This is a genomic window from Acinetobacter sp. TY1, assembly GCF_048551395.1.
Lineage (GTDB): Bacteria > Pseudomonadota > Gammaproteobacteria > Pseudomonadales > Moraxellaceae > Acinetobacter.
On the sequence record NZ_JBLYZK010000002.1, the window covers coordinates 1 to 57,671 of the forward strand.

58 protein-coding genes and 1 tRNA gene (1 of these 59 running past the window's edge) are annotated in these 57,671 nt (G+C 37.7%); 28 read left to right on the forward strand and 31 right to left on the reverse strand.

Features of this window, described 5'->3' with window-relative positions; translation table 11 throughout:
- From prpC to epmA, 3 genes are all read left to right on the forward strand, one after another.
- The coding region (gene prpC, locus ACK2M2_RS01390; RefSeq protein ID WP_419345894.1) for a bifunctional 2-methylcitrate synthase/citrate synthase at positions 1-981 on the forward strand (981 nt) is incomplete at its 5' end.
- Positions 982-1,185: 204 nt separating this feature from the next.
- Positions 1,186-2,253, forward strand: coding sequence for a 4-phosphoerythronate dehydrogenase (locus ACK2M2_RS01395; protein WP_419345895.1), 1,068 nt, complete (start codon positions 1,186-1,188; stop codon positions 2,251-2,253).
- Positions 2,250-3,233, forward strand: a complete 984-nt coding sequence (gene epmA, locus ACK2M2_RS01400; RefSeq protein ID WP_419345896.1) for an EF-P lysine aminoacylase EpmA — start codon at positions 2,250-2,252, stop codon at positions 3,231-3,233. Before ACK2M2_RS01395 ends, epmA begins: the two co-directional genes overlap by 4 nt.
- 301 nt (positions 3,234-3,534) lie before the next feature.
- On the opposite strand, the gene ACK2M2_RS01405 is transcribed toward epmA, so the two are convergent.
- The 9 genes from ACK2M2_RS01405 to ahcY all read right to left on the reverse strand — a co-directional run bounded on the left by ACK2M2_RS01405 (position 3,535) and on the right by ahcY (position 16,228).
- Positions 3,535-4,689: an MFS transporter gene (locus tag ACK2M2_RS01405; protein WP_419345897.1), complete on the reverse strand. Its 1,155-nt coding sequence runs from the start codon at positions 4,687-4,689 to the stop codon at positions 3,535-3,537.
- A gap of 77 nt (positions 4,690-4,766) precedes the next feature.
- The gene (locus ACK2M2_RS01410) at positions 4,767-5,369 is read right to left on the reverse strand and encodes a TetR/AcrR family transcriptional regulator (RefSeq protein WP_419345898.1); all 603 of its coding nucleotides are present in this window, start codon (positions 5,367-5,369) and stop codon (positions 4,767-4,769) included.
- Positions 5,370-5,546: 177 nt separating this feature from the next.
- A complete protein-coding gene (locus ACK2M2_RS01415) occupies positions 5,547-6,047 on the reverse strand; it encodes a GNAT family N-acetyltransferase (protein WP_409511860.1) in 501 nt (166 codons plus the stop codon).
- A 251-nt stretch (positions 6,048-6,298) separates the two neighbouring features.
- Positions 6,299-7,540: a multifunctional CCA addition/repair protein gene (locus tag ACK2M2_RS01420; RefSeq protein WP_419345899.1), complete on the reverse strand. Its 1,242-nt coding sequence runs from the start codon at positions 7,538-7,540 to the stop codon at positions 6,299-6,301.
- Positions 7,541-7,632: 92 nt separating this feature from the next.
- Positions 7,633-9,912 (reverse strand): NADP-dependent malic enzyme, encoded by a 2,280-nt coding sequence (locus tag ACK2M2_RS01425; protein WP_409511938.1) that lies wholly within the window; start codon positions 9,910-9,912, stop codon positions 7,633-7,635.
- A 135-nt stretch (positions 9,913-10,047) separates the two neighbouring features.
- Positions 10,048-12,912 carry an EAL domain-containing protein gene (locus tag ACK2M2_RS01430; protein WP_419345900.1) on the reverse strand — a complete coding sequence of 955 codons (2,865 nt, stop codon included), beginning with the start codon at positions 12,910-12,912 and terminating at the stop codon, positions 10,048-10,050.
- Between the two features lie 184 nt (positions 12,913-13,096).
- Positions 13,097-13,804: a 16S rRNA (uracil(1498)-N(3))-methyltransferase gene (locus ACK2M2_RS01435; RefSeq protein ID WP_419345901.1), complete on the reverse strand. Its 708-nt coding sequence runs from the start codon at positions 13,802-13,804 to the stop codon at positions 13,097-13,099.
- Between the two features lie 43 nt (positions 13,805-13,847).
- Entirely contained in the window at positions 13,848-14,684 is an 837-nt protein-coding gene (gene metF / locus ACK2M2_RS01440; protein WP_409511864.1) for a methylenetetrahydrofolate reductase [NAD(P)H], read from the reverse strand.
- Positions 14,685-14,845: 161 nt separating this feature from the next.
- Entirely contained in the window at positions 14,846-16,228 is a 1,383-nt protein-coding gene (ahcY, locus tag ACK2M2_RS01445; RefSeq protein WP_409511865.1) for an adenosylhomocysteinase, read from the reverse strand.
- Between the two features lie 302 nt (positions 16,229-16,530).
- Here ahcY and ACK2M2_RS01450 point away from each other — a divergent pair, with 302 nt between their 5' ends.
- Positions 16,531-16,845, forward strand: coding sequence for an NGG1p interacting factor NIF3 (locus ACK2M2_RS01450; protein ID WP_409511866.1), 315 nt, complete (start codon positions 16,531-16,533; stop codon positions 16,843-16,845).
- A 119-nt stretch (positions 16,846-16,964) separates the two neighbouring features.
- Here the strand turns inward: ACK2M2_RS01450 and ACK2M2_RS01455 are convergent, their stop codons facing one another.
- Both ACK2M2_RS01455 and ACK2M2_RS01460 read right to left on the reverse strand, forming a co-directional pair.
- Complete coding sequence (locus ACK2M2_RS01455) at positions 16,965-17,723, reverse strand: nitroreductase family protein (RefSeq protein ID WP_419345902.1); 759 nt, start codon at positions 17,721-17,723, stop codon at positions 16,965-16,967.
- Positions 17,724-17,839: 116 nt separating this feature from the next.
- A complete protein-coding gene (locus tag ACK2M2_RS01460; RefSeq protein WP_409511868.1) occupies positions 17,840-18,640 on the reverse strand; it encodes an enoyl-CoA hydratase-related protein in 801 nt (266 codons plus the stop codon).
- Positions 18,641-18,739: 99 nt separating this feature from the next.
- Between ACK2M2_RS01460 and ACK2M2_RS01465 the strand changes: the two genes are divergently transcribed.
- Positions 18,740-19,309, forward strand: a complete 570-nt coding sequence (locus ACK2M2_RS01465) for a nicotinate-nicotinamide nucleotide adenylyltransferase (RefSeq protein WP_419345903.1) — start codon at positions 18,740-18,742, stop codon at positions 19,307-19,309.
- Between the two features lie 16 nt (positions 19,310-19,325).
- Here the strand turns inward: ACK2M2_RS01465 and ACK2M2_RS01470 are convergent, their stop codons facing one another.
- Positions 19,326-20,258 carry a LysR family transcriptional regulator ArgP gene (locus ACK2M2_RS01470; RefSeq protein ID WP_419345904.1) on the reverse strand — a complete coding sequence of 311 codons (933 nt, stop codon included), beginning with the start codon at positions 20,256-20,258 and terminating at the stop codon, positions 19,326-19,328.
- Between the two features lie 173 nt (positions 20,259-20,431).
- Here ACK2M2_RS01470 and ACK2M2_RS01475 point away from each other — a divergent pair, with 173 nt between their 5' ends.
- On the forward strand, positions 20,432-21,037 hold the full coding sequence (locus tag ACK2M2_RS01475; RefSeq protein ID WP_409511871.1) for a LysE/ArgO family amino acid transporter: 606 nt from the start codon (positions 20,432-20,434) through the stop codon (positions 21,035-21,037).
- A gap of 152 nt (positions 21,038-21,189) precedes the next feature.
- Here ACK2M2_RS01475 and ACK2M2_RS01480 read toward each other — a convergent pair whose 3' ends face one another.
- From ACK2M2_RS01480 to dapD, 5 genes are all read right to left on the reverse strand, one after another.
- Positions 21,190-21,648 (reverse strand): peroxiredoxin, encoded by a 459-nt coding sequence (locus ACK2M2_RS01480; RefSeq protein ID WP_419345905.1) that lies wholly within the window; start codon positions 21,646-21,648, stop codon positions 21,190-21,192.
- A gap of 63 nt (positions 21,649-21,711) precedes the next feature.
- Positions 21,712-22,110 carry a hypothetical protein gene (locus ACK2M2_RS01485; RefSeq protein WP_409511873.1) on the reverse strand — a complete coding sequence of 133 codons (399 nt, stop codon included), beginning with the start codon at positions 22,108-22,110 and terminating at the stop codon, positions 21,712-21,714.
- Between the two features lie 15 nt (positions 22,111-22,125).
- Positions 22,126-22,794, reverse strand: coding sequence for a 7-cyano-7-deazaguanine synthase QueC (gene queC, locus ACK2M2_RS01490; RefSeq protein ID WP_409511874.1), 669 nt, complete (start codon positions 22,792-22,794; stop codon positions 22,126-22,128).
- A 30-nt stretch (positions 22,795-22,824) separates the two neighbouring features.
- A complete protein-coding gene (gene queE / locus ACK2M2_RS01495) occupies positions 22,825-23,535 on the reverse strand; it encodes a 7-carboxy-7-deazaguanine synthase QueE (protein WP_419345906.1) in 711 nt (236 codons plus the stop codon).
- A gap of 110 nt (positions 23,536-23,645) precedes the next feature.
- Positions 23,646-24,467 (reverse strand): 2,3,4,5-tetrahydropyridine-2,6-dicarboxylate N-succinyltransferase, encoded by an 822-nt coding sequence (gene dapD / locus ACK2M2_RS01500; RefSeq protein ID WP_409511876.1) that lies wholly within the window; start codon positions 24,465-24,467, stop codon positions 23,646-23,648.
- Positions 24,468-24,781: 314 nt separating this feature from the next.
- On the opposite strand from dapD, the gene carO reads away from it, so the two are divergent.
- Positions 24,782-25,507, forward strand: a complete 726-nt coding sequence (gene carO, locus ACK2M2_RS01505) for an ornithine uptake porin CarO (protein ID WP_419345907.1) — start codon at positions 24,782-24,784, stop codon at positions 25,505-25,507.
- A 78-nt stretch (positions 25,508-25,585) separates the two neighbouring features.
- On the opposite strand, the gene ACK2M2_RS01510 is transcribed toward carO, so the two are convergent.
- From ACK2M2_RS01510 to ACK2M2_RS01535, 6 genes are all read right to left on the reverse strand, one after another.
- On the reverse strand, positions 25,586-26,515 hold the full coding sequence (locus ACK2M2_RS01510; RefSeq protein WP_409511878.1) for a CysB family HTH-type transcriptional regulator: 930 nt from the start codon (positions 26,513-26,515) through the stop codon (positions 25,586-25,588).
- 60 nt (positions 26,516-26,575) lie between these two features.
- The gene (locus ACK2M2_RS01515) at positions 26,576-27,637 is read right to left on the reverse strand and encodes a sulfate/molybdate ABC transporter ATP-binding protein (RefSeq protein WP_419345908.1); all 1,062 of its coding nucleotides are present in this window, start codon (positions 27,635-27,637) and stop codon (positions 26,576-26,578) included.
- 11 nt (positions 27,638-27,648) lie between these two features.
- Positions 27,649-28,536, reverse strand: coding sequence for a sulfate ABC transporter permease subunit CysW (cysW, locus tag ACK2M2_RS01520; RefSeq protein ID WP_409511880.1), 888 nt, complete (start codon positions 28,534-28,536; stop codon positions 27,649-27,651).
- Positions 28,533-29,366: a sulfate ABC transporter permease subunit CysT gene (gene cysT, locus ACK2M2_RS01525; protein WP_409511881.1), complete on the reverse strand. Its 834-nt coding sequence runs from the start codon at positions 29,364-29,366 to the stop codon at positions 28,533-28,535. The genes cysW and cysT overlap by 4 nt, the downstream gene beginning before the upstream one ends.
- Before the next feature lie 78 nt (positions 29,367-29,444).
- Positions 29,445-30,050, reverse strand: a complete 606-nt coding sequence (locus ACK2M2_RS01530; RefSeq protein ID WP_419345909.1) for an RBBP9/YdeN family alpha/beta hydrolase — start codon at positions 30,048-30,050, stop codon at positions 29,445-29,447.
- Between the two features lie 46 nt (positions 30,051-30,096).
- The gene (locus tag ACK2M2_RS01535; RefSeq protein WP_419345910.1) at positions 30,097-31,101 is read right to left on the reverse strand and encodes a sulfate ABC transporter substrate-binding protein; all 1,005 of its coding nucleotides are present in this window, start codon (positions 31,099-31,101) and stop codon (positions 30,097-30,099) included.
- 165 nt (positions 31,102-31,266) lie between these two features.
- Here ACK2M2_RS01535 and pabC point away from each other — a divergent pair, with 165 nt between their 5' ends.
- From pabC to ACK2M2_RS01555, 4 genes are all read left to right on the forward strand, one after another.
- A complete protein-coding gene (gene pabC, locus ACK2M2_RS01540; protein WP_419345911.1) occupies positions 31,267-32,103 on the forward strand; it encodes an aminodeoxychorismate lyase in 837 nt (278 codons plus the stop codon).
- A complete protein-coding gene (gene mltG, locus ACK2M2_RS01545) occupies positions 32,096-33,160 on the forward strand; it encodes an endolytic transglycosylase MltG (protein WP_409511885.1) in 1,065 nt (354 codons plus the stop codon). The genes pabC and mltG overlap by 8 nt, the downstream gene beginning before the upstream one ends.
- A 9-nt stretch (positions 33,161-33,169) precedes the next feature.
- Positions 33,170-33,769, forward strand: a complete 600-nt coding sequence (tmk, locus tag ACK2M2_RS01550) for a dTMP kinase (RefSeq protein WP_419345912.1) — start codon at positions 33,170-33,172, stop codon at positions 33,767-33,769.
- Between the two features lie 99 nt (positions 33,770-33,868).
- The gene (locus ACK2M2_RS01555) at positions 33,869-34,288 is read left to right on the forward strand and encodes a PaaI family thioesterase (protein WP_409511887.1); all 420 of its coding nucleotides are present in this window, start codon (positions 33,869-33,871) and stop codon (positions 34,286-34,288) included.
- Positions 34,289-34,368: 80 nt separating this feature from the next.
- Here the strand turns inward: ACK2M2_RS01555 and nadB are convergent, their stop codons facing one another.
- Positions 34,369-36,033 carry an L-aspartate oxidase gene (gene nadB / locus ACK2M2_RS01560; RefSeq protein WP_419345913.1) on the reverse strand — a complete coding sequence of 555 codons (1,665 nt, stop codon included), beginning with the start codon at positions 36,031-36,033 and terminating at the stop codon, positions 34,369-34,371.
- Between the two features lie 236 nt (positions 36,034-36,269).
- Between nadB and ACK2M2_RS01565 the strand changes: the two genes are divergently transcribed.
- The 11 genes from ACK2M2_RS01565 to ACK2M2_RS01615 all read left to right on the forward strand — a co-directional run bounded on the left by ACK2M2_RS01565 (position 36,270) and on the right by ACK2M2_RS01615 (position 45,706).
- On the forward strand, positions 36,270-37,661 hold the full coding sequence (locus ACK2M2_RS01565) for a Do family serine endopeptidase (protein WP_409511889.1): 1,392 nt from the start codon (positions 36,270-36,272) through the stop codon (positions 37,659-37,661).
- A gap of 167 nt (positions 37,662-37,828) precedes the next feature.
- Positions 37,829-38,266: an acyl-CoA thioesterase gene (locus ACK2M2_RS01570; protein WP_409511890.1), complete on the forward strand. Its 438-nt coding sequence runs from the start codon at positions 37,829-37,831 to the stop codon at positions 38,264-38,266.
- Between the two features lie 210 nt (positions 38,267-38,476).
- The gene (lepA, locus tag ACK2M2_RS01575) at positions 38,477-40,294 is read left to right on the forward strand and encodes a translation elongation factor 4 (protein WP_419345914.1); all 1,818 of its coding nucleotides are present in this window, start codon (positions 38,477-38,479) and stop codon (positions 40,292-40,294) included.
- Between the two features lie 26 nt (positions 40,295-40,320).
- On the forward strand, positions 40,321-41,175 hold the full coding sequence (gene lepB / locus ACK2M2_RS01580) for a signal peptidase I (RefSeq protein ID WP_419345915.1): 855 nt from the start codon (positions 40,321-40,323) through the stop codon (positions 41,173-41,175).
- Positions 41,176-41,205: 30 nt separating this feature from the next.
- On the forward strand, positions 41,206-41,580 hold the full coding sequence (locus ACK2M2_RS01585; RefSeq protein ID WP_409511893.1) for a DUF4845 domain-containing protein: 375 nt from the start codon (positions 41,206-41,208) through the stop codon (positions 41,578-41,580).
- A complete protein-coding gene (gene rnc, locus ACK2M2_RS01590) occupies positions 41,552-42,244 on the forward strand; it encodes a ribonuclease III (protein ID WP_409511894.1) in 693 nt (230 codons plus the stop codon). The genes ACK2M2_RS01585 and rnc overlap by 29 nt, the downstream gene beginning before the upstream one ends.
- A 5-nt stretch (positions 42,245-42,249) precedes the next feature.
- Entirely contained in the window at positions 42,250-43,278 is a 1,029-nt protein-coding gene (gene era / locus ACK2M2_RS01595) for a GTPase Era (RefSeq protein ID WP_409511895.1), read from the forward strand.
- Positions 43,279-43,318: 40 nt separating this feature from the next.
- Positions 43,319-43,510, forward strand: a complete 192-nt coding sequence (locus ACK2M2_RS01600) for an NF038104 family lipoprotein (protein ID WP_409511896.1) — start codon at positions 43,319-43,321, stop codon at positions 43,508-43,510.
- Between the two features lie 22 nt (positions 43,511-43,532).
- On the forward strand, positions 43,533-44,252 hold the full coding sequence (gene recO / locus ACK2M2_RS01605; protein ID WP_409511897.1) for a DNA repair protein RecO: 720 nt from the start codon (positions 43,533-43,535) through the stop codon (positions 44,250-44,252).
- Between the two features lie 33 nt (positions 44,253-44,285).
- Positions 44,286-45,011 (forward strand): pyridoxine 5'-phosphate synthase, encoded by a 726-nt coding sequence (gene pdxJ / locus ACK2M2_RS01610; protein WP_409511898.1) that lies wholly within the window; start codon positions 44,286-44,288, stop codon positions 45,009-45,011.
- A gap of 44 nt (positions 45,012-45,055) precedes the next feature.
- Positions 45,056-45,706 carry a tRNA-(ms[2]io[6]A)-hydroxylase gene (locus ACK2M2_RS01615; RefSeq protein WP_409511899.1) on the forward strand — a complete coding sequence of 217 codons (651 nt, stop codon included), beginning with the start codon at positions 45,056-45,058 and terminating at the stop codon, positions 45,704-45,706.
- Between the two features lie 137 nt (positions 45,707-45,843).
- On the opposite strand, the gene ACK2M2_RS01620 is transcribed toward ACK2M2_RS01615, so the two are convergent.
- A tRNA-Asn gene (locus ACK2M2_RS01620) sits at positions 45,844-45,919 on the reverse strand.
- A 249-nt stretch (positions 45,920-46,168) separates the two neighbouring features.
- Between ACK2M2_RS01620 and ACK2M2_RS01625 the strand changes: the two genes are divergently transcribed.
- Positions 46,169-46,627, forward strand: a complete 459-nt coding sequence (locus ACK2M2_RS01625; RefSeq protein ID WP_419345916.1) for a hypothetical protein — start codon at positions 46,169-46,171, stop codon at positions 46,625-46,627.
- Positions 46,628-46,725: 98 nt separating this feature from the next.
- Here ACK2M2_RS01625 and ACK2M2_RS01630 read toward each other — a convergent pair whose 3' ends face one another.
- The 3 genes from ACK2M2_RS01630 to ACK2M2_RS01640 all read right to left on the reverse strand — a co-directional run bounded on the left by ACK2M2_RS01630 (position 46,726) and on the right by ACK2M2_RS01640 (position 49,133).
- Positions 46,726-47,169, reverse strand: coding sequence for a PaaI family thioesterase (locus tag ACK2M2_RS01630; RefSeq protein WP_419345917.1), 444 nt, complete (start codon positions 47,167-47,169; stop codon positions 46,726-46,728).
- Between the two features lie 127 nt (positions 47,170-47,296).
- Positions 47,297-47,542 (reverse strand): hypothetical protein, encoded by a 246-nt coding sequence (locus ACK2M2_RS01635; protein WP_409511902.1) that lies wholly within the window; start codon positions 47,540-47,542, stop codon positions 47,297-47,299.
- Positions 47,543-47,906: 364 nt separating this feature from the next.
- Positions 47,907-49,133, reverse strand: a complete 1,227-nt coding sequence (locus ACK2M2_RS01640) for a pyridoxal phosphate-dependent aminotransferase (protein ID WP_419345918.1) — start codon at positions 49,131-49,133, stop codon at positions 47,907-47,909.
- Positions 49,134-49,351: 218 nt separating this feature from the next.
- Here ACK2M2_RS01640 and ACK2M2_RS01645 point away from each other — a divergent pair, with 218 nt between their 5' ends.
- Positions 49,352-49,534, forward strand: a complete 183-nt coding sequence (locus ACK2M2_RS01645; RefSeq protein WP_409511904.1) for a hypothetical protein — start codon at positions 49,352-49,354, stop codon at positions 49,532-49,534.
- A 300-nt stretch (positions 49,535-49,834) separates the two neighbouring features.
- Here the strand turns inward: ACK2M2_RS01645 and ACK2M2_RS01650 are convergent, their stop codons facing one another.
- The 3 genes from ACK2M2_RS01650 to ACK2M2_RS01660 form a co-directional block, all read right to left on the reverse strand.
- On the reverse strand, positions 49,835-51,277 hold the full coding sequence (locus ACK2M2_RS01650) for a sensor domain-containing diguanylate cyclase (RefSeq protein ID WP_409511905.1): 1,443 nt from the start codon (positions 51,275-51,277) through the stop codon (positions 49,835-49,837).
- A 222-nt stretch (positions 51,278-51,499) separates the two neighbouring features.
- Positions 51,500-51,694, reverse strand: a complete 195-nt coding sequence (locus ACK2M2_RS01655) for a hypothetical protein (RefSeq protein WP_419345919.1) — start codon at positions 51,692-51,694, stop codon at positions 51,500-51,502.
- Positions 51,695-51,920: 226 nt separating this feature from the next.
- Positions 51,921-52,700, reverse strand: coding sequence for a hypothetical protein (locus ACK2M2_RS01660; protein ID WP_419345920.1), 780 nt, complete (start codon positions 52,698-52,700; stop codon positions 51,921-51,923).
- A gap of 169 nt (positions 52,701-52,869) precedes the next feature.
- Here ACK2M2_RS01660 and uvrB point away from each other — a divergent pair, with 169 nt between their 5' ends.
- The 4 genes from uvrB to ACK2M2_RS01680 all read left to right on the forward strand — a co-directional run.
- On the forward strand, positions 52,870-54,891 hold the full coding sequence (gene uvrB / locus ACK2M2_RS01665; RefSeq protein ID WP_419345921.1) for an excinuclease ABC subunit UvrB: 2,022 nt from the start codon (positions 52,870-52,872) through the stop codon (positions 54,889-54,891).
- Positions 54,892-55,043: 152 nt separating this feature from the next.
- Positions 55,044-55,577, forward strand: coding sequence for a lipocalin family protein (locus ACK2M2_RS01670; RefSeq protein WP_409511939.1), 534 nt, complete (start codon positions 55,044-55,046; stop codon positions 55,575-55,577).
- A 98-nt stretch (positions 55,578-55,675) separates the two neighbouring features.
- Entirely contained in the window at positions 55,676-56,605 is a 930-nt protein-coding gene (gene rarD, locus ACK2M2_RS01675) for an EamA family transporter RarD (protein WP_409511909.1), read from the forward strand.
- Between the two features lie 146 nt (positions 56,606-56,751).
- A protein-coding gene (locus tag ACK2M2_RS01680; RefSeq protein ID WP_419345922.1) for a hypothetical protein crosses the window boundary here: on the forward strand, positions 56,752-57,671 show its 5' portion. 814 nt of this gene lie beyond the right edge of the window; 920 of the gene's 1,734 nt are visible here — the first part of the coding sequence; its start codon is at positions 56,752-56,754; its stop codon lies off the right edge, out of view.

A 57,671-nucleotide genomic window follows, 5' to 3' on the forward strand; every position in this document is an offset into this window, starting at 1 on the left:
TACCTGATTTTCTTTGGTGAATTACCAACAGCAGAACAGCTTGCAACATACAAAGCAAAACTCAAATCATTACGTCAATTGCCACAAGCACTTAAAGAAGTTCTTGAACGCATTCCTGCAGATTCACATCCAATGGATGTGATGCGTACAGGTGTTTCAATGCTCGGTAACATTGAAACTGAAAAAACATTCGATGAGCAACAAGATGTAGCAGACCGTATCCTTGCAACCTTGCCTGCTATCATTTGTTACTGGTACCGTTTCAGCCATGATGGCGTACGCATTGAAGAAAATACTGATGATGATTCAATTGGTGCTCAATTCTTGCATTTACTTCGTGGTGAAAAACCAAATGAATTGCATGAGCAAGTGATGAATGTCTCGTTGATTTTGTATGCAGAGCATGAATTTAACGCTTCTACATTCACAGCGCGAGTATGTGCATCAACACTTTCAGATATGCATTCATGTATTACAGGTGCGATTGGATCACTCCGTGGTCCATTACATGGTGGTGCGAATGAAGCTGCGATGGAAATGATTGAAAACTGGACGTCTCCTGAAGAAGCTGAACGTGAAATGTTGGGTAAGTTAGCACGTAAAGAAAAGATTATGGGCTTTGGTCATGCGATCTACAAAGATAATGATCCACGTAACGGCATCATCAAAATTTGGTCAGAGAAATTAGCGAAAGATGTAGGTGATACCACGCTTTACCCAGTATCAGTGCGCTGTGAAGAAGTGATGTGGCGTGAGAAGAAATTGTTCTGTAATGCAGACTTCTTCCATGCATCGGCATACCATTTTATGGACATTGCAACCAAGCTATTTACACCAATCTTTGTGATGAGTCGTGTAACAGGTTGGGCTGCACATGTCATGGAGCAACGTGCAGACAATCGTATTATTCGTCCAAGTGCGGATTATACGGGTTATGAACTTCGTAAAGTATTGCCGATTGAAGAGCGTGAAGCTGCTTAATCATATAACAGTATCATGCATCAGTTTATAAATGCATGATGTAAAAGATAAAAATGCCCAATCTAATAATTGGGCATTTTTAATTCTATTTTTTTCCGCTGTATAAATTTCTTTGAACGAAATGGATGAATTCACTACAGATGCGATATAGCGATCATTTCAGCAAAACGGTATGATGAAGATACTGAAATGTGGAATAACACTATGAACATCGTTGCAGATGAAAATCTCGCATTTACTGAATATTTTTTTGCCGAATTTGGAGAAATTAACAATCAAGCAGGGCGTACAATTACACATGAAGAGGTAAAAAATGCCGATGCTTTATTGGTGCGTTCAGTGACGAAGGTGAATCAGCAACTGATTGAAAATACAAAACTAAAATTTGTCGGTAGTGCAACCATTGGCACAGATCATTTAGATATTAACACATTGGAACAACAGGGAATTGCATGGTCAAATGCAGCTGGTTGCAATGCGCAAGCGGTTTCTGAATATGTAATTACTGCTTTATTGCACATTGATGCTCAATTTTTAGATTTGGGTAAACAATTTACTTTAGGTATTATTGGTTTAGGGAATGTCGGTTCACGTTTGGCATATATGGCACAACTTTTAGGTTGGAATGTGATTGGTTATGATCCATTTGTAAAAAATTTAAATATTCAACAGGTTGAGCTAGATACATTATTAAAGCAAGCTAATGCCATTACTACGCATGTACCACTGACCCAAACAGGTGAGCATCCAACCTATCATTTAATCAATGCAGAAACTTTGGCAATGATGAAACCTGAAACCATTTTAATTAATTCAGCACGCGGTGCAGTGGTTGAAGAAGCGGCTTTAATTGCAGATATTTTAAAAAATCAGCGTAGAGTAGTGCTTGATGTTTTTGAGCATGAGCCAGAAATTTCAGAAGAATTATTAAAAATTATTACGCTTGTTACGCCACACATTGCTGGTTATAGCCTAGAAGGTAAAGCTCGTGGTACACAGATGATTTATGATGCATTTTGCAAAACATTTGATTTTAGCGCGCATAAAAAATTTGAAACAAAGTTACCTGCCTGTGAACAATATTTTTATGGCAATAACATTAAACAAACCCTGAAAAAATATTTATCAACCATTTATGACATTGCCCGCGATGATGCCAATTTAAGAGCAACATTAAAAGATGGCAAAGTGGATCAAAAAGCTTTTGATTATTTACGTAAAACCTATCCTTTACGTCGTGAATGGGCTGCACATGGTGGGCCAAAAGCATGAATGATTCTCGTATCAAATATCAGCCAACGTGTGACCTCAACGCCTTAAAAGCCCGTGCCAAAATGTATGCACAATTGCGTCAGTTTTTTTCTGAACGTAATGTGTTGGAGGTTGAGACTCCTGTACTTTCGCAAGCTGGCGTCACTGATATACATTTGGCTTCTGTACAGGCATTGCGTCATATCGGTGGTCGAAAACAAACGCATTATTTACAGACTTCACCTGAGTTTGCCATGAAGCGATTATTGGCGAGTGGCAGTGGGGCGATTTATCAGATTTGTAAGGTATTTCGTGATGATGAACATGGGCGTAAGCACAATAGTGAATTTACCATGTTGGAATGGTATCGCCCTGAGTTTTCATTGAAAGATTTAATGCTTGAAGTGACCGATTTGCTCAATGTCGTTTTAGCACAACGTTTCGGAGAAGTTCGTCCGACCATTTATAGCTACAAACATGCTTTTATGGATCGTTTGGATCTCAATCCGCTCAAGGCGACTTTGCAGGAATTGAAAAATGCCTGTCACCGTGTTGGTTTAAATCTAGATTTGGGCAATGATCGTTTGGGTTATATTGACCTGTTGTTCTCTCACATGGTTGAACCGAGTTTAGGTTTTGATACGCCTGTATTTTTAACCGATTTTCCACCTGAAATGGCTTCTCTTGCCAAAACACGTATTGATGCAGATGGTGAGTTGGTTGCAGCTCGTTTTGAGTTATATATTGAAGGTTTAGAGCTTGCCAATGCTTATGATGAATTGATTGATGCCAATGTGTTGCGTAGTCGTTTTGAAGACGATAATGCAGAGCGTGAAAAATTAGGTTTACATGTGATGCCAATTGACGAGTATTTACTCGCAGCTTTGCCGAATATGCCTGAGTGTTCAGGAATTGCTTTGGGAATAGACCGCTTGTTGATGGTGGTACAAAATCAGATGAAGTTAGAAAAAGTCATCAGTTTCCCTGCTGAGGTGTCGTAATTTATAAACGATAAATAGATGAAAATGGGATTTAATACAATTTTTATTTTCTGTAAGGAACAAAAGTTCTCTACAAAAAGATGTATAGATAGCGATGCTTAACTAAATAAGGTTTATTGGTACTTATCCAAAATATTATTTTTAATTGTAAAATGGATCAAAATAAACTAAACAAATCCGATATGGTTTCATATCGGATTTGTTGTAGATGACAAGTCAATTTTTCGATATAAGCATTTAATTTTAAATAAAAATATTTTTCATAAGTGCCATTATATAGAATGATTACGTTACATTTGTATCAAGACCAACCTTGTTGACGATTACGTACGTAAGGCAGAAGTGAAGCCAATGCCAATATTGCCAATACTGCACCAATCCATAAGCCTGAACGTAAGCCATAACCATTTGTAATTGCTAAACCACCTATATAGGAACCTCCACCTAAGCCAATGTTAATCACTGAGGTATGTACTGCATTGACCATAGGACCCGGATGCGCAACACTGACAATTCTTGCCATCATTGCAGGATTCATTGGAACACCAGATAATCCAATCAAAATTATTGCAATGATTGCTATAGTTTTATATTCGGCAAATATTGCAAAGGCAAATAAAGATATACTTAATACGGTTAGTCCAATCAGCATAATTTTAAGGCTATGGTCATGTGCTAAGCGACCTGTGATCATATTCCCTACAATGTTTGAGAAACCAAATGCCATTAAAATAAATGGAACGACTTGCATACTAAATCCAGTGATATCGACCAAAACAGGAACGAAATAACTAAAAGCTGCAAAGCTAGCACCTAAAATTAGGCAACTTGTTGCACAAGCTTTCCAATACGCTTTATTTTTAAAGGCTTTGATCTCTTCTTCCATTTTAAGTTGCCCACCGCCTGATACTTCAGGTAAAAGACGTACTAGAGCAATCAAACAAATGAATACCAATACTGCGACTAAACCAAAGGTAATACGCCAGCCCCATTGTTGATCAATCATTGTCGCAAGAGGGACTCCAAACACATTGGAAATCATAAAGCCGCCAATAACAATGGCTGCTGCTCGAGGCTTATTATGGTTCGGAACCATCGCCATGCTTATGGCAAGAGAAAGACTCAGACAGCCTGCACATAAGACACCCGTGACAAAACGGATTACAATTAAAATAGCATGGCTAGAGTTGAAAGCGCTTAAACCTTGGATCACAACATAAAGTATGAAAAGAATTAGCAAAACTTTTCGATATTGGACTTTATATTTTAGAAAAAAGTAGGTGAGTACAGGCCCGCCGAACATGACACCAAAGGCATAATATGAAATTAAATGTCCAACGTCACCTACGCTGATTCCAAAGGCTTGGGATAAAGTGGCGGTCATACCTGCGACCATCAATTCGGCTGTACCAATTGAAAAAATTGCTAGACCTAATATATATACTGCTAACGGCATTTTGTTAATACATTCCTATTTCTTTAACGATCATTACAAAAATAAAAAGTTTAATTACTTTCGCAGTGATGACGCAGTTAGAGGTTGGCTAAGAGACCATTAACGACATCTTCTAGAAAGCTTTTATCTGAAATATTTTTGTTTAGTACACGCAAACCGTAGTATCCAGCTAAAAAGCCTCTTGCCATTTCAAGAGCTGAGGCTTTTGTACTGAATTCCCCATTTGCTTGTCCTTCGACAAATACCGTGAGGAGAGAATTCTCTAGGCGTTGTCGATATTCTAGATTCAGGCTTGAAACAACCTGATCTTTATCTCCCATCTCTAAAGCAGAGAATAAGACCATGGCTTCATGCTGTTCTGATTGTGAAAGATCCTCAGCAATCCCCCAAAGTAAAAGGGATCGTAATCGTTCTTTGAACAGTCCTGACTGTGCGAGAATGGATAATTGTGCTGCCATGGTTTTTTCATGGCTACGTAGCAAAGCTTGTTCATATAAAGCTTGTTTGCTACCAAAGGCGTTATATAAACTTCCTCGCCCTAATCCAGTAACATCACATAAATTTTGCGCAGAAGTACCTGCATAGCCATTACTACTAAAGACAGTTATAGCGGCATCAATGATTTCTTTATCTTCAAACTGTCTAGGACGGCCTGGATAATTAGATTTGTCATCACTCATGGATGATCCTGAGTGGGAGTGAACTGAGAGGAATACTAAATATTATGGAACGAGTTGTCAAATATTAAATTTAAAAAATAATTGCTAGTTTATGGATTGTCTAAAATTAATGCTATACTCCTTATGGAAAATTAAATCAATACTTTATAAAGAATATTATATTAGATACTTAATGGTTTAGAAATTTTTATTAAAGAAAACAACATCCATATTTAAAAAATTAGATCTGAAAGTTGTACTGAATCCTAACTTCTTTAGAAGATTATGAGCTGGTAAGTTTTGTTCTTCAGAAAAGGCTATTACATTTTTAAAGCCTCTATTTTTCATATTTTCTATTAATTTAGAGGCAGCTTCAACGATGTACCCTTGACCTCGTTCACTTTTGATTAATCTGAATCCTAATTCGGCTTGATCTCTTCCATCTAAAGTACATATTTCAAAACCACAGTAACCAATAATCTTAGTTGTATTTTTGGAGATAATAGCCATTTTTCCAAATCCGTATTTTTCATAATGCTCTAAAATTTCATAAAAACGGTTTGTAGCATCTTTAACATTTAATGAACCATTAGGTGAAAAAGCCATAAAGTCCTCATCTTGAAATAGTAAGATAGCTTCATTTAAATTTTCTTTAGAAAATGGTCTTAAAGATAAATTTTTAGTCTCAAATGTGCTCATCTTTTAAATTCACCTAAAATTATCATAATAAAACTTATACGAAAGAGATAGAATAAATTAATTAATTTCAATATATTATGGAAAGTAAAATAGCTAGTCTTAAAAAATGGAAGTTTTTTAAACAAACTTTTATGATTGTATGAAAACCACGATCAAGAAGTTCCTGAAAATTGTAAATGCTTTATATTAGCTGAAGAGCTATAAAAATCTGCTAGCTCTTCGAGCGTTCCCGCTATTTCTGAGTGGGATTTTTAAACCACTTGATCAGGCTGATTATAATTTTGCTTAAAGTCAGAAATCGCTTCAATTCGCTTTTGAATGAGCATTTCACCAATATCAGGACCTTTTACATCCGCAGGTAAGTCAGAAGCCTTAATGTTACGAACCTTATGCATCACATCCAACAAATACTGCGCTTGCGGATAAGCACGATCTTCTAAACCTAATCGACCTTTAGCATCACACTCACAGGCTTGAAGGAAAGCTTCAACACGTTCAGGGCGACGCAGCACATCTAAACGCTGTAACAAGCGCCAAACAGTACCTGCTTTTAAGGTAAATGCTTGATGACACTTTAAATGTTCCTTACACACAGCAAGTGCAAGTTGCTTAGTATTGGTTGGTACACGTAAACGATCACAGACTTGAGTGACAGGTGCGATACCACGTTCTTCATGCATAATATGACGAGGCAATTCATCGACTGGCGTCAGGGCTTTACCTAAATCATGTACCAAAACGGCAAAACGAACATCCAATGAATAGTGAGCTTTACAAGCTTGTCGTAAAGACATCATGGTATGAATCCCACAATCAATTTCAGGATGATATTCAGGACGTTGCGGCACACCATACAAAGCATCAATTTCAGGAAAGAGGATTTTTAAAGCACCACATTCACGTAATACTTCAAAATAAACATCAGCATGATCTTCCATAAGTGCACGAGAAGTTTCTTTCCAAACTCGCTCAGGTGTCAATGCATTGAGTTCACCCGATTCAGTCAATTGACGCATTAAAACTAGAGTTTCATCGGCGACAGTAAAACCATACTGTGCATAACGAGCTGCAAAACGAGCCACACGTAAAACACGTAAAGGGTCTTCGGCAAAAGCAGGAGAAACATGGCGTAAAATTTTGTTGGCTAAATCTTGTTGTCCACCATAAGGGTCATAAACTGTACCCTCGTCATCCATAGCCATCGCATTGATGGTTAAGTCACGACGAATCAGGTCATCTTCAAGGGTAACAGAAGGGTCGGTATAAAATTCAAAGCCATGATAACCATGCCCAGACTTACGTTCAGTACGGGCAAGTGCATATTCTTCTTTTGTTTTAGGATGTAAAAACACAGGGAAATCTTTACCCACAGGTTGGTAACCTTGAGCAATCAGTTGTTCAGGTGTTGCACCGACAACCACATAATCTTTTTCGTGATAGGGATGCCCTAACAAACGATCTCGGACAGCACCACCGACTAAATAAACACGCATGAAAAAACCTCTATTCTTAATGCCATCATGCAACAGAATAGAGGTTTTCTCAAGTGACTCGATGTGAATTCAAGTCACAAAGTGAATACCAATTACAGAGCGTCTTTTTCAGCTTCCTGAATTTCAGCAACAGTAAGTGCAGTCATATTCACTAAACGACGAGTTGTTGCCGTTGGTGTTAAAATATGAACAGGTTTCGCTGCACCCAATAAAATTGGACCAATGGTGACATTGTTGCCTGAAGTTGCTTTTAACAAGTTGAATGAAATGTTTGCAGCATCCAAGTTTGGCATAATCAACAAGTTTGCAGAACCCTTGAAGCGTGAGTTCGGGAATGCAAAATGACGAATATTTTCATCAAGTGCAGCATCAGCATGCATTTCACCCTCAACTTCAAGCTCAGGTGCAATTTCAGTCAAGATTTCAAACACTTTACGCATTTTTTGTGCGCTCGCATCATTTTGATCTGAACCAAAGCTCGAGTGAGAAAGGAGTGCAACACGAGGTGTCATACCAAAACGGCGCACTTCTTCAGCCGCTAATATGGTCATTTCAGCCAATTGTTCAGCCGTTGGATTACGGTTGATATATGTGTCTGCAATAAACAAATTACGATCTTCAAGCATCAATGCATTGAGAGTAAAGAAGTTATTACGACCTTCTTTTAAACCAATGACATTTTGTACGAAATCTAAATGAATATCATAGCTTGAGTAAGTACCGCAAAGCATACCGTCCGCTTTACCAAATTTGACCAACATTGCAGCAATGAGCGTAGAGCGACGACGTGATTCACGTTGTGCATACTCAGGTGTAACCCCTTTACGCTGCATAATGCTGTGGTAGTCGGCTGCAAACTCTTCATAATCAGGATTTTTTTCCTGATCAACGATCGTGATATTTTCACCATTTTCAAGGCGTAAACCAAGCTTTTTGATGTTTGCTTCAATCACTGAAGTACGACCGACAAGAATTGGATGCGCTAGACCTTCATCAACGGCAATTTGTACAGCACGAAGTACACGTAAATCTTCGCCTTCTGCGTAAGCGATACGCTTAGGATCAGATTTAGCTTGTGCAAAAATCGGTTTCATCATAAGTGCTGAGTTATAAACAAACTCAGAAAGACGTTGACGATATGCTGAGAAATCTTGAATTGGACGGCTTGCAACACCTGAATCCATTGCCGCTTGTGCAACAGCAGGCGCAATTTCCAAAATCAAACGCTGATCAAGTGGACGTGGAATAAGATAATCACGACCAAATGATGCAGATTTTTCACCATAAGATGCGGCATCTGCTTCAACGTGTGCCATACGTGCAATTGCATGTACACATGCAATCTTCATTTCTTCGTTAATGGTGGTTGCACCAACGTCCAAAGCACCACGGAAAATATATGGGAAACAAAGTGCGTTATTCACTTGGTTCGGATAGTCTGAACGACCTGTTGCCATGATCACATCATTACGAACTTCGTGTGCATGTTCAGGTAAAATTTCTGGATCTGGGTTGGCAAGGGCAAAGATAATAGGATCTTTCGCCATGACTTTAACCATTTCTTTGGTTAAAATACCTGCGGCAGAAAGACCTAAGAACATATCTGCATCTGCAATAACATCAGCAAGTTGAGTGCCTTCGATGTCTTGTACATAACGTTTTTTAGAGTCGTCTAGACCTTCACGTTTTGTTGTCAGTAGACCTCGTGAGTCCGCAACAATAATGTTTTCTTTTTTCGCACCAATCGCACAAAGCAAGTCTAGGCAAGACAGTGCCGCAGCACCTGCGCCTGAAGCAACGATTTTAATTTCGTCAATTTTTTTGCCATTTAATTGCAACGCATTCAGTAGAGCAGATCCAACGATAATGGATGTACCGTGCTGATCATCGTGGAACACAGGGATATTCATACGTTCACGAAGTTTTTGTTCAATATAAAAGCATTCTGGTGCTTTAATGTCTTCTAAGTTGATACCACCAAAAGTAGGTTCGAGTGCAGCAACAATATCAACAATTTTGTCTGGATCATTTTCGTCAATTTCAATGTCAAATACATCAACACCAGCGAATTTTTTAAATAAAACGCCTTTGCCTTCCATCACAGGTTTAGAAGCAAGAGGACCAATATTCCCTAGGCCCAATACAGCAGTACCATTGGTGATCACGGCAACTAAGTTACCACGTGCTGTATAAAGTGCTGCTTTAGATGGGTCTTTTTCAATTTCAAGACATGGTGCAGCAACACCTGGTGAGTACGCTAAAGCTAAATCGTGTTGGTTAACAAGCTGTTTGCTTGGCGTAACACTGATTTTTCCAGGCGTAGGAAATTCATGATAATAAAGGGCTTGTTGCTTTAATGATTGATCGTCCATCTGAATCTCTATTGTTACAATGTTCCAGCGAGGCTGGCAGTTTTGGCTAAATTCAACCGAATATAACACTTGTTGAGCAATACGGACAGTCATTCAGCCCGTTTTTTAGGCTAACTTAGACTTAAAAAGTTATTTTTAAGAGAAATTAGCAATCAGCTCATTTTGTTCAAGATACTGTGTACTTTGAGTGGTAGTCAGGGGTTTTGAGTAATAAAAACCTTGGAAAATATAACAACCACGATTTTTTAAAAACTCAATTTGTTCAATAGTTTCGACACCTTCAGCCACCAACATCATGCCAATGGTTTGTCCTAAAACAATTATGGCATTTACAATGGCTTCATCTTTTTCTTTCCCAATACGGCTAATAAAAGCTTTATCAATTTTTAAAGTATCAATAGGGTAGTTGGTAAGGTAAGCGAGGGAAGAGTAGCCTGTGCCAAAGTCATCTAATGAAATTGAAATTTTTCGCTCTTTAATTTGTTTTAATAATTCAATGACATGATCCGATTTATCGAGTAATGATGATTCAGTCAATTCAACTTCAAGCATCTCACCCGAAAGTTGATTACTTTCAAGTGCATGATCAATATCATTTAGTAAATGACCTCGGTGAATTTGTTGCGCCACAATGTTGACCGAAACACGAATGTAATCAAAACCTGCATTTTGCCATTTTTTCAGTTGTTTACAGGTTTCGAATAGTACAAATTGTCCAATTTCATTAATTAAACTCGTTTCTTCTGCAAGGGGAATAAACATATCTGGACGGACTAATCCGAGTTCAGGATGTTGCCATCGAACCAATGCCTCAAAACCAAAAATTCGATTGGTCTTAATACATACTTTGGGCTGATAATAGACCATAAATTCTTTATTTTTAATGGCTTTTCTTAGCTCACTTTCAAGGTTTACTCCATGATTAAGCAGTTGTCCCGATTTATTAGCATAAAAATGTATGGTATTGCCCCCAACATTTTTCGCTTCTGACAGTGCAAGCTCAGCGTGACTATTTAGGCTATCAATTTGACGACCATGTTCAGGGTAAAGTGCAACTCCAATAGAAATGGAAATTGTTTGTTCTTTTTTTAAAATAGTAAAAGGTAATTGGAAGGCATCTAAGATGATTTTTGCACGTTTCTGAATAGAAAAATTATTCTGATTGAGATTGTAAATAATCGCAAAATCATCATTGTTTAAATAGGAAATTAGCAGCGCATCTGAGCATGATTGACGTAGGCGTTCAGATACTTGTTTTAGCAGTTCATCGCCTGCATCATTACTTAAAGACTCATTGAATGATCTGAAACGGTCAATATTAATGCGAATAAGTGCAAAGTATTTTAAAGCCTGATTTTTACTCGTAACATAATGATGTAATTGCTGATTGAAATAAAAGCGATTTGGTAAATCTGTCAGTAAATCAAAGTTTTCCAAATAGGAAAGTCGTTGCTCACGTTCAATACGTTCAGTTAAATCGGTAATAATACCAACATAATTGATGACTTTATTTTTATCATCTTTAATGGCATTAATATGCACCCAAAGGGTCAGTTTTTTACCCGAAATAAATTGTTCAGTGATTTCAATTTCATGTTCGCCTTTGGTAATGAGTTGTTTCGCAAACTCAGTATGTCTCTGATAGTCTATAGGCTCATCATGAATGGTGACATCAAAAAGGTGCTTTCCAATGATTTCATTGAGCTTGAAACCTAAGAGTTGTTCAAAATAAGGATTCACATCGAGGTAACATAAATTATTATCGAGGACAAATACACCTTCAGCAACCTGATCAAAAACATTGGTCGCTAAGCGAATTTGTTCTTGATCTTTCTTTTCTTTTTGTACATCACGATGTATTCCAACCATGCGAAGTGGTTTGTGATTGGTTGGATGTCTTGCAATTACTTTGCCAATATCTTGAATCCATGCCCACTCATCATTATGTTTTATACGATAAGTTGCTTCAAAACGTTCTGTACGACCACGTAAATGTTGACGCATATTTTGACGGTAATATCCAAAATCATCAGGATGAATATTTAATTCGGTCATGATTGTCGATGGGAGTGTCTGGCTAAAATTATTTACGAATTTATTTTTGGATAAAGAAAAAACTCGTTTTTCAATATTCCATAGCCAAGAATTTATACCCGCTGTTTCATGAGCAAAATCTAAATTTGCCTGATGATCTTCAAGATGATCATTAATCTGTTTAATGTCGTGTGTACGTTCTTTAACTTTTTGTTCAAGCAATTGATTGTTAATTTGTAGTTCTTGTTTCACAGTTTTTGTGAGTGTGACTTCTGCTTGTAATTGTTGCTGTAATTGTTGTGCTTCTTCTAAATGTTTTTGTGATTGGTTAAAAAGCTCAATATTTTTAATATTCATACTATCAAGTTTTTGATGATTTTTATGAGAAATAAAGGCGCCCATAAAAATCATGACAAACCAAATATCTTGCATTAATAGATATTGTATTGGAATTGATTTAGGAAACAATAATTCAATACAAAATGCAGGAAGAATGGAGGGGAGATAGATCCAAAGAAAGTAGCGAAAACGTTGTGTGAGATAAATAATTCCCATGATATAAACCATGCTCAGCATGGTATTTGCCATAATCATAAGGTGTAAAATGGTTTGGTTATCACTTTTAATCACAAGATAATGGTGAATGAGATATACCCCCACTCCAAGTACACAACCTGTCAATAAACAGTACAGTTGATTTAAGGCATCAAGATTGAGCGGGTTTAAACTTGAACGGGATATACCATGATGAATGTTGAACCAAGCAATCCCTGCAATTAAACAAAGGGCTAAAAACCAATACTTTAACGTGATTGGACCATGAGTAAAGTTTAATTGAAAAAGATTTAAGGTAAAAAAACCAATAAATACAACCCATATAAAAAAAACTCTTACATGATGGCTGACACTTTTAATTTGTGATGCATACGAACTCGGAGAAAGAGGCTCGCCTTGAACTTCAATCATATGCATTACACCTATCGCTGTATTAATTTAATATATTGGAAGTATGATTGAACAATATTTTCAATATAAAGCCACGTTGAATCAATGATTAAATTTATTCTTTTCATCAATATTACGTTACTTTTGTTAGGCTTAAAAATCAATATAATTCTAACTAATTAACATTTTTTATGTAAATGTTGATTTAGGTAAAGTTTATGAGTGTAAGTGCGACTACGGGTGCGGTTTCTGTGCGTAAAATCCGATCACCAATACACCAACTCATAAAGCCTGTCTCGTTGGCCATATTGATTTCAGTTTCACTCAATCCGCCTTCAGGACCGATCAGTACAGCAAGTGATGAGCCTGTATTTTGTAAGACATTTTGCTGATTTTTATTGGGTGCTAGGACAAGACGGCTTCCAGGTAAATCACTTTGTAGCCATGCCTCTAATGAGATTGGTGCTAAAATTTCAGGTACACGGTTCATACCGCATTGTTCACAAGCAGCAATAGCAATACCTTGCCAATGTTCAATTTTCTTTTGGTCACGATCGTATTTAAGGCGCATTTCACAACGTTCAGAGGTTAAAAGTTGAATTTTTACAACGCCCAATTCTACAGCCTTTTGAATAGCGTAATCCATCCGATCACCTTTGCTCATGACCTGTCCGAGCAGAGTGCTTTTGGACGGAGTACGATTATCAGCATTAAAAGCATCAACAAAAACCTGTGCAGATTTTTTATTGATTTCTGACAATGTCACATAATATTCACCACCTTGTCCATTGAACAAGGTGGCTGTTTCACCCAATTTAGCACGTAAGACTTTAACCCAATGATGAAATACTGTTTCAGTCAGTTCAACCGTAGTATTTACTGCTAAATCAGTTTCAATATAAAAACGAGGCATTCAGGCTTACTCTTTTAAATGTACAAAATTGGATGATATATAATTAGGCTAAACCGAGGTCAAGCACTAATTGGCGATTTGGTTCTGTATGGTTCATGGTATAGAAATGCAGACTTGGCGCACCACCTGCAATCAGGCGTTCGCAAAGCTTAACATTCACTTCATGACCGAATGCTTTAATACTTGCAGTATCATCACCATAGGCCGCAAGTTGTTTGCGAATCCAACGCGGAATTTCAGCACCTGTACCATCAGCAAAGCGAATTAAGTTGCTTGCATTTGTGATTGGCATAATGCCTGGTGCAACAGGAATATCAAGACCTTCTTTTTGAATGCGATCGATAAAGTAGAAATACGCATCTGGATTGAAGAAGAATTGAGTTAATGCTGCATTTGCACCTGCACGAACTTTTTCACAAAAACGTTGAATGTCTTTATCAAAACTATCGGCTTGAGGATGCATTTCAGGGTAGGCTGCTACTTCAATGTGGAAATGATCACCTGAATGTTCACGAATAAAGCGAACTAAATCCTGTGCATAAGGCAATTCACCTAAGCCGACTTGACCTGAAGGTAAGTCACCACGAAGCGCTACAATACGGTCAATGCCTTGATTTTTATAAATATCTAAAAGCTCAGCGATACGGACTTTGTCATCACCAATACAAGACAGGTGAGGGGCAACAGGCGTACCTTTACCATTAAAATCATTAATTGCAGCTAAAGTGCGTTCACGAGTTGAACCACCCGCACCATAAGTAATGGAAAAAAACTCAGGGTTTAATCGCTGTAATTCTTGATGAACGATTTTAAGTTTTTCCGCACCTGCATCGGTTTTTGTTGGGAAAAACTCAAACGAAATAGGAACACGTTTGGTCATGGTTAAATCCTTTTTATCAAAGACTTGTTTTTTATTAACCCTCATTCCAACCTTCTCCCTGAGCCATATATGGCGTAAGAGAAAGAGAATCCATTACATTATTTAAAACCGTAATGAAAAGTCCCTCTCCTAACAAGAGAGGTTAGGAGAGGTGAAAAAACTTAGTACTTATAAGTCTCAGACTTAAACGGACCTTCAACAGCTACACCTAAGTAATCTGCTTGTAATTGAGTCAATTGAGTCAAGACGCCGCCAAAACCAACAACCATTGCAGCAGCAACTTCTTCATCTAATTTCTTAGGAATAAGTTCTACACGAATTTGAGCTGCTTTTTCAGATTCTGGAAGATCAGCAAATTTTTCTGCAAATAAATGCATTTGACCCAATACTTGGTTAGCAAAAGAACCATCCATAATACGTGATGGGTGACCTGTTGCATTCCCAAGGTTCACTAAACGACCTTCAGAAAGAAGGATTAGGTAGTTATTTTCGTCTTCTGAACGATATACTTGGTGTACTTGTGGCTTAACTTCAACCCATTTGTAACCACGTAAGTAGTTGGTGTCGATTTCAGTATCAAAGTGACCGATGTTACATACAACTGAACCTGCTTTTAATGAATCAAGCATAGCTGAGTCACAAACGTGGTAGTTACCTGTTGTTGTTACGATCAAGTCAGTATTTTGAAGAAGATCAAGATTGATGTCTTCTTTCTTACCTGTTTGTACGCCATTTTTGTATGGAGAAACAACTTCATAACCATCCATACATGCTTGCATAGCACAGATTGGATCAACTTCAGTTACACGTACAATCATACCTTCTTGACGAAGTGATTGTGCAGAACCTTTACCAACGTCACCATAACCGATCACAAGCGCACGACGACCAGATAAAAGCATATCTGTACCACGCTTAATCGCATCATTTAACGAGTGACGGCAACCGTATTTGTTGTCGTTTTTAGACTTCGTTACAGAGTCATTTACGTTGATTGCAGGCACTTTCAACGTACCGTCACGAAGCATTTCATACAGACGTTGAACACCTGTAGTTGTTTCTTCAGTAACACCGTGAATTTTTGCAATCACTTGTGGATATTTTTCATGAACAAGTAATGTTAAATCACCACCATCATCCAAGATCATGTTGGCATCCCAAGGCGTACCATTTACATTAACTTGTTGATCTAAACACCAGTTGTATTCTTCTTCAGTTTCGCCTTTCCAAGCAAAAACAGGAATACCTGCAGCAGCAATAGCAGCAGCAGCATGGTCTTGAGTTGAGAAAATATTACAAGATGTCCAACGAACTTCTGCGCCTAATTCAACTAGGGTTTCAATAAGAACCGCAGTTTGAATGGTCATATGAATACAACCAAGAATTTTTGCGCCAGCAAGTGGTTTTGCAGCAGCATAGCGTTTACGCAAACCCATTAGAGCAGGCATTTCAGCTTCAGCAAGTTTGATTTCTTTACGGCCGTAATCTGCAAGTGAAATATCGGCAACTTTATAATCTGTAAATGAAGCATTAACCGCGTTCATCACGATCTCCTATATGAAAAAATGGATCAGTATGTTCGCGGATGCCGTTTTTGGTTGTTCTGAATAGAATACCGATGGTCGAGCCTAGCGATTTCACATTTATGAGTCTGTGAAAAAGTCGCAGCACCCCTCGACTGCGGGCTATTGTACTTGGATTCGAAAAGTGTTCCAAGTTGAAAGCGCTAATATTCTATATTTTCGTCAGACTCATTTTTTAATTGATCAAAAACTTGTCAGCGTGTCATTTGATCTTTTAGCATGTATTGATGGGGGTTTATTGTGATGCATGAAAAGGGAACGCGATGTTAAAGCTGATTTATTATGTGCCTGAGGCTTATTTAGAAAGTACTAAAACTGCCATTTTTAATGTAGGTGCAGGTGGAATAGGAAATTATGAGCATTGTGCATGGCAAGTATTAGGCACAGGGCAATTTAAGCCTATTAAAGGTGCAAATCCGTTTATTGGTGAATTGGATACTTTAGAGCTAGTGCCTGAATGGCGAGTGGAAACCATCGTGCCTGATAAATTTGCTGGTGCAGTGGCAAAAGCATTAAAAGCAAGCCATCCTTATGAAGAGCCTGCATTTGAGTTTATTCAGATGGTTGAGATTGGATAAATAAAGCCCCTCCCTTTTTAAAGGGATAGGAGCTTTGCTTCGCAAAGAGGGATTAAAGTACAAAAAGTAAATGAAAATAAGTCAATCTCTTTGTCTAAAGGTGAAGGACTTACAAAAGGTTAAACTTTCTGAATAAATAATTCACGATCAAAGCGATATTGTGGGAAGAATACGCCATCTTCAGCACGTTCGCCTGCACCAATCACCATGACAGGGTATTGTTGATCATTGAGGTCTAAAATTTTACGTACTAAAGGTTCATCAAAGCCTTCCATCATACAGCTGTCAAAACTATGTGCGCGCAAAGCTAAAACTAAGTTTTCACAAGCCAAAGCTGTGGTTTTACTTGCCCAAAGTACAGCATCGGCAGGGGTAAATGCAGTCACTGGGAGCTGCTTGTCGAGTGTACGTGCAACCTTAAATGCCACTTTCTTAAAGTTACCCAATGCATTGAAGTAACCTGTTTTATAGTTCAGTGGAATATACGTGTAATATTTTTTAACCAAAGGTGGAACTTCAGGAAATGGAAATTCGTTGATATTACGTTTTGCCATGTCATCAATACGGTCAGTACGAGCTACACAAACAATCAGTTCAGCAGCAGTTTTTGCCGCAAGTTGACCTAAACACGCTTTAATTAATAGCTTCTTCTTAGATGGATTTTGCACAACATAAAATGTCCATGGCTGTAAATTGGACGAGTTTGGTGCTAATAATGCCATGTCGAGACAATCATCTAAAATTTCAGCAGGAATCACCTTGTCGGTAAATTTACGTACGGAACGTCGGCTTTGAACCACTTTTTTAAAGTTTTCAACATCAATATCTTGCGGTGCAGGTTCATAGTAACGTTTTTTTTCTGTATTGACTTTAGACATGATTTTTAACCTTTTTAATGATTTACATTGTTTTAAAATAATATGTTTTAAAAAATAAAACCACTGTACTCATAAAGTCAGTGGTTTTATTTTCAATTCATTTTTAGTTTTAAAACTTAATTGAATTGTGCAAAATCAGGTTTGCGTTTTTGCATAAATGCGGCAACAGCTTCTGCCATTTCAGGAGATTTAACACGTTGCATAAAGATAACAGCTTCATCATCAACACATTGGATGATTTCTTCAAGATTATGTTTCATCATCGCTTTAGTTTGTTTGATTGAAGCCAATGGAAGAGCAGCAAGGGTTTGCGCTTGACGTAATGCGTGACCGTAAACATCATCTTCAATGCTATTGATTAAACCTGCGCTTAAGGCTTTTTCACTGTTAAATTTCTGAGCAGTTAAAAGTAATTCAGCCGCTTTATGATAGCCTGCTTGCTGAATGAGTAATTTACTCGAAGCACCTTCTGGAGAAAGACCAAGGCTCACAAACGGAATTTGGAATAGGGCAGTATTGTCTGCATAAACCATATCTGCATGTAATAAAACAGTTACACCGATTCCAATTGCAACACCACGCACAGCACAGATCAATGGTTTAGATAAACGTGCGGCAGATTTTAATAGCACAAAAGGTGGACCATCACCTTCTTTACCTTCAAGGGGTTGTGAAATGAAAGCCATGAAGTCTTTCATATCATTACCTGCGCTAAAATCAGTATCTGCACCACGTAGAATCACGACACGTACATCATTATCTTGATCTGCTTCATCGAATGCTTTGGCAATCCAAAGGTACAATTCACCATACAATGCATTTTTTGCTTCTGGTCGGTTAATGGCTAAAGTCAGTACACCATTTTCCAAATTTGCGTTTAAATGTTGATGTGGTTGTTGAATACAACTGAGTGTCATCGTACTATCCTTGCTTTCAATTGAAATATTCTTATGAGTCCATTATGTCGCATATTTGCAAATGTGGTGCAACTCATGAGTTCATAAAAAAGAATCAGCATGAACTATATATTTGATTACCTCGTTTTTATTGGTCGTTTTCAGCCTTTTCATTTGGCACATTTGGAAACTGTGAATATTGCGCTACAACACAGTAAACACGTTATTTTGGCATTAGGTTCTGCGCAAAATGAACGTAATATTAAAAATCCATTTCTTGCTGATGAACGTGCACAGATGATTTTATCGAATTTTTCTGCCGAGGATCAAAAACGGATTCATTTTGTTCCTGTAATTGATGTTTATAATGATGAAAAATGGCAAAAAATAGTTAAACTCAAAGTGGGTGGAGTGATTCACAAAGGGGATCGGGTCGGTTTAATTGGGCACTTTAAAGATGACTCTTCGTATTATTTGAAATTTTTTCCTGAGTGGAAAATGCTTGAGCTTGACAGTTTAGTCGGAGCGATGTCTGCAACACCACTGCGTGAAGCTTACTATCGTGGAGAAATTTTGAAGAACGCCTTTCCACAAGGGAGCATTGATTTTTTAAACAATTTTCAACAAACGCCTATTTATACACAATTAAGTAAAAAATTTGCACTAAATGATAAGTCTAATCTTGAATAGATTTTTTATATAAATATTAATGTTCTATATGTGAATCTTCATCTGTGAGGTTTTGAGCGAGATTCATCGCATGATTTGCATGAATTTTAATATGTTCAGTTAATATTGACAACGGTTCAGATTGTTGTTTCCAATGATGCCAATACAGTTGCAGATCAATCGCTAATTCATTTGATATCTCAACTAATTTTCCGCTGTCTAAATGTGGATTAAGTTGATAATCAGGTAGCCATCCATACCCCAATCCCATGACAATCGCATCAACAAATGCACTTGATGACGGAATAAAATGATGTGGATATTGGGTTGGATTTAAGCCAAATTTTTGCTGAATATATCCAGTGTGCATATGATCTTTCTCATTGAAAATCAGTGCAGGTGCGTCACGTAAAGCATCACGGTTTACGCCGTGTGGAAACCACTGTGCAATATATTGTGGTGTAGCAACAAAACGATAATGCATTTGTCCTAAAGAATGTGCTACGCAACCTTTCATTGCATTCGGCTCAGTTGTTAGACAAGCATTAACTAAGCCAGCTTCTAGCAAATGATGCGTTTGTGATTGATCATCCAATTGAAAATGCACAACAATTTTATGTTCAATCAAAATATTTTTGAATAATGGCAGTAGCCAAGTGGCAAGTGTGTCGGCATTGGTGGCAATGTTAATTCGATAAAACTGTGATTTTTCAGTTTTTCCTGTCAAATTTTGCAATAAATTTTGTTCAAGTAAACGACTGTGCTGTAGATAGTGCAATAAAGACTGACCTGCTTGTGTGATTCGACATGGACGCTCACGAACAATCAGTAAATGTCCGAGTAGTTTTTCTAAACTTTGCACACGTAAAGTCACTGCCGAAGCTGTAATGCACAACTGTACTGCGGCAAGATCAAAGCTACCTGTTTCTGCAACAGCTAAAAATGCTGCACAATGTTTATGATTAAGCATAATTTTTAATCCTACTTGAAATTTTCTATTCGTGTAAAAATAGTACTTTTAGTGTATTTAATTCCAATTATAAACTTAATTAAATTTAGTTAGATTGATATTTTCTAAGAAATAATCAATATTATGAAAATTTCAGGATAATACATCCACAATTTTTTGAATGTTATATGGTCATGGTAAATAGTTACATACAGGGACTAATGATGGGTTTTAGCCTGATCATTCCAATTGGGGCACAAAATGCATTTGTACTGAAACAAGGCTTAAAAAAACAATCTGTGTTTTGGGTCTGTTTGGTATGTGCATTGTCCGATTCTATTCTCATTATTTTAGGTGTAACGGGTTTTTCAGTGGTGATACAACAGTACCCTCAATTAATACAATGGGCTAAATGGGGTGGGGCGCTGTTTTTATTTTGGTATGGATTACAACATGCCTTGCAATCCTTTGGTTCAGAACAAAAGATGCAAATTAGTGCAGATGAAACGCAACATTTAAGTAAAATCATTTTAATTTGTTTGACTTTAACATGGCTCAATCCGCATGTATATTTGGATACGGTGGTTTTGCTCGGTTCAATTTCGACACAATTTGAAAATACGAAATTATATTTTGCTTTAGGTGCAGTGACGGCATCTTGGTTATTCTTTTTTGCATTGGGCTATAGTGCAAGAATATTTATTCCTATTTTTGAAAATCCAAAGGCTTGGAAGATTTTAGATGGAGTGATTGCATTGGTAATGTGGGGAATTGCAATTTCACTGATCTTAAATGTATGACATTTAAATGAATGATTTGAAATTTAAGGCTGTTTATATTTGTTTTAGGATAGGTTTTTTAACTATAAGATCAGCCCAAATATTCAATCATCAATATATTTATACATCTAAAACATGAAGTATGTGGGCTAATCGTTATACAGCGTAATTACTTAAGCTTGAAGTGCTTTTAAATCTGCTAAAACTTGTTCAGCATGCCCTGCAGCTTTGACTTTACGATATTCTTTGACCAATGTACCGTTATGGAAAATAAACGTTGAGCGTTCAATGCCCATCACTTTCTTACCATACATATTTTTTTCTTTAATTACATCAAAATGCTGACACAGTACTTCTTCTTTATCACTAATCAAGTTAATGCTGAGATTTTGCTTCTCAGTAAAATTCTGATGTGCTTTCACAGAATCACGAGATACCCCAATAATCGTGGTATTTAGTGCAGAAAACTGCTCTTTCAGTGTTGAAAAATCAACAGCTTGGACTGTACAGCCTGGTGTTGAATCTTTAGGGTAAAAATAAACGAGTAACCATTCTGATGTAACTTCAGCTAAATTAATTTCGCCTGTAGTTGTTTGGAAAGTTTGATTTGGTAAAGTAATACTTGAACTCATATTCATATTCTCCATAAAAATTCAGCCACATAAAAGTGGCTGAATTTAGACTGTGGTTAACGATTATTTTTTCGCTTGTGCAGCTTTCATTTCAGCTTCAGCAAGTGTTTGAATCTTGCTAACCAGTGGTGCACCAAGACATGCCTTCATGTCTGCATTTTGCTTCTGAACAAATGCTAACGTAGATGGACTTTTCTTCGCATTGAGTGTGCTTTGTAGCTCCCACTGCTGAGCAAGTGTTGTTTTACCTTTGATATCGGTATCACAAGTACAGTATTTACCTGCTTCAGTTGCAGTTAAACCACCTTTTTTAGTGATTTGAGTTTTACACTCAGCAATGATCGCAGCTTTCACGTTAGTGCTTTTTGCAATACTTGCCGCATCTGCTGAAGCAAGTGTAGAACCGAACATTGCAGCAGAAAAAAGTGAAGTCAGTAGTAAACCTGTTTTAGAAATTTTCATCATCATTACCTATTATTACGGTATATAGCGTGTAGGATCTGTTACACCTGCATCAGCAAAACCTTGTTTGCGTAAACGGCAGCTATCACATTTTCCACAAGCACGTCCCTGGTCGTCAGCTTGGTAGCATGACACTGTTTGACTGTAGTCTACGCCATGTTCTATACCCAAGCGAATGATATTTGCTTTGGATAAATGTAACAGAGGTGTTTCAAATTTAAGTGGTTTTCCTTCCACGCCAACTTTAGTTGCAAGGCGCGCCATATTGGCAAAGGCATCAATAAACTCAGGACGGCAATCAGGGTAACCTGAATAATCAACAGCATTAATACCAATGACAATGGCTTGTGCATCAAATACTTCGGCAGCTGCAAGCGCATAAGACAAGAAAATGGTGTTACGTGCAGGCACATAAGTAATTGGGATACCAGCTTGTTCATGATCTGGGATTTCAATACTATGATCGGTGAGGGCAGAACCACCCAAATTACCTAAATCAATATTGATTACACGGTGTTCCACACCAGCACGTTGAGTTAATGCACGGGCAGCATCTAACTCAGTTGTTGAGCGTTGACCATACATAAAGCTGATTGCAATACAGTCGTAATTGGCTTGAGCCCAAGCTAAACAAGTGGTGGAATCTAAACCACCTGACAATAAAACGATCGCACGAGGACGCATAACACTTCTCCAATTTTATAACAGGGCGGATTAACGACCAGTTTCATCATTCCATAACAATTTATGCAATTGTAATTGAAAGCGAACAGGGAGTTGGTCGTCTAAAATCCATTGCGCTAAATCACGCGCTAAAGCAGGTAGCCGAGCTGTATTTTTTTCGACAGCAAAAGCTGGTGAAAACCACACAGTACTGACCCGCTCATTTAACTCAAATTCTGCAACTTGCTGTTTTGACCATTCGTAATCCTCACGATTACCGATGACAAACTTAATTTGATCATGTGGGGTTAAATGATCAAGGTTACTTAAAAGATTACGTGTGTGCTCACCAGATGTAGGCGTTTTGAGATCGAGCACTTTTGATACACGTGTATCTACAGAAGATACATCAAGTGCACCACTTGTTTCGAGTGAAACATCAAAACCTAAATCACATAATTGTTGTAATAATGGAATGCAATTTGGCTGTGCAAGTGGTTCACCGCCTGTAACACAAATATAAGGGGTATTAAAATCTGTTGCGGTTTGGATAATACTGTCCAATGACTGACGTTGACCACCCTCAAAAGAATAAGTTGTATCGCAGTAGGTGCAGCGTAAAGGGCAACCCGTTAAACGAATAAAAACAGTCGGTAAGCCTGCTGCATTGGCTTCACCTTGTAGGGAATAAAAAATCTCCGTAATACGTAAACCCGCAGACGGATCAGAAACAGGAATAGCAGAAGAGCGGAGAGTATTCATAACATTTACCACAGTGTACAAAATGAAAAATCTCTACGATCAGAATTGACCGTAGAGACGAGGAGCTATTACGCCAATAGGCGGCGAAAGTTCCGCAAGAAATAAAAGAATTAGTCTTCGCGAAGTAAGTCGTTTAAGCTCGTTTTTGAACGAGTTTTTGCATCAACTTTTTTCACAATAATTGCAGCGTAAAGGCTGTAAGTACCGCATTTAGACGGTAAGCTACCCGCAACAACAACTGAACCTGCTGGGACACGACCATAGTGAACTTCGCCAGTTGCACGGTCAAAGATTTTAGTTGATTGACCAATGAATACACCCATTGAAATCACAGAACCTTCTTCAACAATCACGCCTTCAACAATTTCAGAACGTGCACCAATGAAGCAGTTATCTTCAATAATGGTCGGGTTTGCTTGAAGTGGCTCAAGAACACCACCAATACCTACGCCACCTGACAAGTGTACATTTTTACCAATTTGAGCACATGAACCAACAGTTGCCCATGTATCAACCATAGTACCTTCATCAACATATGCACCAATGTTCACATATGAAGGCATCAAGATCACGCCTTTTGCTTGGAAAGAACCTTTACGTGCAACAGCAGGAGGTACTACACGTACGCCAGCGGCTTTAAATTGTTCTTCAGTCCAACCTGTAAACTTAGTATCAACTTTGTCATAGAACTGAAGGTCGCATGATTCAATTGGTTTGTTGTCGTTGAGTTTAAACGATAATAATACCGCTTTTTTCAACCATTGATGAACAATCCATTCACCGTCAATTTTTTCAGCGACACGTAATGTACCGTTATCTAAAGCTGAAATCGCTTCTTCAACTGCAGTACGGATTTCAGCTGGACAATCTGCCGCTGTGAAATTTGCACGGTTTTCAAATGCTTGCTCGATGATCGTTGAAAGCTGAGACATGATCTTCTCTTTCCAAAAAATTTTACAGATTCTACACCAAATTGGTTGGTAAATTCTCTAAAAATCAAATCACAATGCTAAAAGTAGTAAATAAAAAAATAGCGCTTACAGAAATGTATAAAAGCTGAAAAAATTTGTAAATTTTAAGCGTTTAAATACCGATACTTATACTAAATTGTATCAAAAGTTAACATAATTAAGCAAAAATTCATCAAGAAGTCACCTTTTTATCAGGGGTTTTGAACTAAGATAAAACTGAAATCAAAAAAACATGAATGAATTAAATAACAAGCTCAATTTTTGAGGAGATACAAATGAAAGTGTTTAAACTTTTTGCGATTACAGCAGCATTAACTGCATCTGGTTTTGCAATGGCAGATTATCAAGTGGTTGATAGCGGTAAAACTTTTGATACAAACCAACTCATTCCAACAGGTGCGCGTGTAGAAGTCGGTACGACAGGTTACGGTGGTGCACTTTTATGGACAGCTAATCCATATGTTGGTTTGGCACTGGGTTATAACGGGGGAGATATTTCTTGGTCAGATGATTTATCTATCAATGGTACAAAATACGATGTAGATATGGATAATAAGCTTGCGTATTTAAATGCGGAGATTCGTCCATGGGGTACAAGTCAAAGCCGTTGGGCTCAAGGGGTGTATGTAGCCGCTGGTGTGGGCTATATCGATTCTGAATATGATCTTAGCAAACGTTCAAGTAATGGTACGATTAAGGTGAATGGGAATAACTATGTTTTCAATGGCGAAGTGAATGGTAAAATGGATTATGAGAACAAAATTTCCCCATATGTAGGTTTAGGTTTTGCACCTAAAATTAATAAAAACTGGGGTGTATTTGGTGAGGTCGGTGCCTATTACACAGGTAACCCTAATGTAAATCTACAATCTGAGGGTGAGTTTGTGGGTATCAATACAGATTTCGATAGAGATTTAGCCGCTGAAGAAGATAAAATTAGTAATGATGATAAGTACAAATGGTTACCCGTTGGTAAAGTGGGTGTAAGTTTCCATTGGTAAGTTTTGATTCGAATGTAATGTAACAAAAAAACAGGCATAAGCCTGTTTTTTTGTTGTTGGGGTTATTAAAAATACGTTTTAGTCTTCAGGGTAAGCAATTTTTTTCAATGCTTTAACATCGGCATCGGGTGCACAAATCGAAATGAATTCATAGCCGTAACCACGTAGAAGATGTCCTTTACGGACAGCTATCCATGTTGTATTGACTCCAAATAAATCGGTATCAATTTGTTTTAAACGATGATCACGTTCAGTGTCATAAGCCACATCATTGACAATACCGACACCCATACCAAGTTCAACGTAGGTTTTAATGACATCGGCATCGAGCGCTGACATCACAATATCGGCATTGAGTCCTGCATCATCAAAAGCAGTATCAATTTTAGAACGTCCTGTGAAACCACCGTGGTAGGTAATAATTGGATATTGAGCCAATTTTTCTAAGGTGATTTCTCTTGGATTAAGCTGTGCTAATGGGTGATCATTAGGTGTAATGATGCAGTGCTTCCAATTATAAAATGACACACTTCCTAAATTATCTTCAGCCATGAGTGATTCAGTTGCAATACCAATATCAGCTAGACCCAGTAACAGCATTTCAACAATTTCAGTCGGGCTTGCTTGTTGCAAAATCAAATGGACTTTTGGAAATAATTTTTTAAATGCATTGACGATAGGTGGAAGAACGTAACGAGCTTGAGTATGTGTTGTTGCAATCGTTAATGTTCCTTCATCGACTTTATTAAAGTCATCAGCAAGGCGTTTAATATTATCTGAATCAATGAGCATGCGTTCAACAATACTGAGCAGTGCTTGACCAGGTTCTGTTAAACCCAATAAGCGTTTACCTTTACGGACAAAAAGTTGAACACCCAGCTCATCTTCAAGGTCTTTAATGTGTTTACTCACGCCCGATTGAGAGGTGTAGAGTGCAGCCGAAGCTTCGGTTAAATTATAATTTTGACGAACTGTTTCTCGGATAATTCTTAATTGCTGAAAGTTCATGTTCTTCGGTACCTTAAATAAGGACGAGTCAGCTAATGTACTGCTCATCCTGAGGTTGTGTTACGCAACCTGATTTGCAAAAAGATGTAGTGTAGATGCGCTGATCCATACGGTTTGGTTTGGTCGGAACTGATGTAATTTAGCATCTTCCGAACTGAGTGCAATTTCAATCAGATTACCTGCGCTGTCTTGTAACTCAGCCATGATTTTTCCTGCAATCCAAATTTCACGTAAGAAGGTTGCTTGGAATGCATTTTCAGTCGGTTGTGCATGAATACGTAATTCATGTGGGCGTGCAAAAGCAATCACCTGACCGTCTGATACATTTTGTGGCTCAGGCAGTAGAATGCTGTCAGAACCGATTTGAATCAGTCCTTGAGATTTCGTACCTTCAAAACGATTGGCTTGACCTAAGAAGTCAAAGACAAATGGCGTGGTCGGATTTTCATACACTTCTCGTGGTGAACCAATTTGTTCGATATCACCTTTGTTCATCACCACAATTTGGTCAGCAACTTCAAGTGCTTCCTCTTGATCATGTGTCACAAAAATAGAAGTGATATGTAATTCATCATGTAAAGTACGTAACCAACGGCGTAATTCTTTACGGACTTTAGCATCGAGGGCACCAAAAGGTTCATCAAGTAAAAGTACACGGGGTTCAACCGCCAAGGCACGTGCAAGCGCAATACGTTGACGCTGACCACCTGAAAGCTGAGCAGGGTAACGATCAGCAAGGAAGCCAAGTTGTACCAAATCAAGCAAACGTGTCACACGCTTTTTAATTTCTGCTTCATTTGGACGTGTTGCGCGTGGACGTACACGTAAACCAAAAGCAATGTTGTCAAATACAGTCATATGACGGAACAAAGCATAATGTTGAAATACAAAGCCGACTTGGCGTTCACGAACGTGAATATTCGTGGCATCTTGACCTTCTAAAATCACCTGACCTTTGTCCGCAGATTCAAGACCAGCAATGATGCGAAGCAGTGTTGTTTTACCACAACCCGATGGTCCAAGTAATGCAACCAACTGACCTTCAGGAAAGTCTAAAGAGATGTCTTTAAGTGCATGGAACGCACCAAAATGTTTTTCAATATTTTTAACTTGAATACTCATAATGTAATTCCTTAAACAGTTGCATCGTCATTGCGTCGGTCTTGTTTTTCCTGACGGATTTCAACCCACGTTTTTAAAATTAGGGTGAGAATCGCAAGCAGAGCAAGTAGTGATGACACAGCAAATGCTGCACTAAACGTATATTCGTTATATAAAATTTCAACATGGAGAGGCAATGTATTGGTTTCACCACGAATGTGACCAGAAACGACAGAAACTGCACCAAACTCACCCATTGCACGGGCATTACACAGAATGATGCCGTAAATCAGACCCCATTTAATATTGGGTAAGGTCACATTCCAAAATGTTTGCCAACCAGATGCACCTAGTACAATTGCTGCCTCTTCTTCCTCTGTGCCTTGTGCTTCCATTAGAGGAATCAATTCACGAGCAACAAAAGGGACGGTAATGAATATAGTCGCCAATACAATTGCAGGGGTCGCATACAAAATCTTGATGTCATTGTCCATCAACCAACCGCCGAACCAACCTTGTGAACCAAAAATCAACACAAGCATTAAACCTGCAATTACAGGTGATACTGAAAATGGTGTATCAATAATGGTGGTAAGAATGGCTTTACCACGAAAGTTAAATTTCGCCACACACCATGCAGCAGCAACACCAAATACCACGTTAAGTGGAACAGCAATAGCAGCAGTGAGTAATGTTAATTTGACAGCAGACAATGTATCAGGATTGACCAATGCTGAAAAATAAACAGCAACACCTTGTTTAAACGCTTCCACGAAAACTAAAATCAGAGGAAGAATTAAGCAACTTAAAAAGAAAATCATTGCAATGACAATAAGGGTGACTTTGACCCAAGTAGGTTCTCGTGTCGCATCTCGAGATTGTAATTTTTGTGCTAAAGCACTGCTAGAAGATGAACTCATCGTGCAGTTCTCCCTGTACGGCGACTTGCCCAAGCCTGAATAAGATTAATCAAAAAGAGAATGAAAAATGAAAGTACAAGCATCACCACAGCAATCGTGGTTGCACCAGCATAGTCATATTCTTCGAGGCGTGAAATGATCATCAATGGTGCAATTTCAGTTTCAAAAGGTTGATTACCTGCAATGAAAATCACTGAGCCGTATTCACCGACGCCCCGTGCAAATGCAAGCGCAAAGCCTGTCAGTAATGCAGGAAATAAAATTGGTAAAATGATTTTGGTGATAATTTGAAAACGATTTGCGCCAAGTGCGGATGCCGCTTCTTCAAGTTCGGTTTCTAAATCGGCAAGGACGGGTTGTACCGTACGTACCACAAAAGGAATACCAATAAAAATTAAGGCCAAGGTAATCCCAATCGGGGTATATGCGACTTTAATACCAATAGGTTCAAGGTATTGCCCAATCCAGCCTGTAGGTGCATACAGTGATGTGAGTGCAATACCTGCCACAGCCGTTGGCAGTGCAAAAGGTAAGTCAACCAATGCGTCAACAATACGTTTGCCGGGAAAACTATAACGAACAAGGCACCAAGCAAGCAATAAACCAAAAACAACATTAATAAGTGCAGCAATAATCGCTGTACCAAAACTCAGTTGTAGTGATTTTAAAATTCGTTCAGAACTGAGGATTTCCCATAAACCATCCCAACCAATTCCAAGGGATTTGATGAATACGGCAGACAATGGGATCAGCACAATTAATGATAAATACGCTAGGGTGAAGCCTAGTGAAAGACCAAATCCTGGCAGCACTCGGGAACGCTGCGACATGAGAACTCCTCAAAGAGAGAAAGCTGACTGAAATCAGTGAGCTATAAAATAAATTTTGCCAAGCATAAAAGGCAGGGACTAAATTGCAAATTTAAAAAACAACTTGTTATCATCAATATTATTGATATAAGCGTGCTGTGGCTCACTGATGAGGTGGTCATAAATTTCTGGAAAAGATCCAAAACCTGAAGCAACATTGATGTGTCCGACTTGACCTAAGTTGCGAGGTTTAATTCGCCAAGCTTTCGCCAAAGCAAGTGCATCATCGAAGTTTAACCAAGGATCATTTTCAGAAATAATCATTTCAGTGGGTACGGCAATTTTGAGTTGATGAAAGTAAGTTGCATAATCATTTGGACTATTACGTGCAAAACCATTCGCACCGAAGCGGGCAGGGTTAGCAGGCGCAACTAAAATCAATTTTTTGATTTTTGATGTAAGCTCTGGATGTTGTGCTAATGCAGCAACACTGGTCAAACAACCGAAACTATGTGCAACGATTTGGATTGGTGCTTCAATTTTGGCAACTAAAGTCACAAAACTCTTCATCCAATCTTTGAGTATAGGAAGATTCCAATCCTTTTGTTGCACACGAGAGCAAGACATAAGTTCACGTTGTAACCAAGACTGCCAATGATCAGAATCACTGCCACCCACACCCGGAACAATTATCGTGTGAATCATGTCTTTACTCCTTACTTTTACCTACGTGATGCGTATTGATTGATGATTATTTACTATTCTCTTTTACAATTTGATCAAATACACCGTTATTCTCAAAATGTTGCTTTTGAACTTTAGCCCAACCACCAAACTCTTTATCAATCGTTACCAGTTTTAAAGGTTTAAATACAGTGCTGTATTGCTTCAAAATGCTTGCATTACGTGGACGATAGTAATTTTTTGCTGCAATAGTTTGTCCCGCAGGCGAATACAAGAAGTTTAAGTAAGCTTTTGCGACATTGGCATTACCATCTTTTTGTACATTTTTTTCGACAATTGCTACAGGTGGCTCAGCCAAAATAGATAAAGTTGGTGTGATGATCTCAAATTTACCTGGTTGCTCACGTTGTGCTAAGAAAGCTTCATTTTCCCAAGCAAGTAACACATCACCAATACCGCGCTCGGCAAAGGTTGTGGTTGAACCACGTGCGCCTGAATCGAGTACTTTGGTTTGTTTGTAAATTTGACGAACAAAATCTTGTGCTTTTGCATCTGTGCCGTATTTATGTTTTGCCCAGGCCCATGCAGCAAGATAGTTCCAACGCGCACCACCTGAAGTTTTTGGATTTGGTGTCACAATTTCTACGCCTGGTTTAACCAAATCCCCCCAATCTTTAATGCCTTTTGGGTTGCCTTTACGTACAAGGAATACAATGGTTGATGTATATGGTGTTGAGTTTTGAGGGAATTTCTTTTGCCAATCTTTTGGAAGTAAATTCGTCTTTTCAGCAATTGCATCAATATCGGCAGCCAAAGCCAATGTAACAACATCTGCACTTAAGCCATCGATCACGGCGCGCGCTTGTTTACCTGAACCGCCGTGTGATTGTTTGAAGTTAATATCTTGCCCCGTACTTTTTTTCCAATAAGCACCGAACTGTTTATTAAAATCATCGTATAATTCACGAGTTGGATCATAAGAGACATTTAAAAAGTCTTTTGCAGCAAAAGTGACTGATGAAACAGAAACGAGAGCGACAAGTAAGCTTACTTTTAGTTTTGAAAATTGCATGGTCATTGTTCCCATATTTTTGTGAAGTTCATAAATATGGATGAAGCATAACGGTTGTCTTTATTCATAAAAAATAATAAAAAATGAATTTTATATGAATATTTATGCTAATTGGTGTCGTAATTTAGAGGTGGATTATGCTGAATACAGGAAGGTTTTGATCAAATGTTATATCTTAAAAATGCTCAATGGGTTGATTCAGTTTCAATTTTAGATCGAGCATTTCAGTATGGTGATGGTTGTTTTACCACCGCACGTTTTCATCAAGATATTTTTGAGCTTGAAACCGCTCATCGAAATCGTTTGGTTGATTCGGCACATCGCTTATTGCTTGATGTAGATTTCACGTTAATCGATATAAGTATTGCATTATTAAGACAGCATTTTGAGCAGTTGAATGGCACATTAAAAATTATGCTTTCACGTGGAGAGGGCAATCGTGGCTATGCATTGCCTGAGCATCCTGCCGATATCTATGTTTTGTTTTATCCGCAAGAGACATCTGATTTTAAGTTTGAGCAGATCAATAGCGGTATATTAGAGCGGAAAATGGGCTTAAATATGCCTGAATTGGTCGGTATAAAGACATTAAATCGACTTGAGCAAGTTATGTTGAAGCAAGAAGCTGTACAGAAACAGTGGTCAGAGGCATTGGCTTGCGATTTAAATGGGCAGATTGTTGAAGGTATAAGCAGTAATTGTCTTCTACGCATAAACAATACATGGGTTACGCCTGAACTTCGTTATAATGGTGTGCATGGTGTGATGCGTGCAGAAATTTTGCAACGTATGCAACAACATAGTATTGCTTGTGAGCGACGTCAGGTGAAAATTGATGAAATTCAAACTATACAAAGCTTATTTTTCTGTAATGCGCTGAGTCCCATGAAAGCTGTAGAGACATTTGACTTAGATGCATTTCAACAACGCAGATTAGACCTTCAACCTTGTGTTGAGTTATTTGAAACTTTAAAATTGAATCAGTTTAAGCCTTATGTCTAAAACCCAGCCTAAATCTAATAAAAAAGCACAGCAACAGCTTGCTCTAAAGCGTAAAAAGATTTTAAAAGTGATTGCAATAGCCCTTATTGCAATTCTCGTTGTTATTGGTATTGTTTTGAAAATGAGCTTGTTTAAACCTTTTCCTGTAGCAGGAGAAAAACAAAAGCTTTCAGTGACTAATGGTGAAAATTATACTCGTTTTATTGACCAACAAGCACAAGATGGTAAGGTTAGCTTTCCACTTGTTCTAAAGTTATATCGTAAATTTTTCATACACGACACCATGAAAGCAGGTGTATATGAAGTAACTCAGGGCATGAGTTATCGTCAAGTTTTGGAAATGGTTTCTAATGCTGAAAATGCGCAAATGAATCGCATTTTGGTCATTGAAGGAACAACTGCTAAAGATTTAATCAAAGCACTCAAAAAAGACAGCTTGGTTGTGCATGAGGTGACAAACCTACCAACTCGTGAAATGTTGCAAGCGCTTAATATTCCTTTTGAGCATCCTGAAGGATTATTTGCCCCCGATACGTATTTTTTTGCAAAAGAAACTTCAGATAAACAAATTTTATTAGATTTGTATCAGCGTCAAATGAAAATTTTAGACGATGCTTGGGAAAAACGTGATCCAACTGTGCCGTATAAAACCAAATATGAGGCGTTGATTATGGCGTCAATTATCGAGAAAGAAACCAGTGTTGATCGTGAATTAGAACAAGTTTCAGGTGTTTTTGTGCGTCGTTTAAAATTGGGGATGCGTTTGCAAACAGATCCAACTGTAATTTATGGTATGGGTGATCAATATAAAGGTAATATTACCAAGCAAGATTTACGCACACCAACAGTATATAATACATATACTATCAATGGCTTACCGCCAACACCAATTGCACTTCCAAGCAAAAAAGCCATTGAAGCTGCAATGCATCCTGATAATTCAGACAATATTTACTTTGTGGCAACAGGCAATGGTGGTCATAAATTTACCGCTAATTTGTCTGATCACAACCAAGCAGTGCAAGAATACCGCGCTGTTATGCAATCTAAAAATTAAGGAGCGGTGATGTTTATTAGTTTTGAAGGCACCGAAGGTGTAGGAAAAACCACACTGATCCAAAAATTGTATGATCATTTTCAGTTTGCAGGTAAAGATGTTGTTTTAACTCGTGAGCCAGGTGGAACACCGCTTGCAGAGCAAATTCGTTCTTTATTACTTTCAATCAATCATGATGAAAAAATGAGTCATGATACTGAGTTGCTCTTGATGTATGCCGCACGTGCGCAGCATTTAGAACGTGTGATTTTACCTGCATTGGCAGAAGGTAAAATTGTTCTGTGTGACCGTTTTAGTGATTCAAGTTTTGCCTATCAATGTGCAGGGCGGGGGTTAAGTCGTGACAAGTTACAGTTACTAAATATTAACTTTGTCGCTAAAATGCCTGATATTACGTTTTGGTTAGATGCACCTATTGAACTTGGGATGACTCGTGCACGTGAGCGCGGTGCATTAGATCGTTTTGAACAAGAAAAAGTCAGCTTCTTTGAAAAAGTTCGTACAGGTTTTGAGGAAATTCATCAAAATGAACCTGAGCGTATGAAACGCTTGGATGCGACTCAAGTGCCTGAACAGGTCTTTAAAGAGGCTTTGTCTTATCTGAATTAATATTTTGTTTACTTGATAAAATAGAACCATTGGGTTCATGTTTTTCAATGATAAAGTCTTTATATTTTGATGTACAAAAGAACATAAAGATGGAATTTCATGAAAAGTAATAAACAAGAAATTATTCAATTTTTACAGCAATACTTTCCACAAAGTTTGGAAAAGTGTGAAATCGAAGAAGTCACTGATTGCGGTGCAACCATGTTATGGCATGTTGGTGGCAATGATTTACGTCCAGGTGGCACGATTTCAGGACCAACTATGATGACACTTGCCGATTTTGCCATGTATGTTGCTATTTTAGGTGAAATTGGCATTATTGGTTTGGCTGTGACTACCAACATGAATATCAATTTTTTACGCAAGCCTTCAGGTGGTGTTGATTTGCGTGGGGTATGTAAATTGATGAAAGTAGGTAAAGTCTTAATTGTGGCTGAAGTTTGGATTTATTCTATAGATCAGGATGAACCTGTTGCGCATGTGACAGGAACCTATTCAATTCCACCGCAAAAATCTTAATTGATATCTTTGATACATAAAATTTGATGAATAAAAATGCCTGAATTAATCAGGCATTTTTTATGGTCTTAATCGACTGATTAAGCAATCGATGCGACTTGAGATAAATCGACATTGACCAATGGTGTTTCAATGCCAAAATCAGGTGGCGTTAAAATGGTTTTTCTTAATTCATTGGACTGTTCAGGATAATCAAGCGTGTAATGCAAGCCACGAGATTCTTTGCGCTGCATCGCACAACGTACAATCATTTCTGAAACCAAGACCAAATTACGCAGTTCAATTAAGTTTTTACTCACATGGTAATCTTGATAGTATTCGGTAATTTCACGCTTCAACATTTCAATGCGGTGCAAGGCACGTTGTAAACGTTTTGTAGTTCGTACAATACCGACATAGTTCCACATGGTCTGCCGTAATTCATCCCAGTTCTGTAAAATTACGACATCTTCATCGGCATTAGTCACTTGTGTCGCATCCCATTCAGGTACAGTCGGTGCTTTGAAATGCTGATTCGATTGCTCGGTCATATGTTTTGCTGCACTCATACCATAAACAAAGCACTCTAATAAAGAGTTACTCGCCATACGATTTGCACCGTGTAACCCTGTATAAGAGGTTTCACCAATCGCATATAGACCGGCAATATCAGTTTGACTGTGTTCATCAACCACAACACCGCCACAGGTATAGTGTGCAGCAGGTACAACAGGAATCATTTCTGTAGTGATATCAATGCCGAGTTCAAGCAGACGTGCATATAAAGTTGGAAAATGTTCTTTCACAAATTCAGAGGGCTGATGGGTAATGTCTAACCATACATGACGGATACCTAAACGTTTAATTTCATGGTCAATGGTACGAGCAACAATGTCACGAGGAGCAAGTTCAGCACGCTCATCAAAACGGAGCATAAAGCGTTCACCATCAGGCAAACGTAAATATGCACCTTCGCCTCGCATGGCTTCAGTAATTAAAAAGGAGCGAGCTTGAGGATGATACAAACAGGTGGGATGGAATTGGTTGAACTCCATATTGGCAACCCGACAACCTGCACGGTAAGCCATCGCAATCCCATCACCTGTGGCAATGTCGGGATTGGAGGTATATAAATAGGCTTTCATGGCACCACCACAAGCAAGGGCAGTAAAGGGTGCTAAAAATGTATGAACTTTTTCATTGGCTTCGTCGAGTGCATAAAGTCCTACAGCACGATTTTCGACATCAAATTGTCCGAGTTTTTGTGTGGTAATGAGGTCAATAGCAATAAAATTCTCAAAGATACTAATGTTTTCTTTTTGTTGCGCACGTTCAACCAAAGTGGTCGAAATAGCTTTGCCTGTAGCATCTGCGGCATGAATAATTCGACGTTGTGAATGTCCACCTTCACGGGTTAAATGCAATTGAGCATCTTGATCTAATGTAAATTGAACACCTTGTTCAAGCAGAAAATCTACAGAAGGACGACCCCCTTCAACGGTTTGGCGAACTGCATCTATTTCACACAAATGCGAACCTGCAATCATGGTGTCATCAATATGTTGCTGAATAGAATCAGTTTTATCTAAAACCGCAGCGACACCTCCTTGAGCAAAATAGGTGCTTGCATCGGTAAGGGTTGATTTAGCTAAAACTGCAATTTTAAAATGATCAGGTAGAGACAATGCTAGACTTAGCCCTGCGCCACCACTCCCCACAACGATGACATCAAATTGATGTGATGTTTCGAAATTAGACATGTCCATCAGCTAATTTAAAAAAGTCCGATCATCACACTCTTTTTTTGATCAAAATTCAATAGCTTTATGAGGCAAAAGCGTACTTTTGGCAGATTAATTTAATAAAATATTCATTTAGGCTTAATACTTACTTAAGTAAGCAATTGTTTTATAAAACATCGCAACATATTATTACGCAAAGATATAATTTTGTATGTTACAAACAGTTTTATTAAAAATATCACAGATGGGTTCAAATATTTATGAATAGTCGCCTAATACAAAACGGAATGTATGCCGCTGTTTTTACTGTTGCAGTAACCCAAGCACAGGCAGCTACCCCAGTTGATTTTTCTAATTTAGTTGAGCAAGTCAGTCCTGCTGTTGTGAGTGTCAATGTTGTAAAAAAAATGACTCAGGAAGAGCTTTTACAACAACAAGTGCCTGAGATTTTAAAACGCTTCTTTGGTAATCAGATCATTATTCCACAGCAACAAGCCCCACAAGAAAAAACAGCGTATGGTAGTGCATTTTTTATCAGTAAAGATGGTTATTTATTGACAAACCACCATGTGGTGGAGGATGCATCTAAAGTTACGATTATGTTGAATGATCGCCGTGAAATTGATGCCACTGTGGTCGGAAGTGATGCACGCACAGACGTTGCATTATTAAAAGTAGAGGGCAATAATTTTCCATCACTTGCAACAGGCAATGTTGATCAGCTTAAAGTTGGACAGCCTGTACTTGCGATTGGTTCGCCTTTTGGTTTTGATTATTCTGCATCGGCAGGGATTGTGAGTGCTAAATCTCGTAATATGATGGGTGAAACCTCAGTACCGTTTATTCAGACCGATGTAGCATTAAATCCAGGTAATTCAGGTGGGCCATTGTTTAATCAACAAGGTCAAGTGATTGGTGTGAACTCACGAATTTTTAGTGGGACAGGCGGTTACATGGGTTTGTCATTCTCTATCCCTATTGATGTGGCAATGGATGTTGCAGATCAGTTAAAGAAAAATGGTAAAGTAACACGTTCATATTTGGGTGTGATGTTACAAGATATTGATCGTAATTTGGCTGAAGCTTATAAATTACCAAAACCTGAAGGTTCATTGATTACACAGGTCGCTTCGGGTTCTCCAGCAGATAGAGCTGGTTTTAGATCGGGCGATGTGATTATGAAATATAATGGCTCACCAATTTCAAGAACCTCAGAATTACTCAATTATTTGAACCGAACTCAGCCAAATCAAAATATTCAGCTTGAAGTTTTACGTGATGATAAAGCGAAAGTCATTTCGGCAACATTAACTTCAGCGCCAGATGATACCCCAGCAAAAGCTGAGAATACCAATACGGCAAAACCGCAAAAAGGTCCTATATTGGGCGTGTCTATTCGTGCCTTATCGGATGTTGAAAAGAGCCGTTTAAATATCAAGGGTGGTGTGTTGATTCAAGATGTAGTGCGAGGCGGTTTGGCATATCAATCAAATATTCAAGCGGGTGATGTGATTACTCAAGTTAATAATATAAAAGTTGATAACCCTAATGATTTTGTTTCAGCAGTTTCAGAATTAAAGAAAAATACAGTGGCTCGTGTTGCTATTGTCCGTGAAGGTCAGCACGCAATATTGGGTTTACGCATTCAATAATTGTTAATTGTTTTGTCACAATAAATGATTGTTGGTTGTTTTATGAAAGATGAATGAAGATTCAATCAACCACTTTTCGGAGTGGTTTTTTGTTGCCAAAGATTTCAACTTGGCGAGTACTTTGTTAAATTGCCGATAAAATACTTGAAAAATCACAGGATGGATACGTGAGCACCTCATATTTTGATCTAAAAATTACCGTCAAACCTGAGCATATTGATGTGTTAGGGCATGTTAATAATGTAGTTTATGTGGCATGGATGCAAGATGTCGCAACAGCACATATTGAGGCATTAGGTGTTGGTCTTGAACAATATTTAGAGCTAAAGCATGCTATGGTTGCAGTAGAGCATCATGTTCAATATCGAAAAGCTGCAATGCTTGGTGATGATGTGATTCTGCGGACATGGTTCTATGATATCAATGCCTTATATTCTTTTCGTCAGTATGCATTTTTCCGAGCAAGTGACAAAAGCGTACTTTTTACGGGCAATACCAAGTGGGCATGTATTGAAATTGCAACAGGGCGACCAAAACGGATGTCACCGACATTTATTCAGGCTTATCAACCGTTAAATTCTGAACTTGATCCGTATCATTTTTAGAAAAGCCATATATTAATTGTGTTGAGTCGTGATTTGTGAAGGTTACTATATTGACGGTTGAAAACGGTACATTGAAATAATTATTTAACTGCTATGATTAATATGAATACTTTAAAAAAGTCATCTGCTATAATCTCACGCAATTTATTAATCGCTTTTGTTGTGTATTTTCTTTTTGTACGCAACGCAATTGAATGTTCAAGGTAGCCCATGGCGCAAGCTAAAAAATCTGTAGATATTAAAAATATCCGTAATTTCAGTATTATTGCTCATATTGACCACGGCAAGTCGACACTTGCTGATCGTTTTATTCAAACGTGTGGTGGTTTGCAAGATCGGGAAATGCAAGCGCAAGTTCTTGACTCTATGGATATTGAGCGTGAACGTGGGATTACCATTAAAGCGGCTTCAGTTACGCTGTATTATACGCATCCAAATGGTGAAGAGTATCAACTCAACTTTATTGATACCCCAGGACACGTTGACTTTTCCTATGAAGTATCTCGTTCGTTAGCGGCATGCGAAGGTGCGTTATTGGTTGTTGATGCTGCACAGGGTGTAGAAGCACAATCGGTAGCAAACTGTTATACAGCCATTGAGCAAGGTCTTGAAGTTCTACCTGTTTTGAACAAGATTGATTTACCTCAAGCAGAACCTGAGCGTGTTATTGAAGAAATTGAAAATATTATTGGTGTTGAAGCAACAGAAGCACCAACATGTTCTGCAAAAACTGGTTTAGGCGTTGAGGGCGTTTTAGAAACACTAGTCAATGTTATTCCACCACCAACAGGTGATCGTGATGCTGCATTACAAGCCCTAATTGTTGACTCATGGTTCGATAACTATCTTGGTGTGGTTTCTCTTGTTCGTGTGAAGCATGGTCGTATTCGCAAAGGCGATAAAATGCTTGTAAAATCAACAGGTCAAACGCACATTGTGACATCTGTGGGTATTTTTAACCCGAAACATACAGAAACAGGTATGTTGGAAGCGGGTGAAGTTGGCTTTGTGATTGCAGGTATTAAAGATATTTTTGGTGCGCCAGTGGGCGATACCATTACTTTATCGAATACTCCAGAAGTTGAAGTTTTACCAGGATTTAAAAAGGTTAAACCACAGGTTTATGCGGGTTTATTCCCTATTGACGCTAGTGATTTTGAACCGTTCCGTGAAGCTTTACATAAACTTCAAATTAACGATTCTGCACTTTTCTTTGAACCTGAAAGTTCAGATGCTTTAGGTTTTGGTTTCCGTTGTGGCTTCTTGGGTATGCTCCACATGGAAATCGTACAAGAGCGTTTAGAGCGTGAATACGATCTTGATTTGATTTCTTCTGCACCGACTGTAATTTATGAAGCATTGATGAAAAATGGCGAAACGATTTATATCGATAGTCCATCTAAAATGCCTGAAGGTTCTACAGTTGAAGATTTACGTGAGCCAATTGCTGAATGTAATATTCTTGTTCCGCAAGAGTATTTGGGTAATGTGATGACTTTATGTGTTGAACGTCGTGGCGTTCAGAAAGATATGAAGTTTGTCAGTAACCAAGTTGCAATCACGTTTGAAATACCAATGGCTGAAGTGGTTATGGATTTCTTTGATAAATTGAAATCTTGTTCACGTGGCTTTGCATCACTTGATTATAACTTTGTACGTTTCGAAAGTTCATCTTTGGTTAAAGTTGATGTGTTAATTAATGGTGATAAAGTCGACGCTTTAGCTATGATTTGTCACCGTAATGATGCACGTCATCGTGGTATTGCACTCGTTGAAAAGATGAAAGACTTGATTCCGCGTCAAATGTTTGATGTGGCGATTCAAGCTGCCATTGGTGCACAAATTATTGCGCGTTCTACTGTGAAAGCAATGCGTAAAAACGTATTGGCTAAATGTTATGGTGGTGACGTTTCTCGTAAGAAGAAACTTCTCTCTAAACAGAAAGAAGGTAAGAAACGCATGAAGCAAGTGGGTAGTGTTGAAATCCCACAAGAAGCGTTCCTTGCTGTGTTGAAAGTAGATAGATAAAATAAGAGAAAAAGGTCAGATAGCTCATGGATTTTGATTTTAATTTAATACTCGTTCCTGCAACGCTGTTGTTTTTTGGCATTTGGCTGCTCGATAAATTTGTTTTCAAGCAACGTGCAGAAAAGGGGCGTGGTAATGAAAATTTCATTATTTCATGGGCATATGATTTTTGGCCAGTTTTAGCAGTTGTATTGGTGTTGCGTTCATTTTTCTTTGAACCATTTAATATTCCATCGGACTCTATGGTACCTACCTTAGAAACTGGTGATTATATTTTGGTGAATAAATATCAGTATGGTGTACGTTTACCGATTACCAATACAAAAATTTTAGATATTGGCGAGCCGAAACGTGGTGATGTTGCGGTATTTCGTTATCCAGCAAATCCAAAAATTAGTTATATCAAACGTATTATTGGTTTACCTGGTGATAAAATAGAATCGGATCATGGTCAGTTATTCATTAATGGTCAGAAAGTGACACAAACGCCAACCCAGTTTAGTCGCCCGAAAGATATTTATGATACAGCACAGTCGATCTATTATTATGAAACGATGGGTGAGCATAAGCACTTGGTGCGTTTACTTGAAGGTCAAAATACGCTTGTTTCAGCATTTAATTATGCACAGAAAAAACAAGATTTACCTTATGTTGCCAAAGCTAATGATCGTTTTGTAAAATCTAATGGGGAAAATTGGGAAGTGATTGTACCAAAAGGACATTACTTTGCTATGGGTGATAACCGTGATCAAAGTGCTGATAGTCGTTTTTGGGGTTTTGTACCTGAAGAGAACTTAACAGGTCATGCGATTTATATTTGGATGCATAAGGAACCGGGTTTGAAAGTTCCTTCATTCAGTCATAATGGTACAATTGACTAATTATATTGCAGCGAAAGACGGATAATAAAAATGCGCAAGACTCAACAAGGTGTATCCTATATCGGGATTTTATTAGGGGTGGTTGCTTTTGCTTTTATGGCAAAGATTGTAATCGCAGTATGGCCATCTTATTGGGATGATCGTGTGATTGATGGGCAGATTGCTGAGTTGGTTAAAAGTAGTCCAAATGATATTACACCATCTAATTTTATCAATCAGATGGATAAACGTTTAGTCATGAACAATATCCATGATATTCATTTCAAAGATATTGCGACTGTTTCAACAAAAAATGGTTTAGAAGTGATGAAAAAATATGAAGTGCGAAAAAAATTCATGCTGAATATTGATATCATCCTAACATTCGAGAAGAGTTTTGATCAAAGGTCAGTTCAAAGTAAGTGATCCACGCTTACTCAGCCGTATCGGTTATCAGTTTAAAAACATTGAATTACTTCAATTAGCACTGACACACCGATCGGTCAGTCATAAAACCAATTATGAACGCTTAGAGTTTTTGGGTGATGCATTGTTGGGTATGATCATTGCAAATTATCTATATCATGCTTACCCAAACGAAAATGAAGGTCGCTTGACACGCATGCGAGCGACTTTGGTTCGTCAGGAAGCATTAGGGAAAATTGCACATGATCTTAAACTTAGTCATAGTTTGATTTTAAGTACGGGGGAGTTGAAATCAGGTGGTCATCACCGAGAATCAATTTTAGCCGATACAGTAGAATCAATTATTGGGGCAATTTATACTGATTGTCAGGATTTGCCCCAACTACAGAATATTGTTTTAAAATGGTATGAACCTTATTTAGAACATATTGAGCCAACAGATCAGTTGAAAGATCCTAAATCACGCTTACAAGAGTATTTACAAGCACGTAAAAAACCTCTCCCGGTTTACGAGGTTGTAGATATTCAGGGCGATGCACCTAATCAACATTTCAAAGTGGAATGTGAAGTGGCAGGTTTACCTGTCATGATGGGCGAAGGCTTAAGTCGCCGCTTTGCTGAACAGGCAGTGGCGGCAGAATTTTTAAAATTACTGGAGCAGTAATCTACATGAATACACATTCCGATCACATCGATGCTGATCACGAGTCGCAAGACAGCGGCAATGATTTAATTAATCAATTCTTTAGCGAGCAAGGCACAGAAATTCCTGCGGACTATAAAAGTGGTTTTGTTGCCATTGTTGGGCGACCAAACGTGGGTAAATCGACATTAATGAACCATATTTTAGGTCAAAAATTATCGATTACCTCACGTAAGCCACAAACGACTCGTCATAAAATTGTTGGTATTGATAGTCGTGAAAAATCTCAAGCTGTTTTTGTCGATACACCCGGTATGCACAAAAAAGAAGTGCGTGCTATCAATAAAATGATGAATAAAGCAGCTTCTTCTGCATTGCGTGATGTAAATCTTGTGTTGTTTGTACTCGATGCAGACAAGTGGACACAAAATGATGAATTGGTTTTAGAAAAACTAAAGAATGCGGATATGCCTGTGATTCTAGTGATCAATAAAATTGATACACTTGAAAATAAAAATCATGCATTACCACTGATTCAAGAACGTGCAAAATTGATGAATTTTGCTGAAATTGTTCCAGTATCTGCGCTTCGTGGTGCAAATCTCGATCATTTACGTAATACAATTGAGAAATATTTGCCGTTTCAACCACCACTGTATTCACTTGAACAAATTACAGACCGTTCTGAGCGTTTCTTAGCATCAGAAGTGATTCGTGAAAAAATCATGCGTCAGTTGGGTGAGGAGTTACCTTACGATTTGACAGTACAGATTGAATCATTTAAGACAGAAGATGCGACTGTCAATGAAAAAACAGGTCGTCCAAAGCCTGCTTGTACTTATATTGATGCCACTATTTTTGTAGATCGTTCAGGTCAGAAAGCAATCGTGATTGGTGAAAAAGGTGCTAAGCTGAAAAAAATTGGTATGGATGCACGTGTTGACATGGAGAAAATGTTCGAACAAAAAATCATGCTAACGCTTTGGGTTAAAGTTAAAGGCGGTTGGTCCGATGATGAGCGTGCACTGAAAAGTTTGGGTTATAGCGATATTTAATCGTTAAGTCCTTCATTCGAGCGATAAATAAGGAACTGTGATGATTCGTATTTTTACTGTGTTGACATGTGTATTCATGTTGCAAGGATGTATTCACAAACTTGTTACAGTTCCTGTTAAAGCTGCGTATGGTGTGACTAAAGGTGTCGTTAAAGGTACGGCTGCTGTCGTTGGCGCAGTCATTCCTGATGGCGATGATGAAGATGAAAAGAAGAAAGATAAAGACGATTAATATCCAATAAAGTGATCGTTGAATGCGTAATGAAGTTCTACATGGTTATTTGATTCATCACCGTAAATACCGTGAGCGTAGCCATATTGTTCATCTATTTACGCAGGAGCATGGGCGTGTCGATGGTATTTTGCGACAGACACCACCACCACAATATCAACCGATCACCGTGCAAGCCTCAGGTAAATCTGAACTCAAAAATTTCTCTAAACTCGAAATACTTAATCAGCCTATATTTTTTCATGGTGATGCCTTTTTTTCAGGTTTTTATTTGAATGAAATTATTTTGCGACTTTGTCCTTTAGAAGAGGCAATGGTAGAAACTTTTGCACAATATCATCAAACTTTAAATCAACTACAAAATATGGCAACACAGGCTGATCAAAATGCTTTTCTCAGGCAAATTTTACGTCAGTTTGAGTATGCCTTAATTGAAGAGTTGGGCTATCCGCTCGATTACAGTCAAGATTCAATGCAGAATCAAATATTAAGCAATCAGCGTTATCAGTTTCAATTGACCGATGGCTTTATTCCTGTTTCACATACCGCTTCTACTGTGCTGACAGGGGAGCAGATTCTGTGTATGCAGTATTATGAAAAAGGTATGGATTTCAACTTAGAACAGTTACAATTACTGACGAAGCTTTATCGGCAAATGATTAGTGCTTTATTGGGCGATCGTCCATTGAAAAGCCGTCAATTGTGGATTCAAAACGCACAATCAAAAATTGCAAATCGATAACGTTTTATCGATCAAACTTATTAGGAAAATGTTATGGCTGCATTGCTTGGTGTGAACATTGATCATGTTGCAACGCTTAGACAGGCACGTGGTACGGCTTATCCTGATCCTGTAAAAGCGGCATTAGTTTGTGAGCAAGCAGGGGCAGAGGGGATTACACTGCATTTACGTGAAGATCGTCGTCATATCCAAGATGATGATGTGCGCCGTATGCGTCCTTTACTGAAAACTCATATGAACCTTGAGTTGGCTGTGACCGATGAAATGGTTGCCTTTGCAAAAGAAATTCAGCCACAGCATGTTTGTTTTGTACCTGAAAAACGTCAAGAAATCACGACAGAAGGTGGTTTAGATGTGGTTGGACACTTTGATGATGTTAAAGCTGCAACACAGGCACTGTCAGTAATCGGTTGTGATGTTTCTTTATTTATTGATGCTGATTTTGCACAAATTGATGCAGCAGTGGCATGTGGTGCACCGACCATTGAGTTACACACAGGTGCTTATGCTGATGCTGAGTCAGAAGAAGCACAGCACGCTGAATTACAGCGTATTGTTCAGGGTGCTGAATATGCAGCATCGAAAGGTTTAGTCGTGAATGCAGGTCATGGTTTGAACTTACAAAATGTTGCACCTATTGCAGCAATTCCACAAATTCACGAGTTAAATATTGGTCATTCGATTATTGCTGAAAGTGTGTTTGTTGGGCTTGAGCAAGCTGTACAAGATATGAAGAAAGCGATTCGAGCAGCACGTTAATTCGTGTTTTTGAGTCGAATGTAAAACGGATAGAAAAATCAAGCATGTCAAATTTAAATTATGATGAACTGATGCAACCTGTCATTGCTTTTTTGGGTTGTGAAACACCAAAAGCATGGTTGGATGAGGCATTAAACAATCTTCCATTACTCATGCAAGATCATGCCAATTGTGAAAAAAAAGCCGCAGGAACAGCAATGAATTTGATGTTCCGATACAGTTTTTTCACTGATTTACAGGTCAAGCTTGCGCAGTTGGTACGTGAGGAAATGTTGCACTATGAACAAGTACTTGAGTTTATGACCAAACGTGGTCAGAAATGGGAAGGTTTGAGTGCAGGGCGTTATGCGGGTGGTCTCCGTAAAGAAATTCGCACTTATGAGCCTGAAGCACTGATTGATGTTATGGTGATTGGTGCATTTGTGGAGGCGCGTTCATGTGAGCGTTTTTATGCGCTTGCACCGCTTGTTGATGATGAGTTGGGTAAATACTATCGTTATTTACTTAAGTCGGAATCACGTCATTATGAGGATTACTTGGCGCTTGCTCTCGATGTTGCTAAATCAGCGAAATTGAAAGATCCTGAAGAGGATATTCAAAAACGCATTGAGTATATTCGTGAAGTGGAAAAAAATTTGATTTTAGAACCTGATGCGCTATTTCGTTTTCATAGCGGTGTACCTGCATCGGCTTAATCAAACCTCCTACGGGAGGTTTTTTTATGATTGAATATTTTTTATATCATCGGATTGATTTGATTTCTTATTCAAATAAAGTTTGGAAATAGTAGGCAGAAAAAAGCCCACTTCAGATGAGTGGGCTTTTTAGTATTTGGCTCTCCAACCTGGGCTCGAACCAGGGACCTGCGGATTAACAGTCCGTCGCTCTACCGACTGAGCTATTGGAGAATCTGAGTGCGATTATAAGGGGATTTTAAATTGGGTCAAGTTAAAATTGTCATAACAACTTCATTTTTTTATCGTATGGTTTTTATTTAATCGAAAAAATGAAAAATCGTAAAAAAATGAATTTCTGCCTTGCATCCTTAGTTTTAGCTTGCTAGATTTAATGCATAACTTAATGTTTAAGTACAAACTTAAACTGTGTGGATTTCAACCAACTTGCCAGCACTAAAATGGCTAAACAGGAGACAGCGAATGAATACGCTTAGCATTTCAAATATTTTCCAAAACCTTGATTATTACAAGACACATTATCTTTCTATCTTATCTCACCCTGACCAATATTTTACACCTGTTGAAAATGCTTATATTCGTGTATGGCCTTTGGGGCATATTGATTTATTTTTAGGTGATTTATTACATCTTTGGTTTAGTGAAAAATGGTTAATCAATGATTCATGCTTACGTTTAGGTGAGCATAAAGATGATGGTCGTAAAACATCATTTCAACGTGAAAATGATTTATATCTATACCAATTGGCAGGCAGTGCATTGTCAGGGAGTAATCGTTCTCAGGTATGGTCACAGTCTGAAAATAAAGCAGTACATGTTAGTTTAAATAGTGTATTTCAATATTATGCGAACTATAAAGGTACTTCAGCACACAAGTTGGATCGTAAGCAATTACTAACTGCTTTAAAGTCAGCAGTTTAATGTACTCAAAATAATTGATTCAAATAGTTTCTGTGTTTATCTTTAAGTGCAATCGAGTGATTGCACTTTTAAAGTAATAGATGCGTATATATTTAAAACTATTTATTTGGATGAATAATCATGCATGTTGCCGTTGCATGGGCATAGAGTTTTCCATCCTCATCGACAATTTTTCCTTCAGAAATACCTAAGTTTTTGCTCATATTGATGGTTGTACCAATTGCAGTCAGTTCTTTATCTTTGGGAATAGGACGGCACATTTTAATATTCAAATCAATTGTACCGTAGCCTATACCTGCATCGAGTAGGGTGTGAATCGCACAACCCGTTACAGAATCAAGCACCGTTGCTGCAAAACCACCATGTACGCCCCCTAAAGGATTGAGGTGTTGATTGCCTGCTTTAACCATGAAAATAGCCGTGCCTACTGAAAACTCTTTCATTTCCATTGGAATGGTTTCACTGATGCTTGCACGTGGAATATGACCTGCAGCCATGGCTTGTAAAAATTCAATACCTGTCATTTCTTTTGGGTGCTTCATTTTAAAATCCTTTATCTGGTTTGTTATATTTTTATAGTTCCAAAAAGGAACTTATAAGTCAAAGAAATAGTGTGAACCAATGAGGTTGAAAATTAAATAGCAGGGTAATATTATTATTTTTGTTCTTTTAGTGGTCAGATTCGTAAAATTTATCGAGGCTATCTGCGCTGTGGAGAATATTTAAGGCAATATTTTCACCTGTCGCCCATGATGCAGACATGAGATTGAAATCGACATCAATAATATCAGTTTCTTTACACAATATACGACTGCTAGAAATAATAATAAAACGAGGAGAGTGTTGCTTTAGGCATTGAGCGATGTATTGAGGGAGGTTTTGTTGTTGGAATACATCAATAATTTTGTAGCGCATATTTCTCCAAACAGTATATTTAATTTGTTGTATTTGCATATTTAAAAATATTTTTATTAAATATTCAAACAAAAAATGTTTTTTTAATTTTTTGTATAATTTTCAACTTTTAATTTATACATAAAATATTAGCGTAGTTAAGTGAATGGTTTGTCATCATACAGAAGTAAAAGTAGAGTTTTAACTGCGTGTGATGAATTAAAGCGTTGTATTGTTGTGACCTATAACATTATTACTGGATTCATTACTTTGGGCGCGCTTTATATTTATCTAGATGTTTTTGATAAACGTATTTTGAAATTTAAAAACCTCGCCATTTTTTCAAAAGACGAGGTTTTCTAAACATCAACTGGAGAGGTTTAAATTATTTTTCAGCAGCAATCGATGCAATCGCAGCGTCAACGCCTTCAATTGAATTAGCCGCTTTTTTGATACGAGCAAGCGCATCAACAAGGACTTCATCAGCAGTAGCATAAGAAATACGCATGAAACCGCCTAGACCGAATGCATCACCAGGAACAACAGCAACGCCTGTTTCTTCAAGTAACCATTCAGAGAATTCTGTGCAAGATTTTAAACCTTTTGCACGAATCAATGGGCGAATGTTTGCATATGCATAAAATGCACCATCAGCAGGTAAGCAAGAAATACCTTTAATATCATTCAAACCAGCCATTACTAAGTCATGACGACGTTTGAATGCTTCAATCATTGGCTCAAGAACATCTTGAGGACCATTCAATGCAGCTTCAGCAGCAACTTGTGAAATAGAAGTTGGGTTTGAAGTTGATTGAGATTGGATTTTTTTCATTGCGCCAATAAGTTTTGCAGGACCCGCTGCATAGCCAATACGCCAGCCTGTCATTGCATAAGCTTTAGATACACCGTTTAACACGATTGTGCGGTCGTAAAGGTCTGGTGCAACAGTTGCGATGTTATAAAATTCATCATCCCAACGGATCGGTTCATACATATCGTCAGATGCAACATATACTTCAGGGTATTTACGAAGTACTTCAGCCAATGCCTCAAGCTCAGCTTTGGTATAGATCATACCTGTTGGGTTAGAAGGGCTGTTTAATACGACTAGACGTGTTTTGTCTGTAATTGTAGCTTCAAGTTGCGCAGGTGTGATTTTGAAGCGTTGTTCTTCACCACATTTTACAATAACAGGAACGCCTTCAGCGATGATCACCATATCTGGATAGCTTACCCAAAATGGTGCAGGAATAATCACTTCATCACCTTTGTTTAACAATGCAAGTGCAAGGTTAAAGAAAGATTGTTTACCACCACATGAAACCAAAATTTGGTTTGCAGCATAGTCAAGATTATTGTCACGCTTAAATTTTGCAATAATTGCTTTTTTTAAGCTAGGTGTACCATCAACAGCGGTGTACTTTGTAAAACCATTGTTAATTGCAGCAATTGCAGCATCTTTGATGTGTTGCGGAGTGTCGAAATCAGGTTCGCCAGCACCCAGACCAATTACATTCTTACCAGCTGCTTTTAATTCAGCAGCTTTATTGGTAACAGCAAGCGTTGGGGACGGTTTGATGGCATTTACACGATCAGAGAGACGTACGTCCACGGCAATATTCCTTCTTATTGGGATAAAAAATAAAAGCACACCATCTTAGCCTAAAAAGTTGTATTTAGCCGTACAAAATGTCACCAAACCTTAAAAAAAGAACAAAAACTGAAGAATTACTGTTTCAAAAAAAATCTAAACAATGAACTTTGTAATGCCGACTCGCACTGTTTATAAAATTTCCGTACAATATACGCAGATTGAATTGAGTGAATCATATGAGCTCCCCAAGTACTCCCAAGAAAAAAGCCATTGTAAAATTACCTTTTCCTGTAAAACAGGCGAATGATGCGAAAGCTGCAGATGAAGAGGTTGAAGATATGCGTCCGAAACCACAACCTTATGCAGATCGCACTTGGATGCCACCTCGTGGTACACGTCGCTCTATGGGTAAACGTTAAGTTTATGGTTTGAGTTGTAATAAAAAACAGGTGCATGTGCGCCTGTTTTTTTATCTGAAAAATTTATAAATTTAAATATAATGTTGTTGATAGTCTAAATTTTTAAGATAAAAGCAGTCATCATTGCCAAATTGAAACGATTCAACTTTATATCCACTGCCTTTTAGTAGCATCTTTAGTGGTAATTTGATCTCCCACCTTATGAATGATATGGAACAGTTTACCAAAGCGGATTTCTAATAAGACCAATTGGAATAGTAAAGCAACATCTAAAATTGTATTTACAGTGATCATGCAATTCTAAGCTTCTTTCAGCGCTATATAATCATAATATTTCTTTTTATTTTCATACATATGAGTATCTGCACGCTTAAGCATACATTCTATGCTTTCATGTAGAAGAGTTGTTGCTTGTCCCAAAGAAATACTAATTTGATGGCTTGAGTAGTATTGATTATCAATGTTTAATAATTCTTCAATTGACATCACAATCGCATCGGTCGTCTTTTCTTCTGCACCTGACATCAGTATGACAAATTCATCTCCACCTATACGTGAAGCAGTGTAAGTCGTGTGCTGAATACTGCGTGAGAGTATATTGCCCATACGGCGTAACATATCATCGCCAACGTCATGTCCAAGATTATCATTGGTTGATTTTAAACCATTCATGTCAATAAAAATTGCAGAAACAGGGCGCAGTAAGCTGCGTTGCAGGCGATTGATTTCATCGGTATGAAATGAACGGTTAAATAATTTGGTGAGCACATCGTGTTTGCCTAAATATTCGAGGTAACTTTCAGCTTTTTTACGTGCAGTAATATCAGTCAAGGCGAGTTGGACTAAGCCCCAATCATGTTCATAACCCGGAAAAACCGTAAATTGTAAAAGTACATTGCGTATCGATCCATCTAAAGCATAGTTCACTGCTTCACGTTGATGATGGATATTACCATTCCATAGTTCAATCAGTTGTTCACGGAAAGTTTGGTGCATCTCTTTAGTGAGTATTTTGTGTAAATTTTTAAATAAAGTTTCTTTATCGGGTGCTTTAAATAAATCGAGTGTGGCTTGGTTAACATCGATTAAAATAATATCTTCTATGCATTGTTGAATAAAATCGGTATGCACATCAAGGAAAGTTCGAAAATCCTCAATACCAATCTGGCGCAGTTGATCCATACGGATTTTAACGCGACTAAAATCTTCGACCCAAAGTGAGCAAGGTGAATAATTAAATCGTGATTCGGCTAAAATACGATTTTTTTCTTCCATTCGTGAAGCATTTTTATAATCGGTAATATCTTCAGTAGTGAGTAAAATACGAGATAAATTTTGCTCAGCTCCTGGTAAAATAACACCACGCAATTTAATATCAAGACGTTTTCCACTCAATGTATAATTGATGGTAGTACTCGAAAATTCTTTTTCACCATTCCATAATGCAACTAACTCATAAATATGTGACTCAAACATTTCTTGTTTGAAAATGGTATGTATATTATCGCAAATATGATTTAAATTTTGCGCTTCAAATAGCTCTAATGTTTTACGATTGACTTGTAAAATTTTAATTTTTCGCGAACATAACGTAACACGGCTTTGATCTTCTTTAAGAAATCCAGCTAAATTATTAACACCTTGCTGTTTCCAAATGTCAAACTGTTGTTTTACTTCACTGTAGTCTTCTAGCCACATTGGTATAGGTGATAAATCAAAAATTGATGATTCAAATATTTCCATTGCGCTATCCAAGCATATTATTGGTTTTAATTATTAAAAATATAACATTAATATTGTGATTAAAAAATAGTTAAATTTTAAATAGGTGATGTAGTTTGCAAAATATGAATTTATTGTTTGTTTTTGGTTAGTAATTCTTTATTTTTTACCTTTAATCGTTTGTTGTGGTGCTACTCGGTTTTAATATGTTTATTAGGTTGGATTTTAAAGCCCTTCAATATATTAATTGAATTTCGCCTGATTTAATTTTTCCTGATAATATTTAGTTTTCTTTTTATGCATTTTTTGATTGGCACGTTTTAGTGATTCATCGGGTGTACTTTGATTGATATGTACAGTTTCAATAGTCGCAAGACGAGGGCGAAAACGATTCGGATCTTCCAGCAGATATTGCTTAATATCGGTAACTCCTTGCACAGTCCACTCATCAAAAATTTGTCTTACGCTACTAAAGTCTTGTAACTACAAGCGAATAGGAGAAAGAGCAAAGATAGATAAATCTAACTTTGCCATATGCCTATAACGTTCATAATGAAAAGTTGTGTATTAAAAAAATATTTTGTGCATCTGAAATCTAATACATATATCTAGCATCTAAATGATTTTATTTAGTCATTATGGTGTATACAAAACATACTATAATTTATCTCTTTGCATGATGCTCAGGTTTAGGGGGAGCAATGGTTTTTTCACCATTCCAAAGTTCTATGAAATCACGCTCATTGAATTGGTAAAGTTCCATCAGTGCAAGGATGACACCACCAAAAATCATTGGACCTTCAGAATTACTTTGGAATTCAAAAATTTTGCCATTGAGTGCTTGTAAAATATCACTAATTTCAAAAGTACGATCACGGCCATTACTATCTTCAGGATACATCGGGGTGTTGATGACAATGGTCGCTAAACTTTTTTCAGCCTCTGTTAGATTTAATGTTTGAATGGTTTCGCTTGGATTATCACTAAAAATTACACTGTCTTGAATAAAAGTACGCACTAATTTTTGTGTTAGTTTGGGCAGGGTTTTTTCAACAAATGGTCGAAAAGATACAGGGAAAATGACATTGCGTGAAATACCTTTGAACATGGGTGCAATTTCTTCAACTTTATAGCCTGCAACACCACAGCCTACGGCAGTAATGAAATATTTCATTTTTGGATGATTTTTGGTGTAGATTTTAAAATCTTCAATATAGTGCTGAATTTGAGAGAGTGGCATTTGCTGTAAATGTTCATTCATCGTTGGAATCGCAAAGCTTTGCCCAGCCCAACCTCGTCCTACACCTTTAGTTGCACCAAAATGTAAAAGTGCTGTTTTTGCTGCACCACCTTGATGTGTTCCAGCCATGTTACTACCAAAAACAAAAATGGTATCATCAGGTAAATTTTTTATAATGGTTTCATCATGATAGTGATATGTCATGGCAGCTCACACAATAGATTGATCTAGCTTTCATGTTGCAGTTGAAATCGGGCAGGGTCAAGTGGAAAATACTTGATTATTAATCATAGACCCCAATAATGTGATTAAGCTGTATTTTATGGATTCACTAAAATGCGCTCTATATTTTTATGCCATCGGGGAATTAATTGTGAATGACCATCAGCCATTTGAACTTGTGACCAATTATGAACCTGCGGGTGATCAGCCACAGGCGATTGCAAAACTTGTTGACGGCGTCAATAAAGGTTTTCATGATCAACTTTTGCTTGGGGTGACAGGGTCGGGTAAAACCTACACTATGGCGAATGTGATTTCACAATTACAACGCCCAACCATTGTTATGGCACATAATAAAACCCTTGCTGCACAGCTTTATGGCGAATTTAAAGCATTTTTCCCGAATAATGCGGTTGAATACTTCGTTAGTTATTATGATTACTATCAACCCGAAGCCTATGTGCCATCTTCCGATACGTTCATCGAAAAAGATTCAGCGATTAATGACCATATTGATCAGATGCGTCTATCAGCGACTCGGACTTTACTTGAACGCCGTGATGCTATTATTGTCGCATCGGTTTCAGCAATTTATGGTTTAGGCGACCCGAATGCATATATGAATATGCTGTTGCATATTGTACAGGGCGATCGTATTAGTCGTGATGACATTATTCGTCGTTTGGTTGAAATGCAATATACCCGTAATGAACTTGAGTTTTTACGCGGTACATATCGAATTCGTGGGGAAATTATTGATATTTTTCCTGCGGAATCGGATCAACATGCCATTCGTATTGAGTTGTTTGATGATGAAGTGGATTCCATTCGATGGTTCGATCCATTGACAGGGAAGATGGTTCGCAAAGTACCACGCGTGACGATTTATCCAAAAAGCCATTATGTAACACCTAAAGATAATTTAGAACGTGCGATTGGTACGATTCGTGAGGAGCTTAAAGAGCGTCTAGGCTTTTTTAAAGCACATGATAAATTGCTTGAAGCACAACGTATTGAACAACGCACACGTTATGATTTAGAAATGATGCAACAGTTGGGTTATACCAATGGTATTGAAAACTATTCCCGCCATTTATCAGGACGTCCTGCGGGAGAAGCACCACCGACATTATTTGACTATTTACCTGATGATGCGTTGCTAATTATTGATGAATCGCATGTGACTGTTCCGCAAATTGGCGCAATGTATAAAGGTGACCGTTCACGTAAAGAGAACCTCGTAAATTATGGCTTCCGTTTGCCAAGTGCGCTCGACAATCGTCCCATGCAGTTTGAAGAATGGGAACGCATTATTCCAACCACCGTCTATGTCAGCGCAACACCTGCCAAATACGAATTGGAAAAGTCAGAACAAGTCGCAGAGCAGGTGGTACGTCCAACAGGTTTGCTCGATCCGATTTTAGAAGTACGTCCTGTTTTAACCCAAGTTGACGATGTTCTATCCGAAATCAATATTCGTAAAGAATTAGATGAACGTGTCCTTGTCACCACATTGACTAAGCGTATGGCGGAAGATTTAACCTCATATTTAAAAGAATATGGCGTGAAAGTTGCCTATTTACATTCCGATATTGATACCGTTGAACGTGTAAAAATTATTCATGATTTACGTACAGGTATTTATGATGTACTTGTGGGGATTAACCTTTTACGTGAAGGCTTAGATATGCCTGAAGTATCGCTTGTGGCTATTTTAGATGCCGATAAAGAAGGATTTTTACGCTCAGAACGCTCACTGATTCAGACCATTGGTCGAGCAGCACGTAATGTGAAAGGTAAAGCAATTCTATATGCTGATCGTATTACTGACTCTATGCAAAAAGCCATTGATGAAACAGAACGTCGTCGACAAAAACAAATGGAATTTAATGCTGAGCATGGTATTACACCACGTAGTACAGTACGTCAAATGACCAAGTCGATTGATACAGGTGAGGTGTTTGAAGATGAGCAACTTGATGAGTCTGCGCTGCAAAAAAATCGAAGTGTGACAGCAGATGAGCAGCATTTGTTGTCTGATCCAAAACTGTTGGCAAAACACATGAGCAAACTTGAAAAAGAAATGCTCAAAGCATCGAAAGAACTTCAGTTTGAACAAGCAGCACGTTTACGTGATGAAATTTTACGCATGAAGGCAATGTTGATTCAATAATCAAGATTATTTGAATAGATACATTTATCTACACTTATTCGATGTGAATATCGTTATCTTAAATTGAAATAAAGCCAATTTTTCGGTCTTGGTAACGAATGTTGATAAGAAAAGTGAATGACCAAAATCAACAGAGCCGATGGGGATTTGTCATTTCTCTATTTGGTCTGTTGTTCTTATTTAGTCATGTGACATATGCAGAGGACAAAAAACTACCTGTAGTTTCACATGTTGAACTTGATAAATATTTAGGGCTTTGGTATGAAGTTGCAAGAAAACCGCTCTATTTTCAAAGAGATTGTGTAGGAAATGTCACCGCACGTTATACCTTAAATGAAAATGGTAATATCGTGGTCGACAATCGTTGTGAAGATGGTGAAGCCCAAGAAAAGCGCTCTATAGGTGAGGCTTTTGTCATTAATCAGCCTTATAACAGTAAACTTAGAGTGAGTTTTATTCCTGAAGCTATTCGATGGTTACCTGTAGGGCGAGGGGATTATTGGATTTTAAAAATAGACAAAAGCTATCAAATGGCTTTGGTTGGTGAACCACATCGCAAATATTTATGGGTGCTGTCTAGAGATCCAAAACCGAATCCGCATTTAATCGGTGAATATTTAAAATATGCGAGTTCTTTGGGCTATCAACTTGATGATGTAATTTATACAAAGCAGAGTCATCCATAGCGGTATTGATGTTGTAATAACGTTGTATTGTGAAAGGTTGACTTTTAACTTAATTAATGTGGAAATAACCATTCTTTTTTTTGTGATGGTGTGCAGAAATGTATAAAGGAATCGCATTATCTGTATTGGCTTCAATCACATTTGGTATTTTATATTTTTACACCCGTTTATTGGGTGATTTTGATGGTCAGCAAACCTTTGGTTGGCGTATTGTTTCGACTTTACCATTTTTGACTTTGTTTATGTTGTTTAGTGGTGATTTTGCACATGTAAGATCTATTGGGCAGCGATTACTAAAAAATCCGTTTCTCATTTTTGTTTTCTTACTTACCTCTTTTCTCACCTGTTTCCAATTGTGGTTGTTTTTGTGGGGGCCGATGAATGGTCGTGGATTACAGGTCTCTTTGGGCTATTTCCTTTTACCTTTAGCATTGGTTTTGACGGGACGTTTTGTCTATAAAGAAAAATTATCCATTTTACAAAAAATAGCAGTGGCGCTTGCTATTTTTGGTGTTGGGCATGAATTTTGGCGTCTAGGTAGTATTGCGTGGGAAACGGTTTCAGTTGCCGTAGGATATTGTTTGTATTTCATGATTCGTAAAAAAATCCAGACCGATAACTTGGGCGGCTTTTGGTGGGATATATTGCTTTGCATTCCTGTGGCAATTTACTTTATTCAAGCAAGTGGTGAGTCCATAACACAAGTAATAGGGGCTCCAATTTTATTATTGGTCATTGCAGGGTTAGGCTTACTCAGTGCTATTGGTTTGGGTAGCTATATTCTCGCAAGTCGTTATTTACCTATGGTTTTATTTGGCTTGCTGAGTTACTTAGAACCAGTATTACTTGCAGGTGCATCGTTGGTTTTAGGGGAAAGTATTGGGCCTGATGAATGGCTGACATATATCCCAATTTGGATGGCAGTGATTGTACTTGTGATCGAAGGTATTCGTCATATGTATATACAGCAACGTAAAACTCAGAATTTAAAAAGGAATGTTGAAAAGTATAATGAGCGAATTGAGTGACAAAAAACAGCCATTTATGGCATTAAATGGTTGATTTATACTTCCTTAAAAGATAATTGTTGAATGATAATTTATAAAAATGTTAAATTGGTCACAATAAAATGAAATAGTGTTTGCTAAATTAGAAGCAATAAGATGGTGCTAAAATGAACACAGTCATGATTCCTTATCAAATCCGAGCAACATTATTGCAATTAGAGCCAAGCACTGATTTGAATTGGAAAGAAATCGTGTCTGAAATTTTAGAACATGAAGAAATTGATGTTCGAGAAGAAATTGATCGTCAAATTTTAAAACCTAAAGAAATTCAGTGGAATCGTGTTACAAATAGTTTTGAGTATAAGATCAGTAACTCATTGCATATTTTAAAACACAGTTTTTCAAATGAACGTATGCGTTCAATTGCTGCAAAACTTACGCACTCGACTGAATGGTTGAAAAAAACTACAGACAGTTTGCAGATTGCCGATTATTTAGAAAATGCATTACAACAAATTGATTTGATTCCTGTAAATGATGACCTTACTTTACAACGCGAAAAATTATTGATTCGCCGTGTTTTTTTACAAGATGTTGCCAATATTATTCGTAAGTTGAAACTTGTTCCACCCAAAGGTATTCGTCAGTTAACGGCTGAACAAATTAAGTGTTTTATTATTGAGGTCTATATTAAACAACAATTGTTAGGCTATTGGTTTAAACCTTTGTTGCCAAAATATTCTCAAATGATGCAACATCCATTTTTTAAATATTTCCTTTTAAAAGAACAAGATTTTCGTAAATTTGATATTGTGCAAACATCAGAATTTATTTTTTTAATCGCACCAATTCAGCATTTTGGCCATAATCCGTATTCGATACGCCGTTTTCTAATTGAAGAGCAAATGGAGTATGAGGGGCATCAGCAGATTTACTTAAATAGTGTAGTTGTTGAACTGAGCCGAATTAAAGAGGGAACTTATGCAGAAGAAGTATCAAATTATTTACAAAAGATGATTACCATTCAGCATCAAGTACATAAAGACGTGCTTGAAATTGTCGCTGATTTTGAACATTTTGTAGATAA

What these genes read in the sequence shown, in the direction of transcription:
- lepA (WP_419345914.1), top strand. Translation starts at nt 38,477, where the DNA reads ATGGCGCAAGCTAAAAAATCTGTAGATATTAAAAATATCCGTAATTTC.
- ACK2M2_RS01435 (WP_419345901.1), bottom strand. Translation starts at nt 13,804, where the DNA reads ATGCCTCGTTTTTATATTGAAACTGATTTAGCAGTAAATACTACGGTT.
- mltG (WP_409511885.1), top strand. Translation starts at nt 32,096, where the DNA reads ATGTCTAAAACCCAGCCTAAATCTAATAAAAAAGCACAGCAACAGCTT.
- ACK2M2_RS01660 (WP_419345920.1), bottom strand. Translation starts at nt 52,700, where the DNA reads ATGACATATCACTATCATGATGAAACCATTATAAAAAATTTACCTGAT.
- carO (WP_419345907.1), top strand. Translation starts at nt 24,782, where the DNA reads ATGAAAGTGTTTAAACTTTTTGCGATTACAGCAGCATTAACTGCATCT.
- lepB (WP_419345915.1), top strand. Translation starts at nt 40,321, where the DNA reads ATGGATTTTGATTTTAATTTAATACTCGTTCCTGCAACGCTGTTGTTT.
- ACK2M2_RS01585 (WP_409511893.1), top strand. Translation starts at nt 41,206, where the DNA reads ATGCGCAAGACTCAACAAGGTGTATCCTATATCGGGATTTTATTAGGG.
- cysW (WP_409511880.1), bottom strand. Translation starts at nt 28,536, where the DNA reads ATGAGTTCATCTTCTAGCAGTGCTTTAGCACAAAAATTACAATCTCGA.
- ACK2M2_RS01650 (WP_409511905.1), bottom strand. Translation starts at nt 51,277, where the DNA reads ATGGAAATATTTGAATCATCAATTTTTGATTTATCACCTATACCAATG.
- ACK2M2_RS01625 (WP_419345916.1), top strand. Translation starts at nt 46,169, where the DNA reads ATGAATACGCTTAGCATTTCAAATATTTTCCAAAACCTTGATTATTAC.
- ACK2M2_RS01615 (WP_409511899.1), top strand. Translation starts at nt 45,056, where the DNA reads ATGTCAAATTTAAATTATGATGAACTGATGCAACCTGTCATTGCTTTT.
- ACK2M2_RS01485 (WP_409511873.1), bottom strand. Translation starts at nt 22,110, where the DNA reads ATGAAAATTTCTAAAACAGGTTTACTACTGACTTCACTTTTTTCTGCT.
- ahcY (WP_409511865.1), bottom strand. Translation starts at nt 16,228, where the DNA reads ATGAACGCGGTTAATGCTTCATTTACAGATTATAAAGTTGCCGATATT.
- ACK2M2_RS01635 (WP_409511902.1), bottom strand. Translation starts at nt 47,542, where the DNA reads ATGCGCTACAAAATTATTGATGTATTCCAACAACAAAACCTCCCTCAA.
- ACK2M2_RS01410 (WP_419345898.1), bottom strand. Translation starts at nt 5,369, where the DNA reads ATGAGTGATGACAAATCTAATTATCCAGGCCGTCCTAGACAGTTTGAA.
- ACK2M2_RS01460 (WP_409511868.1), bottom strand. Translation starts at nt 18,640, where the DNA reads ATGACACTCAGTTGTATTCAACAACCACATCAACATTTAAACGCAAAT.
- tmk (WP_419345912.1), top strand. Translation starts at nt 33,170, where the DNA reads ATGTTTATTAGTTTTGAAGGCACCGAAGGTGTAGGAAAAACCACACTG.
- recO (WP_409511897.1), top strand. Translation starts at nt 43,533, where the DNA reads ATGCGTAATGAAGTTCTACATGGTTATTTGATTCATCACCGTAAATAC.
- ACK2M2_RS01475 (WP_409511871.1), top strand. Translation starts at nt 20,432, where the DNA reads ATGGTAAATAGTTACATACAGGGACTAATGATGGGTTTTAGCCTGATC.
- ACK2M2_RS01430 (WP_419345900.1), bottom strand. Translation starts at nt 12,912, where the DNA reads ATGATTGAAGTTCAAGGCGAGCCTCTTTCTCCGAGTTCGTATGCATCA.
- ACK2M2_RS01515 (WP_419345908.1), bottom strand. Translation starts at nt 27,637, where the DNA reads ATGAGTATTCAAGTTAAAAATATTGAAAAACATTTTGGTGCGTTCCAT.
- ACK2M2_RS01415 (WP_409511860.1), bottom strand. Translation starts at nt 6,047, where the DNA reads ATGAGCACATTTGAGACTAAAAATTTATCTTTAAGACCATTTTCTAAA.
- rarD (WP_409511909.1), top strand. Translation starts at nt 55,676, where the DNA reads ATGTATAAAGGAATCGCATTATCTGTATTGGCTTCAATCACATTTGGT.
- ACK2M2_RS01470 (WP_419345904.1), bottom strand. Translation starts at nt 20,258, where the DNA reads ATGCTTAATCATAAACATTGTGCAGCATTTTTAGCTGTTGCAGAAACA.
- epmA (WP_419345896.1), top strand. Translation starts at nt 2,250, where the DNA reads ATGAATGATTCTCGTATCAAATATCAGCCAACGTGTGACCTCAACGCC.
- ACK2M2_RS01565 (WP_409511889.1), top strand. Translation starts at nt 36,270, where the DNA reads ATGAATAGTCGCCTAATACAAAACGGAATGTATGCCGCTGTTTTTACT.
- ACK2M2_RS01450 (WP_409511866.1), top strand. Translation starts at nt 16,531, where the DNA reads ATGTTAAAGCTGATTTATTATGTGCCTGAGGCTTATTTAGAAAGTACT.
- ACK2M2_RS01535 (WP_419345910.1), bottom strand. Translation starts at nt 31,101, where the DNA reads ATGCAATTTTCAAAACTAAAAGTAAGCTTACTTGTCGCTCTCGTTTCT.
- ACK2M2_RS01405 (WP_419345897.1), bottom strand. Translation starts at nt 4,689, where the DNA reads ATGCCGTTAGCAGTATATATATTAGGTCTAGCAATTTTTTCAATTGGT.
- ACK2M2_RS01455 (WP_419345902.1), bottom strand. Translation starts at nt 17,723, where the DNA reads ATGTCTAAAGTCAATACAGAAAAAAAACGTTACTATGAACCTGCACCG.
- cysT (WP_409511881.1), bottom strand. Translation starts at nt 29,366, where the DNA reads ATGTCGCAGCGTTCCCGAGTGCTGCCAGGATTTGGTCTTTCACTAGGC.
- queC (WP_409511874.1), bottom strand. Translation starts at nt 22,794, where the DNA reads ATGCGTCCTCGTGCGATCGTTTTATTGTCAGGTGGTTTAGATTCCACC.
- queE (WP_419345906.1), bottom strand. Translation starts at nt 23,535, where the DNA reads ATGAATACTCTCCGCTCTTCTGCTATTCCTGTTTCTGATCCGTCTGCG.
- ACK2M2_RS01630 (WP_419345917.1), bottom strand. Translation starts at nt 47,169, where the DNA reads ATGAAGCACCCAAAAGAAATGACAGGTATTGAATTTTTACAAGCCATG.
- pabC (WP_419345911.1), top strand. Translation starts at nt 31,267, where the DNA reads ATGTTATATCTTAAAAATGCTCAATGGGTTGATTCAGTTTCAATTTTA.
- era (WP_409511895.1), top strand. Translation starts at nt 42,250, where the DNA reads ATGAATACACATTCCGATCACATCGATGCTGATCACGAGTCGCAAGAC.
- ACK2M2_RS01645 (WP_409511904.1), top strand. Translation starts at nt 49,352, where the DNA reads ATGAGCTCCCCAAGTACTCCCAAGAAAAAAGCCATTGTAAAATTACCT.
- pdxJ (WP_409511898.1), top strand. Translation starts at nt 44,286, where the DNA reads ATGGCTGCATTGCTTGGTGTGAACATTGATCATGTTGCAACGCTTAGA.
- ACK2M2_RS01420 (WP_419345899.1), bottom strand. Translation starts at nt 7,540, where the DNA reads ATGCGTGTTTATTTAGTCGGTGGTGCTGTCCGAGATCGTTTGTTAGGG.
- dapD (WP_409511876.1), bottom strand. Translation starts at nt 24,467, where the DNA reads ATGTCTCAGCTTTCAACGATCATCGAGCAAGCATTTGAAAACCGTGCA.
- ACK2M2_RS01465 (WP_419345903.1), top strand. Translation starts at nt 18,740, where the DNA reads ATGAACTATATATTTGATTACCTCGTTTTTATTGGTCGTTTTCAGCCT.
- nadB (WP_419345913.1), bottom strand. Translation starts at nt 36,033, where the DNA reads ATGGACATGTCTAATTTCGAAACATCACATCAATTTGATGTCATCGTT.
- metF (WP_409511864.1), bottom strand. Translation starts at nt 14,684, where the DNA reads ATGACCAAACGTGTTCCTATTTCGTTTGAGTTTTTCCCAACAAAAACC.
- ACK2M2_RS01480 (WP_419345905.1), bottom strand. Translation starts at nt 21,648, where the DNA reads ATGAGTTCAAGTATTACTTTACCAAATCAAACTTTCCAAACAACTACA.
- ACK2M2_RS01530 (WP_419345909.1), bottom strand. Translation starts at nt 30,050, where the DNA reads ATGATTCACACGATAATTGTTCCGGGTGTGGGTGGCAGTGATTCTGAT.
- ACK2M2_RS01600 (WP_409511896.1), top strand. Translation starts at nt 43,319, where the DNA reads ATGATTCGTATTTTTACTGTGTTGACATGTGTATTCATGTTGCAAGGA.
- ACK2M2_RS01425 (WP_409511938.1), bottom strand. Translation starts at nt 9,912, where the DNA reads ATGGACGATCAATCATTAAAGCAACAAGCCCTTTATTATCATGAATTT.
- ACK2M2_RS01555 (WP_409511887.1), top strand. Translation starts at nt 33,869, where the DNA reads ATGAAAAGTAATAAACAAGAAATTATTCAATTTTTACAGCAATACTTT.
- ACK2M2_RS01510 (WP_409511878.1), bottom strand. Translation starts at nt 26,515, where the DNA reads ATGAACTTTCAGCAATTAAGAATTATCCGAGAAACAGTTCGTCAAAAT.
- ACK2M2_RS01395 (WP_419345895.1), top strand. Translation starts at nt 1,186, where the DNA reads ATGAACATCGTTGCAGATGAAAATCTCGCATTTACTGAATATTTTTTT.